The 57,671-nt window shown below is 62.1% G+C and carries 48 protein-coding genes and 1 other RNA gene (2 of these 49 running past the window's edge); 21 read left to right on the top strand and 28 right to left on the bottom strand.

The features are described 5' to 3' along the window. A protein-coding gene (locus HMPREF9237_RS05035; protein ID WP_016442656.1) for an HRDC domain-containing protein crosses the window boundary here: on the top strand, positions 1-490 show its 3' end. It extends 728 nt beyond the left edge of the window; only the last 490 of its 1,218 coding nucleotides appear in the window; the start codon falls outside the window, past its left edge; the stop codon is at positions 488-490. Here HMPREF9237_RS05035 and HMPREF9237_RS05030 read toward each other — a convergent pair. After that, positions 487-1,755: a class I SAM-dependent RNA methyltransferase gene (locus HMPREF9237_RS05030; RefSeq protein ID WP_016442655.1), complete on the bottom strand. Its 1,269-nt coding sequence runs from the start codon at positions 1,753-1,755 to the stop codon at positions 487-489. The two genes, HMPREF9237_RS05035 and HMPREF9237_RS05030, sit on opposite strands and share 4 nt — an antisense overlap. Continuing rightward, positions 1,752-3,539: a hypothetical protein gene (locus HMPREF9237_RS05025; RefSeq protein WP_155875858.1), complete on the bottom strand. Its 1,788-nt coding sequence runs from the start codon at positions 3,537-3,539 to the stop codon at positions 1,752-1,754. The genes HMPREF9237_RS05030 and HMPREF9237_RS05025 overlap by 4 nt, the downstream gene beginning before the upstream one ends. A 36-nt stretch (positions 3,540-3,575) precedes the next feature. On the opposite strand from HMPREF9237_RS05025, the gene HMPREF9237_RS05020 reads away from it, so the two are divergent. Then, positions 3,576-4,238 carry a potassium channel family protein gene (locus HMPREF9237_RS05020; RefSeq protein ID WP_196800241.1) on the top strand — a complete coding sequence of 221 codons (663 nt, stop codon included), beginning with the start codon at positions 3,576-3,578 and terminating at the stop codon, positions 4,236-4,238. Continuing rightward, on the top strand, positions 4,235-4,957 hold the full coding sequence (locus HMPREF9237_RS05015) for a potassium channel family protein (RefSeq protein WP_016442652.1): 723 nt from the start codon (positions 4,235-4,237) through the stop codon (positions 4,955-4,957). Before HMPREF9237_RS05020 ends, HMPREF9237_RS05015 begins: the two co-directional genes overlap by 4 nt. Here HMPREF9237_RS05015 and HMPREF9237_RS05010 read toward each other — a convergent pair. The 4 genes from HMPREF9237_RS05010 to HMPREF9237_RS04995 form a co-directional block, all read right to left on the bottom strand. Then, positions 4,909-5,607, bottom strand: coding sequence for a DUF3159 domain-containing protein (locus HMPREF9237_RS05010; RefSeq protein WP_016442651.1), 699 nt, complete (start codon positions 5,605-5,607; stop codon positions 4,909-4,911). The genes HMPREF9237_RS05015 and HMPREF9237_RS05010 overlap by 49 nt on opposite strands. 29 nt (positions 5,608-5,636) lie before the next feature. Next, positions 5,637-5,888, bottom strand: coding sequence for a hypothetical protein (locus HMPREF9237_RS05005; protein ID WP_016442650.1), 252 nt, complete (start codon positions 5,886-5,888; stop codon positions 5,637-5,639). A 6-nt stretch (positions 5,889-5,894) separates the two neighbouring features. Next, complete coding sequence (locus tag HMPREF9237_RS05000) at positions 5,895-6,644, bottom strand: DUF3710 domain-containing protein (RefSeq protein WP_016442649.1); 750 nt, start codon at positions 6,642-6,644, stop codon at positions 5,895-5,897. A gap of 124 nt (positions 6,645-6,768) precedes the next feature. Then, positions 6,769-7,068 carry a DUF4193 domain-containing protein gene (locus HMPREF9237_RS04995; protein ID WP_016442648.1) on the bottom strand — a complete coding sequence of 100 codons (300 nt, stop codon included), beginning with the start codon at positions 7,066-7,068 and terminating at the stop codon, positions 6,769-6,771. A gap of 225 nt (positions 7,069-7,293) precedes the next feature. On the opposite strand from HMPREF9237_RS04995, the gene sepH reads away from it, so the two are divergent. Next, positions 7,294-8,541, top strand: a complete 1,248-nt coding sequence (gene sepH, locus HMPREF9237_RS04990) for a septation protein SepH (protein WP_016442647.1) — start codon at positions 7,294-7,296, stop codon at positions 8,539-8,541. 75 nt (positions 8,542-8,616) lie between these two features. Here the strand turns inward: sepH and HMPREF9237_RS04985 are convergent, their stop codons facing one another. Then, positions 8,617-9,837, bottom strand: a complete 1,221-nt coding sequence (locus tag HMPREF9237_RS04985) for an alkaline phosphatase family protein (protein WP_016442646.1) — start codon at positions 9,835-9,837, stop codon at positions 8,617-8,619. A gap of 77 nt (positions 9,838-9,914) precedes the next feature. Here HMPREF9237_RS04985 and HMPREF9237_RS04980 point away from each other — a divergent pair, with 77 nt between their 5' ends. Further along, positions 9,915-12,347, top strand: coding sequence for a DNA gyrase/topoisomerase IV subunit A (locus HMPREF9237_RS04980; protein WP_016442645.1), 2,433 nt, complete (start codon positions 9,915-9,917; stop codon positions 12,345-12,347). A gap of 88 nt (positions 12,348-12,435) precedes the next feature. Here HMPREF9237_RS04980 and HMPREF9237_RS08940 read toward each other — a convergent pair whose 3' ends face one another. From HMPREF9237_RS08940 to HMPREF9237_RS04965, 3 genes are all read right to left on the bottom strand, one after another. After that, positions 12,436-13,470: a hypothetical protein gene (locus tag HMPREF9237_RS08940; RefSeq protein ID WP_016442644.1), complete on the bottom strand. Its 1,035-nt coding sequence runs from the start codon at positions 13,468-13,470 to the stop codon at positions 12,436-12,438. Between the two features lie 55 nt (positions 13,471-13,525). Then, positions 13,526-15,649 (bottom strand): DNA gyrase/topoisomerase IV subunit B, encoded by a 2,124-nt coding sequence (locus HMPREF9237_RS04970; RefSeq protein ID WP_039898344.1) that lies wholly within the window; start codon positions 15,647-15,649, stop codon positions 13,526-13,528. Positions 15,650-15,955: 306 nt separating this feature from the next. Then, complete coding sequence (locus HMPREF9237_RS04965) at positions 15,956-16,150, bottom strand: DUF7455 domain-containing protein (RefSeq protein WP_026428827.1); 195 nt, start codon at positions 16,148-16,150, stop codon at positions 15,956-15,958. 81 nt (positions 16,151-16,231) lie between these two features. Between HMPREF9237_RS04965 and HMPREF9237_RS08935 the strand changes: the two genes are divergently transcribed. Beyond that, positions 16,232-16,987: a PolC-type DNA polymerase III gene (locus HMPREF9237_RS08935; RefSeq protein WP_016442642.1), complete on the top strand. Its 756-nt coding sequence runs from the start codon at positions 16,232-16,234 to the stop codon at positions 16,985-16,987. Here the strand turns inward: HMPREF9237_RS08935 and HMPREF9237_RS04955 are convergent. Both HMPREF9237_RS04955 and HMPREF9237_RS04950 read right to left on the bottom strand, forming a co-directional pair. Continuing rightward, positions 16,935-18,728, bottom strand: coding sequence for an RNA polymerase sigma factor (locus HMPREF9237_RS04955; protein WP_016442641.1), 1,794 nt, complete (start codon positions 18,726-18,728; stop codon positions 16,935-16,937). The genes HMPREF9237_RS08935 and HMPREF9237_RS04955 overlap by 53 nt on opposite strands. A 250-nt stretch (positions 18,729-18,978) precedes the next feature. Further along, entirely contained in the window at positions 18,979-20,265 is a 1,287-nt protein-coding gene (locus tag HMPREF9237_RS04950) for a DUF4192 family protein (RefSeq protein ID WP_016442640.1), read from the bottom strand. 107 nt (positions 20,266-20,372) lie between these two features. Between HMPREF9237_RS04950 and HMPREF9237_RS04945 the strand changes: the two genes are divergently transcribed. Next, positions 20,373-21,413: a polyprenyl synthetase family protein gene (locus tag HMPREF9237_RS04945; RefSeq protein WP_016442639.1), complete on the top strand. Its 1,041-nt coding sequence runs from the start codon at positions 20,373-20,375 to the stop codon at positions 21,411-21,413. Positions 21,414-21,448: 35 nt separating this feature from the next. Here HMPREF9237_RS04945 and HMPREF9237_RS04940 read toward each other — a convergent pair whose 3' ends face one another. Then, positions 21,449-21,790 (bottom strand): Rv2175c family DNA-binding protein, encoded by a 342-nt coding sequence (locus HMPREF9237_RS04940; protein WP_231366675.1) that lies wholly within the window; start codon positions 21,788-21,790, stop codon positions 21,449-21,451. Between the two features lie 198 nt (positions 21,791-21,988). Here HMPREF9237_RS04940 and HMPREF9237_RS04935 point away from each other — a divergent pair, with 198 nt between their 5' ends. Further along, positions 21,989-22,486 (top strand): lytic transglycosylase domain-containing protein, encoded by a 498-nt coding sequence (locus HMPREF9237_RS04935; RefSeq protein WP_016442637.1) that lies wholly within the window; start codon positions 21,989-21,991, stop codon positions 22,484-22,486. A 36-nt stretch (positions 22,487-22,522) separates the two neighbouring features. Continuing rightward, the gene (locus tag HMPREF9237_RS04930) at positions 22,523-24,199 is read left to right on the top strand and encodes a protein kinase domain-containing protein (RefSeq protein WP_016442636.1); all 1,677 of its coding nucleotides are present in this window, start codon (positions 22,523-22,525) and stop codon (positions 24,197-24,199) included. A gap of 91 nt (positions 24,200-24,290) precedes the next feature. Here the strand turns inward: HMPREF9237_RS04930 and HMPREF9237_RS04925 are convergent, their stop codons facing one another. Together HMPREF9237_RS04925 and HMPREF9237_RS04920 are read right to left on the bottom strand one after the other, a co-directional pair. Beyond that, the gene (locus HMPREF9237_RS04925) at positions 24,291-25,649 is read right to left on the bottom strand and encodes a class II 3-deoxy-7-phosphoheptulonate synthase (protein WP_016442635.1); all 1,359 of its coding nucleotides are present in this window, start codon (positions 25,647-25,649) and stop codon (positions 24,291-24,293) included. A 198-nt stretch (positions 25,650-25,847) separates the two neighbouring features. Continuing rightward, on the bottom strand, positions 25,848-27,062 hold the full coding sequence (locus HMPREF9237_RS04920; protein WP_016442634.1) for a pyrophosphate--fructose-6-phosphate 1-phosphotransferase: 1,215 nt from the start codon (positions 27,060-27,062) through the stop codon (positions 25,848-25,850). A 69-nt stretch (positions 27,063-27,131) separates the two neighbouring features. Between HMPREF9237_RS04920 and HMPREF9237_RS04915 the strand changes: the two genes are divergently transcribed. The 3 genes from HMPREF9237_RS04915 (at position 27,132) to HMPREF9237_RS04905 (ending at position 30,249) form a co-directional block, all read left to right on the top strand. Further along, positions 27,132-27,641: an SdpI family protein gene (locus HMPREF9237_RS04915; RefSeq protein WP_155875854.1), complete on the top strand. Its 510-nt coding sequence runs from the start codon at positions 27,132-27,134 to the stop codon at positions 27,639-27,641. A gap of 52 nt (positions 27,642-27,693) precedes the next feature. Continuing rightward, entirely contained in the window at positions 27,694-29,487 is a 1,794-nt protein-coding gene (locus HMPREF9237_RS04910; RefSeq protein WP_016442632.1) for a DEDD exonuclease domain-containing protein, read from the top strand. Between the two features lie 135 nt (positions 29,488-29,622). After that, positions 29,623-30,249 carry a superoxide dismutase gene (locus HMPREF9237_RS04905; RefSeq protein WP_016442631.1) on the top strand — a complete coding sequence of 209 codons (627 nt, stop codon included), beginning with the start codon at positions 29,623-29,625 and terminating at the stop codon, positions 30,247-30,249. Between the two features lie 164 nt (positions 30,250-30,413). On the opposite strand, the gene HMPREF9237_RS04900 is transcribed toward HMPREF9237_RS04905, so the two are convergent. Both HMPREF9237_RS04900 and HMPREF9237_RS04895 read right to left on the bottom strand, forming a co-directional pair. Then, positions 30,414-31,415 carry an FKBP-type peptidyl-prolyl cis-trans isomerase gene (locus tag HMPREF9237_RS04900; RefSeq protein ID WP_016442630.1) on the bottom strand — a complete coding sequence of 334 codons (1,002 nt, stop codon included), beginning with the start codon at positions 31,413-31,415 and terminating at the stop codon, positions 30,414-30,416. 64 nt (positions 31,416-31,479) lie between these two features. Then, complete coding sequence (locus HMPREF9237_RS04895; protein ID WP_016442629.1) at positions 31,480-32,835, bottom strand: dipeptidase; 1,356 nt, start codon at positions 32,833-32,835, stop codon at positions 31,480-31,482. A 192-nt stretch (positions 32,836-33,027) separates the two neighbouring features. On the opposite strand from HMPREF9237_RS04895, the gene HMPREF9237_RS04890 reads away from it, so the two are divergent. Continuing rightward, a complete protein-coding gene (locus tag HMPREF9237_RS04890; protein WP_016442628.1) occupies positions 33,028-33,723 on the top strand; it encodes a DUF3043 domain-containing protein in 696 nt (231 codons plus the stop codon). 59 nt (positions 33,724-33,782) lie between these two features. On the opposite strand, the gene HMPREF9237_RS04885 is transcribed toward HMPREF9237_RS04890, so the two are convergent. Both HMPREF9237_RS04885 and HMPREF9237_RS04880 read right to left on the bottom strand, forming a co-directional pair. Beyond that, positions 33,783-34,208 (bottom strand): hypothetical protein, encoded by a 426-nt coding sequence (locus HMPREF9237_RS04885; protein WP_016442627.1) that lies wholly within the window; start codon positions 34,206-34,208, stop codon positions 33,783-33,785. A gap of 81 nt (positions 34,209-34,289) precedes the next feature. Then, complete coding sequence (locus HMPREF9237_RS04880; RefSeq protein WP_016442626.1) at positions 34,290-34,604, bottom strand: hypothetical protein; 315 nt, start codon at positions 34,602-34,604, stop codon at positions 34,290-34,292. A gap of 125 nt (positions 34,605-34,729) precedes the next feature. On the opposite strand from HMPREF9237_RS04880, the gene lpdA reads away from it, so the two are divergent. Further along, positions 34,730-36,103: a dihydrolipoyl dehydrogenase gene (gene lpdA, locus HMPREF9237_RS04875; RefSeq protein ID WP_016442625.1), complete on the top strand. Its 1,374-nt coding sequence runs from the start codon at positions 34,730-34,732 to the stop codon at positions 36,101-36,103. Between the two features lie 18 nt (positions 36,104-36,121). Further along, the gene (gene sucB / locus HMPREF9237_RS04870) at positions 36,122-37,897 is read left to right on the top strand and encodes a 2-oxoglutarate dehydrogenase, E2 component, dihydrolipoamide succinyltransferase (RefSeq protein ID WP_016442624.1); all 1,776 of its coding nucleotides are present in this window, start codon (positions 36,122-36,124) and stop codon (positions 37,895-37,897) included. A gap of 1,051 nt (positions 37,898-38,948) precedes the next feature. On the opposite strand, the gene HMPREF9237_RS04865 is transcribed toward sucB, so the two are convergent. After that, positions 38,949-39,542, bottom strand: coding sequence for a hypothetical protein (locus tag HMPREF9237_RS04865; RefSeq protein WP_155875852.1), 594 nt, complete (start codon positions 39,540-39,542; stop codon positions 38,949-38,951). A gap of 202 nt (positions 39,543-39,744) precedes the next feature. On the opposite strand from HMPREF9237_RS04865, the gene HMPREF9237_RS04860 reads away from it, so the two are divergent. Both HMPREF9237_RS04860 and glnA read left to right on the top strand, forming a co-directional pair. After that, entirely contained in the window at positions 39,745-40,446 is a 702-nt protein-coding gene (locus HMPREF9237_RS04860) for a DUF4191 domain-containing protein (RefSeq protein WP_016442621.1), read from the top strand. Positions 40,447-40,608: 162 nt separating this feature from the next. Next, complete coding sequence (gene glnA / locus HMPREF9237_RS04855; RefSeq protein WP_016442620.1) at positions 40,609-42,033, top strand: type I glutamate--ammonia ligase; 1,425 nt, start codon at positions 40,609-40,611, stop codon at positions 42,031-42,033. Positions 42,034-42,089: 56 nt separating this feature from the next. Here the strand turns inward: glnA and HMPREF9237_RS04850 are convergent, their stop codons facing one another. The 3 genes from HMPREF9237_RS04850 to HMPREF9237_RS04840 are packed head-to-tail and all read right to left on the bottom strand — an operon-like array spanning position 42,090 to position 47,707. After that, positions 42,090-45,113 carry a bifunctional [glutamine synthetase] adenylyltransferase/[glutamine synthetase]-adenylyl-L-tyrosine phosphorylase gene (locus HMPREF9237_RS04850; protein WP_016442619.1) on the bottom strand — a complete coding sequence of 1,008 codons (3,024 nt, stop codon included), beginning with the start codon at positions 45,111-45,113 and terminating at the stop codon, positions 42,090-42,092. Between the two features lie 17 nt (positions 45,114-45,130). Then, positions 45,131-46,468 (bottom strand): glutamine synthetase family protein, encoded by a 1,338-nt coding sequence (locus HMPREF9237_RS04845; RefSeq protein ID WP_016442618.1) that lies wholly within the window; start codon positions 46,466-46,468, stop codon positions 45,131-45,133. Between the two features lie 39 nt (positions 46,469-46,507). Continuing rightward, the gene (locus HMPREF9237_RS04840; RefSeq protein WP_016442617.1) at positions 46,508-47,707 is read right to left on the bottom strand and encodes a DUF2207 family protein; all 1,200 of its coding nucleotides are present in this window, start codon (positions 47,705-47,707) and stop codon (positions 46,508-46,510) included. A gap of 90 nt (positions 47,708-47,797) precedes the next feature. Here HMPREF9237_RS04840 and panB point away from each other — a divergent pair, with 90 nt between their 5' ends. Further along, a complete protein-coding gene (gene panB / locus HMPREF9237_RS04835) occupies positions 47,798-48,604 on the top strand; it encodes a 3-methyl-2-oxobutanoate hydroxymethyltransferase (RefSeq protein WP_016442616.1) in 807 nt (268 codons plus the stop codon). Positions 48,605-48,613: 9 nt separating this feature from the next. Then, on the top strand, positions 48,614-49,525 hold the full coding sequence (gene map / locus HMPREF9237_RS04830) for a type I methionyl aminopeptidase (RefSeq protein ID WP_016442615.1): 912 nt from the start codon (positions 48,614-48,616) through the stop codon (positions 49,523-49,525). Between the two features lie 60 nt (positions 49,526-49,585). Here map and rnpB read toward each other — a convergent pair. Further along, positions 49,586-49,931: RNase P RNA component class A (rnpB, locus tag HMPREF9237_RS08950), an RNA gene on the bottom strand. A 541-nt stretch (positions 49,932-50,472) separates the two neighbouring features. Here rnpB and HMPREF9237_RS04825 point away from each other — a divergent pair. Together HMPREF9237_RS04825 and HMPREF9237_RS04820 are read left to right on the top strand one after the other, a co-directional pair. Further along, complete coding sequence (locus HMPREF9237_RS04825; RefSeq protein WP_016442614.1) at positions 50,473-51,675, top strand: hypothetical protein; 1,203 nt, start codon at positions 50,473-50,475, stop codon at positions 51,673-51,675. Then, positions 51,596-52,879 (top strand): hypothetical protein, encoded by a 1,284-nt coding sequence (locus tag HMPREF9237_RS04820; protein WP_039898335.1) that lies wholly within the window; start codon positions 51,596-51,598, stop codon positions 52,877-52,879. The genes HMPREF9237_RS04825 and HMPREF9237_RS04820 overlap by 80 nt, the downstream gene beginning before the upstream one ends. 392 nt (positions 52,880-53,271) lie before the next feature. Here the strand turns inward: HMPREF9237_RS04820 and HMPREF9237_RS04815 are convergent, their stop codons facing one another. The 4 genes from HMPREF9237_RS04815 to HMPREF9237_RS04800 all read right to left on the bottom strand — a co-directional run. Continuing rightward, complete coding sequence (locus HMPREF9237_RS04815) at positions 53,272-54,012, bottom strand: zinc ribbon domain-containing protein (RefSeq protein WP_016442612.1); 741 nt, start codon at positions 54,010-54,012, stop codon at positions 53,272-53,274. A gap of 128 nt (positions 54,013-54,140) precedes the next feature. Then, entirely contained in the window at positions 54,141-54,926 is a 786-nt protein-coding gene (locus tag HMPREF9237_RS04810; RefSeq protein ID WP_016442611.1) for a Nif3-like dinuclear metal center hexameric protein, read from the bottom strand. A gap of 14 nt (positions 54,927-54,940) precedes the next feature. Next, complete coding sequence (locus HMPREF9237_RS04805; protein ID WP_016442610.1) at positions 54,941-56,995, bottom strand: CocE/NonD family hydrolase; 2,055 nt, start codon at positions 56,993-56,995, stop codon at positions 54,941-54,943. A gap of 92 nt (positions 56,996-57,087) precedes the next feature. Next, positions 57,088-57,671: the 3' portion of a peptide MFS transporter gene (locus HMPREF9237_RS04800; protein ID WP_016442609.1), read on the bottom strand. It continues 1,075 nt past the right edge of the window; the window shows 584 of its 1,659 coding nt (coding positions 1,076-1,659); its start codon lies off the right edge, out of view — the gene reads right to left on this strand; its stop codon occupies positions 57,088-57,090.

The raw sequence follows: 57,671 nt of genomic DNA, 5'->3' as shown, positions 1-57,671 counted from the left end.
GCAGGCACGGGATCGTATCGCGCAAACCACCGATACCGCCCCGGATCTGGTACTTTCCCGCGCCGATATCGCGGCCCTGGCACGGCGCCGCCCGCGCTCCCTGGCCGATGTGCGTACCGCGCGGCCGCTGCGCAGCGGGGGCAAACAGTATTTGGCGCCGGCGCTGTGGCAGGCGGTGGCCCAGGCCTGGGCACTGCCGAGCTCTGAACTTCCCGAACCCGCCCCGGCCCGCCCCTCCCGGCGCGCCGAACGTGGAATCCCGCATCTACTTGACCACGTGCGCAGCGCGGTTCAGGAACGCGCAGCGGAGCTGGGAATCCGCCATGATGTACTTCTCAAACCGGCCGTGCAGCGTGAGCTGGCGCGCCTTTTGCGCCGCAGGGTGGCGCGCACCGGCCCCGCCATTGGTGATGCGCTGGCCGAGCTGGGGGCACGCCCCTGGCAGGTGGAAAATACCGCGGCCTGGATTGCCGCGGCGGTGCGCTCTTAGCGCAGCGCTGTCACCACTTCGAAGTGGTGGGTATTGGGGAAGAGGTCGACGGCGCGCATGGATTCCACGCTTCGCCCGGACTCCACCATCGCGGCCACATCACGGGCCAACGCTGCCGGATCGCAGGAAACCAGAACTATCCGGCGGGCTCGGCTCGCTGCGGCGGCCCGGGCCGCCGCGATTCCCAAGCCGCTCCGGGGAGGATCTGCGAGGAGAATATCGGCGTCGCTAATATCCCGTACCGAAATAGTGGCGGTACGGGCACGCGCCCACGGGTAGGGCCGCAGATTTGCCCGGGCGTCTTCCACCGCGGTGCGCGCCCCTTCCAGGCTTTCCACTCGGCCGGTTGCCCCGACCGCGCGAGCCAGCGGCACGGTGAGCAACCCGGCACCCGCGTAGAGTTCGAGAATATGGTCGCCGGGCTCCGCACCTGCGGCGCGGGTCACCAGATCGATAAGGGTGGCTGGCGCCTCGCGATGCACCTGCCAAAAACCGGAGGCCCGCACCCGGTAACGGTAGTTCTCCTCCCCCACGCGCACCTCTTCACGCACGAAGGGGGAGGATTCTGCGCCGGTCGCATCAAAGGTGCGCCCGCCCAGGCTCACCGCGACCGGACTGGCCGAAGGCGCGAGGATACGCACCCGCTGACCATCGCGCAGCGGGCCGAGGCTGCGGGCGAGCCGGGTGAGGTAACTTCCGTCCCACAGCCCCAGCTCCGCGATCTCCTTGACGGCGAGGGGCATAGAAGTGATGGGCAGAACCTCGCGGCTGCCTTCGCGGAACATTCCGAAACGTCCCGAGGTCACGGTCACGTCAATGCGAGTGCGGCTCGCCCAACCGCCGCTAGCGCGGTCGGATTCCAGAGCCGTGACCGCAGGAACAATCCCCTGCGTTTCCAGATGGTCACTGAGAGATTGGCCGCCAATCCTACGGAGAGTTGAGCTCAGGACCCTGGTTTTCCACTCGTGCTGGTAGTCAAACACCACGTGTCCCAGGTCTGCACCACCCACTCCCCCGGGTCCGGCTTCCAGCCACGGATGGGCCTGCCGGTACGGTGAGGGATCGCCGAGTACCTCAATCACATCCCCGCGGGCGAAGCGGGCGCGTTCCTCGGTAAGGGCGACCCGCACGCGTTCCCCGGGCAGCCCGAAGCGAGCCAGAATCGCTTTGCCCTCGGCACGCCCGATGGCAATACCGCCGTGGCCGATATCTTCCAGGGTGATATCGACGGTCGAATAATGAGCTTGAGCAGCAGGTGTGGTCACAGGTCTTCTCCCGAATGGATTTGGTAGGGAACTTGCACCAGCATGAGGCGCGAGTCATAGGACAGGTCAGCGAAAAGTGGGGGTACGGATCGGCGCAGGTACACCCGATGCCACAGGGTCGTGGATACCACTTTCGGCGCGATAACCAGCACAATATCCTGCGGGTGGGTGTCGAGGAGGAAACGAATGTAGTCCACGAGCGGCCCGCGCGCCCCGCTCGTGGGACTACCTAGTACGGTCAGGCCCACCGGCAATTGGGATTGGTTCCAGGCGGCGCGCAGCGCGGCGGTACGGCTTTCGCTCAGGTCCACGGTGAGCGCGGTCAAGGTGGAGGGCCGCAAGGCCCGTGCGTAGGTAACCGCCCGCAAGGTCGGCAAATTGAGTTCTTGAACCAGTACCACCGCGTGGGTACGGACCGGAAGTCTCCGCCCCGCTCCCACATCCAAGGGTTTGAGGTGGGCGCTCATCTTTCCGCGCCCGCGCTGGGCGATGAGCATCCCCGCCGTAGGCACCGCCACCGCCGCTAGCGAGGTAAGGGTCCAAGCCGGCTGCATGGCCACCGTGACGAGGAGAACAGCGAATCCCGCCAGCGCGAAGAAAGCGAAACCCCAGCGCGAGGCATGCGCAGCCCGGCGTTCCTCCCGCCGCTCCGAAGTTTTAAGGATCTGCCCACCGCGCAGGGAGAGCGCCGCGCAATGCAGCGTAAAAATAAGGAAACATACAAAGACAAGGGCAACGACACCGGCGTGCGTCGTCGACAAAAATACCCCGAGAGCGCCAGCGAGAACCGCAACCAGCAGCACAACACCGCTGCGGGCCCGGGAAGCTTCCGGGGCGGCGAGGCGAGCGGGCAGGGCGCCGTCGAATGCAAGTTCCCGCAACAGCCGCGGGAGACGTTCGTAAACCACGAAAACGCAGACTAACCCGAGGAAGCCGAAGGCAATCGCGGTGACGATACGCCCGGTACTTCCCCAAAATGCCGTACCCATAACGATACTGGGTAGGCCCACCGGGACCGTGAGGATATCCAAGCGCATTTCCAGATAGAACGTGCCCGAAAGTACTACCGCGGCAATGCCGGCAATGGTGCTCAGGGCGCGCGGCCCTAAGAAACGTTCGCGCCCGGTACCGATGCGTCCGCCCACCAGCAGTACCACCGCGGCCAGGAAGCACATAATAACGAAAGTATTTCCGAGCGGGTGGATAGCTTGGGAACCGGGTAGTTCTTCGGCGCGGTTGGTGATGAGGTCCGCGAGGGAGACGGTGCCGCGGGCTTCGCGCACCAGCCCGGTGACGAGCGTTGCAATAATCACCCCGCTGGCCGCGAGCACGGCGAGCAAGGCGCCCGCCAGCGGTAAACGCCAATGCAGCAGCGCGGGCAGGGCACAGACCACGACCAGCGGGATCTGAATGAGACGCCCGTCCACCGCCAACGGGGTGAGCGCATTCACCGCCATACCTACCAGGCCGGCGGCCAGGACCAGGAGCAGCGCGAAAGCCGCGAAACGTGCGGCAGCGGCAACCGTGCCAAAAGCCGGGGAAATATAGCGGGAGACCACCTGGTGCGCGGCTTTGCCGGGCAGGACGCGGGATGCTGCGATGGTGGCCGCCACCACGAGCGCAAGCACCGCGGCCCCCGCCAGCGCCATGGCGCCCACGAGGGTGGGGTTCGCGAACGGTGCCCCGCGTTGAATACTGCGTGGGAGCAAGACCACCGCCAGGCAGACGCAGGTAGCCGCGCCCACGTACTGGGACATCCCCAGGAACGATAATTTTCTCATCACTAGGATACGGTACCCGCTTTGCGGTAGCGTAATGTAGTGCACTTCGTAATTATGGGATGCGGGCGCGTGGGTGCCGCACTGGCGCTCTCGCTTTCCGCCATCGGCCATTCGGTGGCCATTATCGACCAGGATGCTGAAGCTTTCCGCAAGCTCCCCGAAGATTTCCCGGGGCAGCAGATCACCGGCGTCGGTTTTGATCGTGATGTTTTAGCGCGCGCAAATATCGACGACGCCGCCGGCTTCGCCGCCGTTTCCTCGGGCGATAACTCGAATATCATCGCCGCCCGGGTGGCGCGCGAAACTTTCGGACTCACCAATGTGGTGGCTCGTGTCTACGATCCCACTCGCGCGATTATCTACGAACGGCTCGGGATCGCCACGGTCGCCCCGGTGCGCTGGACGGCGGACCGGGTGCTGCGTGAACTCATTCCGCTGGGACCCCACCACGAATTCCGCGATCCCCTCGCCCGGATTTCCCTCATTGAAGTTGCGGTGGATCGGCGCTGGTTCGGGCGCACCGTCGCGGATGTGGAAGACGAAACCGGGGCGCGAGTCGCCTATATTATCCGTAGCCTGGCCGGGCTCCTCCCCCACAGTGACACCGTGATCCAGGACGGGGATACTCTCAAAGTGCTCGTGGCTTCCGAGGACGCCTCCGGCGTACAACATATGCTGCTCAAATCGGAAGGTGCGCAGTGAATATTCTCATTATTGGGGCTGGCGCCGTCGGGGTGTCGGTGGCCCGCGAACTTCTCAAATCCGAACATTCGATCTCTATCGTGGATAAAAAGCCCTCCGCTATGCGTATTTCGAGTGCTTCGGATGCGGATTGGCATCTGGCTGACGCCTGCGAAGTTCCCGCACTGCGCGAAGCGGGCGCGGCGGAGGCCGATATTATCGTGTGTGCCACCGGGGATGACAAGGTAAATCTGGTGGTGTCTTTGCTGGCAAAAACCGAGTTCGGTATCGCCCGCACCATTGCGCGTGTCAATAACCCGCGTAATGAATGGTTGTTCACCGATGCCTGGGGTGTGGATGTCACGGTTTCCACTCCGCGAATTATGGCCTCCCTGGTGGAGGATGCGGTCTCGGATGGCTCCCTCACTCAGGTCATGCGTTTCCATCGCAGCGGGGCGAGCCTGTGGCAGGTTTCGGTATCCGCCGATGCCCCGGTGGTGGGAAGCGCCATCAGCGATATTGAGCTGCCCTCCGGAGTCGCCATTAACGCCATTATTCGTGATGGTGTGCCACTGACCGCCGATGCCGATTTAATCGTGGATGTGGATGATCAGGTGCTCCTCATTGATGGCGGGGACGATGTGGATATGTCCGCTCTCAAGAGCTATTTCCGGCCCCGCCCGGCCCCCGCTCAAGATGCGGAAGGAGAGGCCGCCGTAGATTCGGAAGGCTCCAGGTAGGTGCTGGCCGGGGGCAGGCCACGTACCAGTAGCCAGGTGGCCCACAGGATAAGGCAGAACAGCACCGGCCCGGCAATAATTTTGATAACGCCCAGCGCTGCGGTATTGCCGCTGATAAAGAAGGGCAGTTGTACGACGACGCGGCCGGCGAACATGGCGAGCCACAGCCATGTAATGCGGGTATAGCGCCGGTAGGTGAGCCGAGCGGCCGGGTGGGTGGCGCTGCGCCACGAGGCAATATCCCCGCGCAGCATCCCGATAATATATCCCATGATGGGCCGGCGGATGAGAAGGGAAATAGTCACTCCTACCGCGTAAGCGGCATTGGTGAGGAAACCGGGAAGGAAATAGGTTTCCGCGCGTCCGGAGCGCCAGGCGAAAAAGGCCGAGATTCCAACCACAAAAAGCCCGCCGAGGGCCGGCATCACGTCGATCCGCTGCATGAGCCGCACCAGAATAGCCAGAACGGCCATGCCCAGAGGAACGAGGACCGCCAGGGGAATATTGCGGGTAGCTAAATAAATAATGACAAAAACGAGGGCGGGAACATTAGCTTCAACGACACCGCGCACCCCACCTATCGCTTTCCAGGCATCGAATTCTTCCCCGAGAACCGCGCGCAGACCGCCGCCGGGTGTGGTGGTATCCATGTGGCCTCCCGGCTGTTCAGGGGTGCTCGCTAAAGCACGATATATTCCGGGTTATATGCTACCAGCACGCCCCTGCGCCGCAATGGCACTATCCGGGCACGAATACGGTCCCCAACTCGCACGCAGTCGATGGTGCGCCTCCCTTGGAAAATAAGGGTGAGGAGCCCCGCGGTGGTTTCCACAGCGATACGTACTTCCGGGGTATGGGCCCCATTCCCTCCGGGGGCGCCCGGGTACGTGATGGCGATAATATCCCCCGTCACCCACACCGGTGTAGCCATAGCTATCTAGTGGATCTCTTGGATTTCCGGGCCGCGCTTGGGGAGCTCGATGCCGGTATCAGGAGTTTCTGGTTCCGGCTCACCCTGCTGGGGAAGAGCGAGGGGAAGCAGTTCGCGCGGCGGGATAGCTTGGGTGCCGCGCACAACCACCAGATCATCGAGGACGCGGTGGAGTACTTCGGTACCGCGTTCCGGATCTACCGCCCCGCGCCCGGTCACGGCTACCCGCAGCAGCCAGCGAGGGCCGTCGATACCGATAAAGCGCACCGGTACCCGGCCGTTCTCCGCGGGCATCTGGGCCTGGATTTCGGGGCCGTATTCCCCTTCAGCTTCCTGGAAACGCCCGCCCTGATTGGCGATGGAGGAAATCACTTCTACCCGGATATCCTCCCACAGGCTAGCGGATTTCGGTGCGGCGAATACCTGCAATTGCACCGCGGAATCCCCCATCACGTAGACCACGCCGAGCACGACCTGACGTTCGCGATCCACGGAGAATTGCATGGTGGCATCGGGCAAAATCGGTAGTCGCAGCGCACCGCCGTCAATAAGAGCGGGGTTCTCCGGGGCTTCGGATTCATCGTAGGGGCCGCGTTCCTTCGGGCCTGCAGCGGGAGCTTCAGCACCGGCAGTGGTCTCCACGCTACCTTCCGCCGCTCCGGAATTTTGCGCAGCGAGGTTCTGGCCGGTTTCTTCACGCTCTACCGGCTGCGATGCCGAGGTCGTGTTTTTCTTCCGCCGTGAGAACCATGCCATAGCTTTATACTCCTCGTCCCGATTCCTTCATTTCCTCTAGTCTAATGAGGGAAGTCGCACCGTGTTGAGATGCACTGTGGTGAGATACCGCGGCCCGAGGGCCGCGGCGTCGTCGTACTTCCAGTTAGCCCGCGCAATCCACGCAGACGGGCAGTCCGTCTTCCACGTGATCCAATTGGGAGCGATGGTGAACCAGGAAGCACTGTGAGCAGGTGAATTCATCATCCTGGGCCGGAATCACATTGACGGATAGCTCGACATTGGACAGGTCCGCACCGGGGAGCTCAAAGCCCTCGGCCGCTTCGACCTCGTCCTCATCAACCGCGCCGGATTGCTGGTCCGAGCGCCGCCCGGCGAGCTGTTCGAAAGAATCCTCGCGGAGCTCCTCGTCTTGCTTACGCGGAGCATCGTAATCTGTTGCCATAAAGTCACTCTCCAAAAATGCCGGGGTCCACGCGGTGGATTCCGCACGAACCGGCGTCCACCCGCGAGAAACGGATCTTTCCGCCCTCGCGTATGGTCCTGACGGGTGGTACTGCGCGCTTAGTGTAACAGCACGCGCGGCACATGGAAACACACCCGCGCCCAATACCTGCTTTTCGGGCCCGGAGGTGGCACCCTAAGAGTGGTACCAAGAGTAAGGGAAAAGATGAAAAAGCTGGAGCTGCTCGGCTTGCAACCCGACGGTCACAACCTCACGCTCAACGATGAGGAGGGCAATCGCTATCTGCTGCCCGTCACCGATGATCTGCGTGCTGCCCTGCGCAAGGATCCCCATCCCAGCACTCCCGATGAGGAGATCACCCCGATGGGGCCGCGTGAAATCCAAGCTCTCGTGCGTGCCGGCCGCAGCGTGGACGATATTTCCGAGATGGCCGCGCTACCTCCCTCACGCATCTCCGCCCTGGCGTATCCCATTATTGCCGAACGTAACTACACCGCCGCGCAGGCCCGTAACTACACTCTCGGGCGCGACGTGGGCGGTTTCACAGTTGAAGAACTCGTCACATCCCGACTTGTTGCCCGCGATGTGGATACCGCCTCGATCACCTGGGATGCGGTGCGTGAGGCCGGGCAGCCCTGGGCGCTGATTGTGCACTTCGTGTCCGCCGGGCGCGAGCACGAGGCCCGCTGGTTTATTGATACGGATCGCCATACTCTTCAGGCCCGTAATGATGAGGCCTCGTGGCTGTCGGAAACTTCCCTCACGGCAGATGCGGGCCCGTGGCGCCCGGATCACACTCCCGCGGTGGTGCCGGGAGCTGCGGATCCTGTTTTTTCCGGTACGACGCCGCCCGCGGCGGTTCCCGCCGCGGTGCCGGCCTCCCCCGCTGCCCTCCCGAGCGCGACGGACACTCCCCCGGCGCGCGCCTCTATTGATGAAGTGCTGGCCTCGCTTGATTCCCAGCGGGGTAAGTCACGCCCCATGCCGGATGCCGATCATGATATCGATCCCAATGAATGGGACGGGGCACATCGGGCTCCCGAAGATGAGGAGGAGCTGCGGGCTCCGGCCACCATCGTTTCCCTACCCTCACGCGAGGGGCAGCTACCCGGCCAGCGAGCGCTGCTGGAGCCCGAGGAACTCACCCAGACCCCGGTGCTCCGCCCGGCTTCCGTTTCAGATGAGAGTGGGGCCGCTGGCTCAGCCGCGGGCACGGTTTCTGGTGCGGGTGCTGACTCCGATGCCGATGGCGGACCGTCCGATGCCTCAACTGAGGCGAGCGGTGCGGCTGGCGCTGCCTCGGCTAGCGTGCCGGCTGCCGAAAAAACCGCGCCGGCAAGTGCGCCAGAGAAAACAGCACAGGCAGCTACCGATGCACGGCGCGGGCGCAAGCGCACCGATCGGCCGACCATGCCGTCCTGGGATGAGATTGTCTTCGGTAAAAAAGACTAGCTTGGGCGGGCGCCCGTGCTAGCGTGCTAGCACCACGCGTACCCGCGAGCGCGCGCACCGCTACGCATTCCGGCGCTACTTGAGCTCCAGGAGCAGGGGAATAAGCATCTCCGTGGGGGTAAGCGAACCGTGGACCCCGCGCATAAAGGTGGCCCCCGGCTGCATCTGCCCGGTGTGGACCACGCTCAGGTGGCCACGCTGGAAAGCGAGCACATCCCCCATAGCTTCGCGTGCCTGCGCGGTGACCGGCCCGAACATGCCGGTCGCGATTGCTTCTTCTTTGGTGTACACCCAGGATCGGTCCCCGAGGTAGTCCCGCCAGCGCGCCGCCACTTTTTCCGGTTCCCGGGTGTAGAGATGCACCGCGCGTTCTTCGCCCGAATATAGGTCCACGCCTTCGCTCAGGGCCGGCGTGGTAGCTACATCGATGCGTTCACTCGGATCAACCATGCCGTGATCAGCGGTGAGGACCAGCAGAGTATCCGGGGGCAGCAGCCGGGTGAGCAGGCGGATACCGGCGTCCAAATCTTCGAGCGCCATGGTCCATTCCTCACTGGTGGCTCCCCAGCGGTGCCCGCGGTGATCAACTTCCCCCCAGTACAGGTAGGCGAAACGCCCACCCTCGCGCAGGAACCGGGCGGCTAGGTGGACCCGGTCATCGAGGGCCGGCCCCCCGATCGCGGTAAAGCCGCGCCAGGCGGCCCGGGTTAGCCCCGAGCCGATGTGGTCCGGATCCTGGATGGCACCCAGCTGCGTGGCCGTGCCGGGGCGGGCGGCTTCCAGGCGCTGCGCCCAGGTGGGCACCGGCTGCCATTCTTCCGGGTCGAGCCCGCTATCATCCCAGCTAATCAGGGAGAAATTACGGCCGGTACGCGGGGAACGCAGGGAGTAGGACAGCATCGAGGTGCGCCCGGGAAGCGCCCCGGTACCCAGGGTGGTGAGGGCGGCGGCGGTGGTGGACGGCGCCGTGGAAGTGAGTGGTTCGCGCGCGGTCAAGGCACGCAGGGTGGGTGCGTGGCCGATGCGCGCCGCCAGGTTTTCCGCCCCCAGGCCGTCCACGAGGACGAGGCAGACCCGGCTGGCCGGCGGCAAGTCCAGCACGCTCGCCCGCTGCGTATCAGGCACTCCCTCCCCCCGCGTATGTGGCACGCTCGCCCGGCCCGCTGTGGGGCCATCCACCCGTTCCGTTTCAGCCGCCGGGTTTTCCGTTTCGGGCAGCATCCCGCAGGCGGCTAAACATTCGCCCAAGACGGCACGCAGGGAGCGCGCCCCGGGCAACACAGGAAGCTCAGTCATGCCTCTCAGTCTACTTTCCGCCCCGACACTCCTGTGCCGCCGCCCCGCGCGCGGCCAAAAAGCGGGATAATTGAGCAATGCCCAAGAATACGAGCCCCGCGGAACATATCGTCGATATTAACGTGTCGGAGGAGATGCGCACCTCCTTCCTCGAGTATTCCTACTCGGTGATTTACGCGCGTGCTCTGCCCGATGCTCGCGACGGTCTCAAGCCGGTGCAGCGCCGTATTCTCTTCCAGATGGGGCAGATGGGCCTGCGCCCCGACCGCGCGCACGTGAAGTCCTCGCGCGTGGTGGGTGACGTGATGGGACGCCTCCACCCCCACGGTGATACCGCTATTTATGATGCGATGGTGCGCCTCGCCCAGCCTTTCACTATGCGGCTACCGCTGGTGGACGGGCACGGTAATTTCGGTTCGCTCGACGACGGGCCAGCTGCCTCGCGCTATACCGAGGCCCGCCTAGCGGCCCCGGCCATGGCGATGATTTCCTCGCTCGACGAGGACGTTGTCGATATGGTCCCCAATTATGACAACACCCTCCAGCAGCCCGAGGTGCTCCCGGCCGCGATCCCGAATTTGCTGGTCAATGGTTCTTCCGGCATCGCGGTGGGAATGGCGACCAATATTCCGCCGCATAATCTTATTGAGGTTATTAACGGGGCGAAGCACCTGCTGCGCCACCCGGATGCGAGCCTCGAGGATATTATGCGTTTTATCCCCGGCCCGGACCTGCCCGAAGGCGGCAAAATTATTGGTTTGGACGGCATCCGGGAAGCATACGAAAGCGGGCGCGGTATTTTCCGTACCCGGGCGACGGCGCGCATCGAAAAAATCAGCGCCCGTAAGCGCGGCATTGTTATTACGGAACTGCCCTATCTTGTGGGTCCGGAAAAGATCATTGACAAGCTCAAGGACGCCGTTAACGCCAAGAAAATCCAGGGTGTCTCCGGGGTTCAAAACCTGACGGACCGGCACCACGGCATGCGGCTCGTCGTCGAAGTAAAAAATGGGTTCCACCCCGAAGCGGTACTCGCCCAGCTGTACCAGCACACCCCGCTCGAGGATTCTTTCGGGATTAATAATGTGGCTTTGGTTGATGGACAGCCGCAAACCCTGGGGCTACTGGAACTGCTGCGGGTGTGGATTAAGCACCGCATCACGGTGACGCGCCGGCGCAGTGAGCATCGTTTACGGGCCGCGCAATCTGATTTACACCTGGTGGAGGGCCTACTTATTGCCGTCCTCAATATTGATGAGGTGATCGCGGTTATTCGTTCTTCGGATGATACCGCGGCGGCCCGCGAGCGGCTCATGGCTATTTTTGATCTGTCCGAGGCTCAGGCTGATTATATTTTGGAGCTGCGGCTGCGCCGCCTCACGAAGTACTCCCAAATTGAGCTGGAAGGGCGCCGCGAGGAGTTGGAGCGCACCATCGCGGAGCTGGAAGAAATCTTGGGGTCGCCCGAACGTTTGCGGGAGGTAGTGGCGACTGAGATGACGGAGGTGGCCCAGCAATTCGGTACTCCGCGGCGCACCGTGCTGCTGGAATCAGACGGAGCGGCCAGCGCCGCGGCACCGCAAGCTCTCCCCCTGGAGGTCTCCGATGATCCGACCTGGGTGCTGCTCTCGGGAACGGGGCTGGTGGCGCGCACCGCAAGCGGCGATGCTCCCGAGCGCGGCGGCCCGCGCCGGGCCCACGATGCGATTATTTCGCGGGTTGCTGCCACGGCCCGCGGGCATATCGGCGTGGTGACGAGCCACGGGCGCATGATCGACCTGGATGTACTTACTGTCCCCGCACTTCCGGATACCGCGGGGGCTCCCTCGCTGGCCGGTGGCACCCCCGTAGTGGATCTGATTTCTCTAGATTCCGGGGAGCGTGTCATCGGGCTGGCCCCGCTTACCGCCGCCGAGGGTGATCCGGTGCTCACCTTGGCCACCGCGCACGGGCGGATTAAGCGGGTGAACGGCGCGTACCCGAATAAGGAGAGCTGGGAGGTCATTACCCTGGCGGAAGGCGATAGCGTGGTGGGCTGCGCGCTGGCCCGCGATACCGACCAGGTGGTTCTTATCACGAGCGATGCGCAGTTATTGCGCTTTGAGGCATCATTGGTGCGCCCGCAGGGCCGGGCCGGTCAGGGTATTGCCGGGATTCGCTGCGCGGAAGGTGCCCAGGTCATTGCCCTCGGGGTGGTGCCCGGTGATGATCTTGCCGGTTCCCTGGTGGTCACGATTGCCTCGAATGCGCAGGCCCTCCCCGGTACCGAACCGGGTAGTGCCAAGGTCACGCCCCTGGATCGTTTCCCGGCAAAAGGCCGGGGTACGGGCGGGGTGCGCGCCCAGCGTTTCCTGCGCGGAGAAAATGTTGTGGCACTGGCCGCTATCGGCCCGGAGCCACTGCGCGCCATCACGGCCTCCGGCCAGCCGGTTGAGCTACCCGAGGTTGAAGAGAAGCGGGATGCTTCGGGCAGTGCCCTGACGATCCCGGTTACCGCTATCGGAAGCTAGCCACGCAGGCACGACGCGACGCGGCCGCCTTGGTGCACGTGCTTTCGCACGCAGCTAGGCACCGCGCGCCACAGCGGAACGCGGCTCCTTACGAGCGCGCCGGCAGATCCGGAAGCGGGTGGTGCACTACCCGGGTGCGTTCGGTGACTTCGAAGCCGAAGCTTTCATACAGGCTCAGGCGCGCCGCACTGTCGGGGGTCAGGCAGGTACCGTCCGGCTCGTAGTGGACGGTGAGATCCAACGTGGTGGCATCCATGCCGCTCTCCGCCTGGGCGGCAATACTGGCAGCCAGCAGGCGGGCATTGACCCCGTCCGGGCTTTCCGCCCGCACCGCGAGCTCATCAACATAGCCCTCACAGAATCCCAGGCCGGGCCAGTCCTGCTCATAGGCGGCGGTCATAATGCACCCGAGTACCCGGGGGCGATCCCCGCGGGTATCCACCGCCAGGAAACTCCATTCCCGGCGCATAAAAGCGCATTCAATACGCCACTGCTCCCGGGTGTAAATCGGATAATTCAATTTATCTGCGTAAAAAGAATTGTGGGCAAGAAGCGCGGCGTCGTCCCAATCGGGTGTGAGAGGAACTAACTCCACCCCATTGTTCTCAGCATGCGCGGAAGGCGGTAGGGGCAGCGGCCCACGCGTGAGCGGCCGGCGCATTTGCAGATAGGAGAGCCGGTCGGTGAAGCCGGCAGCCGCCAGGGCCCTCCCCCGTTCCGGATCCCAACTTTCCACATTCGCCACGGCCACGGGGTGCAGGGTTCCGGCCGCCAGGGCCGGAGCCCGGCGCAATTGTTCGGCGAGCACCCCGCGAGCTGCCTGTTCGCGCAGCTCCGGGCTCAGCCCGGGGTGCACACTAGCTGAAAGGGTAACCGTGGGATGCGCGGTGCGGGCATCGTACAGGCGCACGATACCGAAAGCAAGAAGGCGCCGGACCGGTACTGCGTCGTCGTACCACCCAAAAACACTATGCGGAACCGAGGGCTCAAACATGAGATCGATTTCTTCGCGTGAGGTGCGGAAGCTGGAGTTCACGGTGCTTTGGTGAGTATCCAGCAGCGTGAAAATCGCGCGGCCATCCGCCGCTGTGAGATCGCTCCACCGTATCGCGCCGTTACCCATGAGCCCTCCTTTACGGGTATGACTCTCAAGTGTAGCGAAGCGCGGGCCCGGAATCTTAGGCATCGATCTTGTCGTAGGAGATATCGTCAGCGCCCTCGACAATAAATTCGCGACGCGGGGCCACCTCGTTACCCATCAATACTTCAAAAACGGACTCGGCTTCCCGCAGCGCAGCTTCGTCCTCGATGCGGATACGCCGCAGGGTGCGGTGGGCCGGATCCATGGTTGTTTCAGCGAGCTGGTGCGCGTCCATCTCCCCCAGGCCCTTGTAACGCTGGATGGGTTCCTTATAGCTTTTCCCGGCGCGTTCGAGCTTCTTGAGTTCCCGATGCAATTCTTCTTCGGAATAGGTATAAATATACGAGCCCTTTTTCCCGCCACGCCCGGCCACCTCGATGCGGTGCAGTGGCGGCACCGCCGCGAAAACCCGCCCGGCTTCCACGAGGGGACGCATATAGCGGAAGAAAAGCGTGAGCAGCAGGGTGCGGATATGGGCGCCGTCCACGTCCGCATCCGTCATCATAATAATTTTCCCGTACCGCGCCGCCGCGAGGTCAAAAGTGCGCCCGGAACCGGCCCCGACCACCTGAATAATGGAAGAAACTTCCTGGTTGCGCAGAATATCGGCGGGCGAGGCGCGCTGCACGTTGAGGATTTTCCCACGGATGGGTAGCAGGGCCTGGAACTCCGAGGAACGCGCCAACTTCGCGGTGCCCAGCGCCGAATCTCCCTCGACGATAAAAAGTTCGGTGTGCTCAATATCATCGCTGCGGCAATCGGCGAGCTTGGCGGGCAGAGTGGAATTTTCGAGCGCGTTTTTGCGCCGCGAGATTTCCTTGTGGACGCGCGCGGCCACCCGCGCGCGCATTTCCGCCACGATTTTTTCCAGGAGCCTGGAGGTTTCGGTTTTTTGGTCGCGTTTCGTGGACGCCAGGATACTGTGGAGTTGTGCGGCGACGACGCGCGCCACAATGGGGCGCACTGCCGCAGTCCCCAGGATCTCCTTCGTTTGCCCCTCGAATTGGGGTTCGGCTAACCGGACCGTGACAACCGCGGTCATCCCGGCCAAAATATCGTCTTTTTCGATTTTGGCGTCTTTGGCGGTGAGCTTGAGGCGCCGCGAATTGGTGTCGATCAGGGCCCGCAGGGTTTTCACCACGCCCTGTTCGAAGCCGCTCTGGTGCGCACCTCCCCCGGGCGTGCGAATAATGTTCACAAAGGATTCGGTGGTGGTGTCATATCCGGTCCCCCAGCGCAGGGCCACATCCACTTCGCAGGTGCGTTCAACTTCCTGGGCGCGCAAATGCCCGCTTTCCGGGTCGAGGACCTGCACGTTTTCGGTGAAGGTTTCGCTGCCCGTGAGGTGCATGGTAGCGGTGAGGGCCGGATCGGTGGCCAGGTAGTCCGCAAAATCGACGACGCCGCCCTCGTAGTGGAACACTTCCTCGTGGGGGCCGTTCTCCCCCGGGGTGCCCGCCAGGCCGCGTTCATCACGAATGGTGATGGTCAGGCCGGGCACCAGGAACGCGGATTGGCGTACCCGTTCGGTGAGCAGGTCATAGGAGAATTCTGCTTCGGCCAGGAAAATCTGGGGGTCAGCCCAGTAGCGCACGGATGTTCCGGTGTTTTTCTTCGCGACTTTTCCGACTATATCGAGTTCGCTGCCGTGGGTGAAGGCTTCGAAAGGTGCTTCCGGGGAGGACTGGGCGCCGTCCTGGAAACGCCCGGGTTCCCCGCGCTTGAATTGCATTTGGTAGATCTTGCCGCCGCGCCGGACTTTCACGTCCATGCGGGCGGAGAGGGCATTGACCACCGAGGCACCCACGCCGTGGAGGCCGCCCGAGGCGGAATAGGATCCGCCTCCGAATTTCCCGCCGGCATGCAGGCGGGTATACACAACTTCCACTCCGGAAAGTCCCACCCCGGGGACGGTATCCACGGGGACACCGCGGCCGTCGTCGGTTACCTCAACCGAACCGTCGGCGTACAGGGTGACGGTGATATGGGTAGCGAATCCTTCCAGCGCTTCGTCGATGCCGTTGTCGATGATTTCCCAGAGGCAGTGCATGAGTCCGCGTGAATCCGTGGAGCCGATGTACATGCCGGGGCGTTTGCGCACGGCTTCCAGGCCTTCGAGAACTTGGAGATGACGAGCTGAGTATTCTTCGGAAGTTGACACACCGGTAGTTTACGCGAACGGTTGTTCGCGAGCCGCCGCGGCGCGCGTGTGAGTACGTGAAAGTACATGAAAGTGCGTGAAAGTACGTGAATCCCACGGTTCACACCAGTCCCAGCGGGGGTTCTATGCGTTTTCAGAGCTGTAGTGCATTTGTCGTACACGCGCAGTACACCTCGGAAAAACACCCCGCCACCTCCACGCAGCCGGCGCCGAGGGTACCAGCCGGCATCAGCTGAGAGCCACGGTAGGAACACGTTAACTCAAAAGCGGCCCGGGTGGGCCGCTGGTGGTGAGATCGAAGAGAAGCTAGGCGATATTTTCGCGTTCGTCTTGAATCTCGAGGGCATCTTCACGCAGCTTATCGAGGTGCTGGGAAGCATGATGGCCGCAGAAGAAAAGTTCTCCGTAAGGCAGGCGTACCCGAACGTAGGCCTGGGCTCCGCAGGCATCGCAACGATCCTGCGCGGTCAAGGGAGCTAATTCAGTCAATGTAGTACTCACATACCTATCAAAGCATAAAAGGGCTCGCTTATTCCTGAGGAGAAGATCACCTCAGGCCCGTGCTCTCGGTAAGCTGAACGCATGGGTGTTTCTCAGGCGCACGGTTTTTCTTCTGGCTACGCTGCCCTCGATCTGGAAACCACCGGTTTAGATGCGCGCGCTGACCGCATTGTGGAGATCGGGGTGGTGCTTCTGGATGAGCAGGGCAATCCGGAGCGCGAATGGGAAAGCCTGGTGAACCCGCTGCGGCCCATGGGAGCCACGGAGATTCACGGAGTACACGCTGCGGAAGTGGCACAGGCGCCGTCGTTCTCACAACTGCTCCCCCACGTGGAACGGTTGCTGCACCGGCGTATCCTCGTGGCGCATAATGCCCGCTTTGACCTGGCTTTCCTCAACGAGGCTTTTCACCGGGCCGGAAGCCCGCTACGTATCCCGCTCAGCGCTGCCGTGTGCACGATGGATCTCTCGCGCATTTATGTTCCTGACGGACGCCATTCCCTCATGGCCGTGGCCCAACGGGCGGGAATAGAGATAGAAGAACACCACCGCGCCATCACGGATGCGCGCATGTGCGGGCGGCTCCTGGCGGAATATCTGCGCCGGGAGGCACGCGGGGAGCGCTACGCCACCCATGCTTACAGCCGAGACGGGAAGGAAATAACAGCAGCGGCGTGGGACGATGCTCGCCTCCACGCCGCTGAGATTATTTGGCCCACCCCGCTATTTGAGATGGAGTTCCCCGCTGTGCGCCGCGCGCGCCGGGAACCTGCCGCGCCTGGTTTTACTCCAGATAGTCGCGCAGCACCTGCGAACGGCTCGGGTGGCGCAGCTTAGACATAGTCTTGGATTCGATCTGGCGAATGCGTTCGCGGGTAACCCCGTAAACCTTGCCGATTTCATCCAGGGTTTTCGGCTGGCCGTCGGTGAGGCCAAAGCGCATCGAAACCACCCCGGCTTCCCGTTCGGACAGGGTATCGAGAACGCGATGGAGCTGTTCTTGGAGCAGGGTGAAGCCGACGGCATCCGCCGGGACCACCGCTTCGGAATCCTCAATGAGGTCACCGAATTCGGAATCGCCATCTTCACCGAGCGGGGTGTGCAAAGAAATGGGTTCCCGGCCGTACTTTTGAACTTCGACGACCTTTTCTTCGGTCATATCCAGTTCTTTCGCCAGTTCCTCGGTGGTTGGTTCCCGCCCGAGTTCCTGGAGCATCTGGCGCTGGACCCGCGCGAGCTTGTTGATGACTTCGACCATATGCACCGGGATCCGAATGGTACGGGCCTGGTCCGCCATCGCGCGGGTAATAGCCTGGCGAATCCACCAGGTGGCGTAGGTGGAGAACTTGTAGCCCTTGGCGTAGTCAAACTTTTCGACGGCGCGCACCAGCCCCAAATTCCCTTCCTGAATAAGATCAAGGAAGAGCATGCCGCGGCCCGTGTAGCGCTTAGCCAGGGAAACTACCAGGCGAAGATTCGCTTCGAGCAGGTGGTTCTTGGCGTGCTTGCCATCGCGGGCGATAATCCGCAGTTCACGAATATAGGCGTGATCCTTTTCCTTATCGAGATTGCCCTGATTCAGCAGGTGCTGGGCGTAGAGCCCAGCCTCAATCCGCTTGGCTAGTTCAACTTCTTCCGCAGCGTTAAGCAGGGGAACTTTACCGATCTGCTTGAGGTAATCCTTGACCGGATCCGCGGTGGCACCGGCAACGTGAACACGTACCGCCGGCTCATCGGAATCATCGGAATCTTTGACGGTGAACCCGCCTCGGGAATTACGCCCGGTTGTTTCCGTTTTGGCGGCGTTATCCGTTTCCTTATCGGCTTCGTCCTCTTCTTCTTCCTCGGGCTCCTCTTCGGCGTCCTCAGAATCGTCCGCGTCATCCTCGAGATCGTCGTCTAGATCCTCGGCATCAACATCTTCAGCATCGACATCGAAATCTTCATCCTCGAGATCCTCATGTTCTTCAGGATCTTCCGGCTCTTCCTGCTTAGCGGTAGCACGCTTCGACGTAGCCTTCTTCGCGGTGGAAGCCTCCTTGGATTCGGCTGCCTTAGACGTGGTCTTCTTCGCGGCAGTCTTACGGGTGGCCGGCTTCTTAGCGGCCGGCTTCTCCTCCTTGGCTTCCGCAGAGGATGCGGAAGCCTCCGTGGCTGCCGCAGCAGCTTCCGGAGCTTCGGCTTCAGCGGCTGCCTTCTTAGTGGAGGTTTTCTTCGCCGCGGTGGACTTCGAGGCGGTGGACTTTGTAGCAGCTGACTTCGCTGCGGTGGCCTTCTTCGTGGAAGATGCCGAAGAAGCGGCCTTGGATTCGGAGGCCTTCGATTCGACTGCCTTGGAGGTGGTCTTCCTAGTGGCAGCCTTCTTGGTAGTGGTGGCCTTGGCTGCACTGGCCTTCTTGGCCGCCGGCTTCTTCGCAGCCGTTGTGCTTTCGGAAGCGGTAGCTGCCGAGGTGGCCGATGCCGTGCGACTGGAGGAGCGAGAGGCCGCCTTCTTCTTCGTACCCGAAGCGGATGCGGAGACCGCGGTGCCCTTTTCCACGGCAGCGGTTTCTTGTGCACTGGCAGACTTTGTGGCCACGTGAGACCTTTCCCTAGTGTTATCAACGAATGCCGAAAACCGGCACGGGGTATCCACCCCAAAGAGCTACTTAGCGGAACGCACCCCACCCACTTTTTGTTCCCCACCCTCCCTAAGGTGCCGATCATCACATAGCATTCTTATGCTCGGGGACTATAGTTCGCCCACTTTCCGCCGGTATGAACTTCCGCCGGCGCGAGCTTCCCTCCAGCGCGAATACCATCTTCACGCACGTAGCTACGTAGGTTCTTTAGGCTGCTTGGCTACCCGACCCATATCGATCCGCGGCTTCCGGCTCACTAGCTGCCAAACCGCAGGACGTGACATCGTCACCGGCACCGTCACTATCCACTTCCCCTTGATCGCCACTATCAGCTGTGGCGTGCGAGCACCTCCCGCCCTCATTCGCGCCTACCAACCAGGGAGGCAATGCGTTCCATTCGGCCGCATCTTTGAGCATGCGCGCCAGGCGCGAGCCTGAATTTATCTCCAGCGCTTCCTGAGCGCGCAGCGCGGTCATAGAATTTTGCCCCACCCACCAGGCTAAATAGGCCGAGCACGCATAGGGGACCTCCACTCCTTCCGGAGCCAGCCGAGCCAATTCATCCAGAAGCGCCATCATCCCTAAAGCCCGCACAATATTGGGACGCTCCCCCACCCCGGTAGCAAAACCCACCGCGGGATCAACGGAAGACATCGGTAACAGCGGATCATGCTCAAGGGAGACCTGCAAGATTTTGTCCCGAATAGGGATGCGTAAGAGCCCGGCCAAGGCTCGCCCCGCTTCGCGGGTGGTGATGCGCGGTGGGCCGGCTTGGCGGCGGCGCACCACCCGAGCAAGGAGCATATCCCAGTGCTCTTCCAGTGCTGTGTCTTCCTCCCCGCGCGCTTCTTCCAAGGCTATGGCGGTATTACGCATTCGAGTGGGGCTGGCCTTGACGATATCCCGGCGCGGTTCTTCTTCCAGAGGTGCCGACCCCTTGTAAACGAGAGCAGCCGCCGCCTCGGTAGATTCCAATTCTTCCCAGCGGCAAAATGTTTCTTCTCCCATATCCATAAACCCTTCGTTATCGGCAATAAAAAAATCACAGCTCCACGCATCGCGAGTGCCCGGGTCACCGTCCCAGAGTCGGGAAAGAGCAGCGCAGAGCAGCTCAAGGAGGGCCAGCACCGAAGCAAATTCACGGGTGTGAGCGAAGCGAATAAAACTTGGACAGTAGACCACCGCCACGCAGCTGAACATGCGGCAGGCAGCTACCGTGTCAGTTATTTGCCGGGCAACATAGGGCGAGATAGGGCCGGCACGCAGATCTACCCGAATGAGTGGCGTTTCACCCCCGGCCACGGCAACTTCCGGACGCTGCGAAGATTCCAGCGAACCGAACCATTGCGGTAGTTCCTCACCTTCCGGGCCCAGACCCCGATGCAATTCCGGGCTTCCCCCGAAGAGTACGAAGTGGTGGCGCGGGTGATAGCCCAGCAGATGGGGAATAACAGCGAGGGCATCGCGCGGATGATGAAGTGTGATTGTGTCCATAGGGCTAGATAACCAGCTTCGGCAACCGCGTGCTCGCGAGTGCCGGTACCCTGTGGATGGGGCGCGCACCTCACGAATCTGTGGATAAAAGAAGCGGAGCAGGAGCAATGGAGTGGAGCACTCGCGATTTCACCAACGGGGTTGATAGCCGCATTGAGGCGCGTTTAGATTCGCTGCGCCGCTGGAATCAGCCCGAGGTTGAGGATTTCATCAATACAGTTACCGCACTTGCGGCCGGGGGTAAGCGCACCCGGGCCCGGCTGGTGCGCGCGGGAATGCTCGCCACTCTGCCTGAACCCAGCTGTGCGGATATGGTGGCGGCGGTGCGTTTGGGTGCGGCCGTGGAGCTTTTCCAACTCGCGGCCCTTATTCACGACGATATTATTGACGCTTCTGCCACCCGCCGTGGGGTCCCCACGGTGCATGCCGAGCTGGAGAATTATCACCGTGTATCCGGTTGGGATGGTTCCCCCGAGCGCTACGGTTTCCGCTCCGGTTTGATTGTGGGCGATGCCGTGCTAGCGCTGGCTTCCCAGGAAGCGGTGAGTGCCGGGCGCAGTGCTCCTCTCGAGCCGTTTTTTACCATGTGCGAGGACGTGGGCATCGGCCAGTTCCTCGATATCCGCTGCGAATACACCCGCGCGGCTACCCGGGAGAATATCAGCGCGATTATCACGCATAAAACGGTGTCGTATTCCGCACTCTTCCCCCTGCTCATCGGGGCGGCGCTCGCCGAACAACCCGCCCCGGAAACAATCGCAGATTTGCAGGCTTTTGCCACGCCTTTCGGTGAGGCGTTCCAATTGCGCGACGATATCCTCGGAATTTTCGGGGATCCAGCTATCACGGGTAAACCTGCCGGTGATGACCTCACCGAAGGGAAAAACACCTTCCTCTTCCTCGAAACGCTGGAGCGGGTCAGCGAGGTGGATGCCCGGTGGCTGCGGTCCTTACGCGGGAAACGGTTGGAGGGCGACGACGTCGCTCGTGCTCAGGCCCTCATGGAGGACTCTGGAGCGCGGGCTCACGTGGAAAACATGATTCGCCACCGTGAAGATAGTGCACGGGCTATCTTGCCGCGCCTGAACGAGGCCGCCCGCGACAGCTTAGGGGAACTCCTCCAGCGCCTGCGTTCACGCACCCACTAGATCCGGCGGCCCCTGCCAAGGTGGGCAACCACGAGCTAAAAAGCCAGGCCGGCGATGACGCGCCGCACCGCGTGGGTGTGCCCGGCGATGAGTGCACCCAGCGGGGTGTCACGTAGTTCCGGTTCGAAGCGCCGCAACCATTCTTGGGCTTCGTCGTCGTTATACCCGGCATCGCGCAGGGAAATAATGGTGCCGCGCAGCGAGGGTAGCGGCACGCGCTGCCCGTCTTTCATCACGAATTGTCCCGCGTCGGCGTAGAGGGCGTTATTTTCCCCGCGCCGCACCGCCAGGAAACGGGCATCGCGCAGCTGGGAGCGTACCGTACGCAGATCGGTCTTGAGGTAATCGGCCAGCTCCGGAAGGCTCAACCATGTCACAGTTGTATTCTCTTTTTCCACGCTTCCTATCTTAATGCCGCGGCCGCGCAGGCGCGCAGGTGGGCGAAGGCGCGGCGTCGTCGCCATTACAAAATCGTCACATTCTGGTGACATTTTCACAACAGTGCACTATTGTCACAAGTAGAACAGCGGCCGGGGCGCAATCGAATGTCCCCCGCACCGGCCAGGAAGTGAGAAATGGTGGGATCGAAGGCGAATCTGGCGCGTTTGCGGGCGCAGGTACCGGCCCCGCGCTACGAACTTTCGCACGCGGAAATCGCGGCGCGTTTGAATGCGATTATCGCCCCGAGCCGGGCGGAAACGCAGAAGATGGTGCGTGATACGGCGGCGCTTATGGGCGTCAATCCTCGGCTTGCAATGGCGCATGCCTATATCGAATCCGGTTTCAATTCCCGCGCGCTCTCCCCCAGCGGTGCGGCGGGTGTGATGCAGCTGATTCCCGCGGCTTCGCGATGGGCGGGGCGGATGGTCGGCCGGGATCTGGACTGGCTTATTCCCGCGGATAATATCACCGCAGGTATTGCGATTATTCGCTATTTGCAGCGCCATACCGCCAGTACCCACGAGGCTATTGCCGCCTACTACCAGGGTTTGGCGCGCCTGCGGGAGGCGGGGCCGTACCCGTCTACCCAAAAGTACGTGCTGCGGGTCTTGCGCGCAGCTAAGAGTTTCTAAACGCGGCGTTTTGAGGCGGCGCGCTACCCTAGGTGTGTGACTATTCCTTCCCTGCCGTCCGGGTGGCTTGAGGGCCGCTACCGTCTCGACGCCCCGGTGGCGCGCGGCGGGATGGCCACGGTGTACCGCGGCTACGATACGAAGCTGGATCGCGTGGTGGCGATCAAAATTATGCACCCCGATTTAGCCGCCCTCGATGATTTCACCCGGCTCTTCCGGCGGGAAGCCCGGGCGGTCGCCGCGCTGAGTAGCCCGCATATCGTCACCATTTACGACCGTGGGATGTGGAACGACGGCGCAACCGAGCGTGCCTACCTCGTCATGGAATACGTCCCCGGGCCCACGCTGCGCCACGAGCTGGAGCGCCTAGGGTCCTTCCAGCTCGGCACCGCCCTGGAGATTTGCGATCAGGTCCTCCAGGGTCTGGCCGCTGCCCACCGGGCCGGCATTATCCACCGGGATATCAAGCCGGAAAATATTTTATTCGACGACGCCTGCCCGCCGCCCTCCCCAGTCCGCCTTCCCCAGCTCGCGGTGACGGTCACCGATTTCGGCTTGGCCCACGCGGTGAGTGCTTCCTCGGGGGCGCTGCCGCGCTGGGGAACCCTGGCTTATACCGCACCGGAAATTTTGGAGCAGCGGGTGGCGAGCCCGGCTAGCGATGTTTACGCCACCGGCCTGGTGCTCTTTGAGTTACTTGCCGGGCGCCTGCCCTGGGCCGGATACTCAGCCGCCCAGCTCGCGGCGGCACAAGCGCGGGAAGATTTACCGCGCCTTGCGGGGGATAATCCGTGGTTGCCGGCGGAGGTGGATTCTTTTATCGGGGTGCTTACCGCGAAGAATCCGGCGGATCGCCCGGCGAGCGCCGGAGAGGCCCGCAAATTGCTGCGGGGGCTGCGGGCTAGCATCGCTGATGATGCCGCGCTACGGCGCATTCCGGTCACGCCGCGCCGCCCGCAGCCGGTGCACCGTGAGGATGTGGCTGGCGATGTTGGTGGCGCTGAACTGGAGACCGCGGCTGCCGCCAGCACGGAGCGCGCCGCCACGCTCAATGCTGGCGCGGATGCAACCGTTCCGGTGCACGCACCTGCGCACCGTGCCCCGTCAGTCCTCCGCCCCACCCGGAAATTAAAGGTGAGCCAGGCTGGCTCGCAACAAGGTACGGCCCGACCGCAGCGCGGCGCGGGAAACCTGCAGCAGCACACCGCTGGGCGGCGGCGCGCCCGCGCGTGGCGGATTGCCGCCTGGGTATGCGCAATCGCGTTGCTTACTGGGGCAGGCGGCGCGACGTGGGCTCTCACGGCAGGCCCGTGGGCACGGGTGACGATTCCCGAACTTGCCACCGGGCTCACCCAAACGCGTGGCCAGATGGAGGCCCTCGGGCTAACAGTGGAGACGGAGGTGCGGGGCGGGAGCGGGGCGCTACCGGGTACCGTGCTGGGTAGCGATCCGGAGGCAGGTAGCCGGGTACGCCCGGGGAGCACAGTTGAACTTCTTATTGCCGGCGCAACCCGTGATGCAGCCGTTCCCGACGTGGCAGATATGGCGGAGGCAGAGGCACGCGCCGTGCTAGAAAAAGCGGGATTCCAGGTGCAGGTGCGCTACCGGGAAACCCGGGCGGCCGCGCCGGGCACCGTGTTGCGCCAGGATCCCGGACCGGGAGTGAGTGCTGCCTCCGGGCAGCACATCACCCTCATAATTGCGGCGCGGTAGCCAGGCCGCACTCGCGCTGGCACCCGGTCATTCAGTCACGGGACGCACCCAAGCAGGGCCACTGCGGTCCCAGGCTGCGGCGCGCCCCGTTTTACAGGTGGACGTCGCGCAGCATTTCGGCCAGCTGGTAAGCCAGCTCGAGGGACTGCTGGTGGTTGAGACGCGGATCGACCAAGGATTCGTAGCGTTCGGTCAGGGTCTCTTCGAAGATTTCTTCCGAACCGCCCAGCACCTCTGTCACGTCATCCCCGGTCAGTTCCACGTGGATACCGCCCGGGTGGCTACCTAAGGCTTCGTGGACCGCGAAGAACCCGCGGATTTCCGCCATGATATCGCTCAAGCGGCGGGTCTTAATTCCATTGGATGCTTTGATGGTATTTCCGTGCATGGGGTCCGAAACCCAGGTAACCGGGCGCCCGTCACGCTGCACCGCTTCCACCAGGGGCGGCAGGGCCTCTTCCACGCGACCAGCCCCCATGCGAGTAATGAAGGTGAGTCGGCCCGGTTCACCTTCCGGATTGAGTTTGTCGATAAGGGCGAGAGCGGTATCTGGCGTCGTCGTCGGACCTAATTTCACCCCGATCGGGTTACGTGCGTGGGAGAACATCTCCACGTGGGCACCGTTGACATCCCGGGTGCGTTCCCCGATCCACAGGAAGTGTGCGGAGGTGAGGTAAGGATCGTGGGTACGCGAATCGATGCGCATCATAATTTCCTCGAAGGGCAGCACCAGGCCTTCGTGGGAAGAATAAATTTGCGTTTCTGCCAGCTGCGCGCCGTCGACCCCGGCCGCGGTCACAAAACGCATGGCGCGATCAATCTCGCTCGCTGTTTTTTCGTACCGCACGTAAGCCGGATTGGCAATAAAACCGCGGTTCCAATCGTGAACCGAACGCAAGTCAGCGAAACCACCGCGCGTGAAAGCACGCATGAGGTTGAGGGTGGCCACCGAGTACAGGTACGCCTCCTCCAAACGGTGCGGATCATGGCGGCGCGCCGCGGCCGTGAATTCGTGCCCGTTAATGGAATCGCCCAAATAGGAGGGCAAGGTGATATCACCAATAGTTTCGGTGGCCTGGGAGCGCGGCTTGGAGTATTGGCCGGCCATCCGCCCAATTTTCACTACCGGCACCGAAGCCCCGTAGGTCAAAATAACCGACATTTGCAGCAGGGTGCGAACCTTGGCACGGATGCGATCCGCGGTGATTTGCTCGAAAGATTCCGCGCAATCCCCACCCATGAGGACGAAAGCTTCTCCGCGTTGCGCGGCCGCGATACTTTCGCGGAGCCGATCGCATTCACCCGCAAAAACGAGGGGCGGCATTTTCGCCAGGCGCTGCATGACGGCAGCAAGCTCTGCTTCATCCTCGTAATGAGGTTGGTGCAGAGCAGGCTTATCGCGCCAGGCGTGGGCCAGCGCAGCAATTTTATGCGTATCGTCCTCAAACATAATCGAAATCTTAGCCCGGAACGGAGGCGCGGGCAGAATTGCGTCAACGCCATGAGACGCAGCCTGCACGCAAAGGCGCGCACCACACTAAAAATGATCTGCACACAAGCTCGCCCCGCACCAGATAACCGGTACGGGGCGAACATTCACGTGCGGATACGGGGCACCCGGGCAGCCCGGGCCCACGGCGCAGCCGCATTAGGCGTGCGGGCGAACCTCCTGGCCGATGGCCTGCATGGTCTCCACGAACCAATCCTGGGTGATATCGAAGGCCTTGTGGCCCTTCACCCGCGGGAAAGCGATATTGGTGAGGACGTTACCGTTCTCCTCATCGTGCCCGATGAGGCCGGGCTTACCTTCCAGGGCGCACTGCACGGCCAGGTCCACCATGCCCTTGATGAGGCGCAGGTCCTCAGCGTTGGCGTGCCAGGCGCGGGAGAAGTACCCGGACTTTTGCACCATGACCTTTTCCGCGCCGAGCTTCTGCGCGAATTGCTCAGCGAACCAGCGGCCCGGATTGACCTTATCGAGCTGGACGTGTCCGAAGGGATCGCGCGGTACTTCCTGGCCGGCGGCTTCCATTTCGGCCACGATTTCATCCACGCCCGCACCCTCGGAAAGGAAGATATTGACGTTGCCGATCTCATCCATAATCTTCTTGAGGCGTTCGGCTTCCCCGCTGATATCCAAAGCCATTTCGGGCAGGAACACGGCGTGCACATCCCAGCGTTCCTTGGTCAGACCCAGCGCCGGAGCCCATTCCTGCTCCTGGACCCAATCGTGGTAGTACTTGGAGGCCTGCGCGGTAAGGTAGCCGCAATTACGGCCCATGACTTCGTGCACGATGAGCATACGCGGGTTGGAGCGATGCTCACCAATAATATGCTGGGCGTAGAGCGAGGCTTCTTCCGCGGCGGTCCAGGCGCCCAGGGACTGGCGCACCGGAATAATGTCATTATCGATGGTCTTGGGAAGGCCCACCACCACGAGGTGATGCCCGTTTTCTTCCAGGTAGGCAGCCAGATCCGCGGCGGTGGTATTTGTATCATCACCGCCGATGGTGTGGAGCACATCCACGCCATCTTCCACGAGACGCTGGGCGGCGAATTCCAGCGGGTTCACGCCTTCTTCCACGAGGCCACGCTTGACCAGATCCTCGGTATTGGTCAGCTTGACGCGGGAGTTACCGATGGGTGAACCGCCGAAACGGTGCAGGATATGGGCTTGTTCGCGCCCTTCTTTATCGATGGTGATGTAATTCCCGGTGAGCAGCCCGTGGTAGCCATGCTGGTAGGCGATAATTTCCACATCGGGCGCAATTTCCGTATAGCGCTCAATGAGGCCACCCACGGCCGAGGACAAACACGGGGCGAAACCTCCGGCGGTCAGGAGCGCAACGCGGCGGACAGTCATCGTTAACCTTCCGTTTCTGATTGGGGGATTATTCCGCTGTTGATTATACCCGCAGCTATAGTGTCTTTCATGGGAGAAGGACCTACAGGCAAGCACTCGGATAATAGCTTCGATGCGCAATGGGACAAGATCGCGCGCGAGCTGGAAGCCGAGGGGGTGGGAGCGAATATCAATACCACCCGGGATAGTGATGCCGCGCTGCCGCCGGTGGATGTTTCCCCGCGCTACACCGATGCCGCCTGGGCTCTGGGTGGCGGGCGAGCGGCCGGTCCGCGCGATTGGTCCCCGGCCCCGGAAGATTCAGATTTTTCCGACGACGACGCCACTTTCAACCCGGCCTCCCGCGAAGAATATTATGTTCCCCAGGCCCCTGCCCACCGCTACGCGAGCCTCGCCTGGGTGGCCACCGGGGTGCTGGTTCTCATCAGTGCGCTCATGTTTATCGGCCTGCTGCCCGCCCCGCGCCTGACCGCGTGGATCCTGGCCGGTGGAGCCCTGGTGGGCGTTGTGGTCGCCATTATTTTGACGGCACCCGCCCGCGAAGATACCGATCCGTACGACGACGGCGCCCGCCTGTAGCGCGCTACTTCTCCGCGAATTCGTGTCGTAGCTCCGCGCTAGGGTAAAAATCATGACAGCACGGCATATTCCGCGGCCCGGCACCCGGGTCGATACCGAACCTATTGAGGTGTATCGATCCGGCCGCATCTTGGCTCCCCGCCAGTTGGAATTTGCGGATCTGGGGACTCCTCTGGATGAGGTTACTTTCGTGGTGGTAGATGTGGAAACCACCGGAGAGAGGCCCGGGGCGCATGCGCTCACCGAAATTGGGGCGGTGAAAGTGTGCGGAGGGGAGGTGGTGCAGGAGTTTTCCTCACTCGTCAATCCCGGGGTGCCCATCCCGGCCCAGATCACCGTGCTCACCGGAATCACCACCGCGATGGCGGTGAGCGCTCCCCCGCTGCATGAAGTTCTCCCCGCTTTTCTCAATTTCCTTGGCCCCACCGCCCCGGTGCTCGTGGCGCATAATGCCCGCTTCGATATGTCCCATTTGCGCGGAGCTTGCGAAGCGATAGATATGGCGTGGCCGCGGCTGCGCGTCCTCGATACCCTCGGGCTGGCGCGGCGTCTTTTCAGCCGCGATGAAGTTCCCAATCACAAACTAAGCACCCTGGCGGGATACTGCCGGGCCGCGGTGCAACCAAGCCATCGTGCCCTCGATGATGCGCGGGCTACCGTGGATGTGCTCCACGCGATGATCGGGCGGCTCGGCCCGCTCGGTGTCACACATATCGAGGACCTGCTCACCGTCTCCAACCCGGTTCCGGCCCGCCGGCGCCGCCGCGCCGTACTCGCCGATCAGGTACCGCACAGCCCGGGCAGCTACCGTTTCATCGGCCCGAATAACGAAGTACTGTACGTGGGCAGCTCCGGGAATATGTACCGGCGGGTACGCCAATATTTCACCGCCGCGGAAAAACGCCACCGCATGGCGGAGATGGTGGACCTGGCCACCCGGGTAGAAACCACCCCCACCGCCACTCTCCTCGAGGCACGGGTGGTGGAGCTGCGCGATATTACTCGCTTCGATCCGCCCTATAATCGCCGCTCACGCCGCCCCCACACCCGCACCTGGATCAGCCTCGATACCACGCCCGTGGCGCGCCTGAAAACTACGCGCAGCTGTTCGGCAACGGAGGCGGCAAACTCACTGGGGCCTTTCGGCTCCCGCACCGCCGCCCGGCGCGCCGCCGAGCTCATCGGGGATGAGGCCGGGCTCAATCCCGCCGGCCTCAACGTGCCACGCAAGGCCGATCTGAGCGATTGCCCGTGCCACTTCGCTTCCCACGCACCTTGCGCGTTGGCCCCGCGGGGCACCGTCAATACCGGGCCAGTAGCCCTCGCTCGCGCCCGACGGCTGTTAGCTGGTTCCCTTGCCGAAGTATGGGACCACCAGATGGCCCGCATTGCCCGCCTGGCCGCCCAGGAGCGTTTCGAAGAAGCGATGGTGGAGCGCGACCGGCTTTTGGCTCTTCTCACCGCAGCCCAACGGCGGGACTTGCTGGTTCCGCTGTGGCGGGCACGCCGCGTCGTCGCCGCGTCTAAGCGTGAGGATCACTGGGAAATCATCCTCGCGAGTTACGGCAGGCTCCTCGCTACCGCGACGGTCAGCGAAGCCCGCGATGTTCCCGAACATGCCGCAGCGCTCCGCAATGCAACTCCCCTGCTTGCGGCTCCCCCCCGCGCCGCCGAGCACGCGCACCCGGAGGAAACCCAGCTCCTGGCCGCCTGGCTTTCCGATCCGCGCTCGCGAGTACTCGCCGTCGAGGGCGAGATTCCCCTCGCGGTGCCCCTCACCTCAGCCCATCGTTTCCCGACTTCCTTCCCGGGCGCGGAAGAATCGCCCGGCTTGGCTGAGCGCTAAACCTCCCCCATTCTCGCCACCTATGTGCCGGACACCACATATACTGATGATATTCGCATTCAATTACTGTTCGGAGATTCCGAACATATCTAAGCGGGGTGGCACCGCGATGCCGCCCAGAATTGGAGTATGAGAATGGCAACCTACACCCTCCCCGATCTTCCCTACGATTACGCGGCACTCGAACCGCATATTTCCGCAAAGATCATGGAGCTCCACCACGATAAACACCACAAGACCTACGTTGACGGGGCCAATAAATCCCTGGAGAACCTTCGCGAGGCTCGCGAGAAGGGCGATTTCGCGGCAGTGAACCAGTACACGAAGGATTTTTCCTTCAACCTGGGCGGCCATGTTAACCACTCGATTTTCTGGACCCTGCTCTCCCCCAACGGCGGCGGACAACCGGAAGGCGAGCTTGCCGAAGCAATCAAGGATTCCTTCGGTGATTTCGCTACCTTCCAGAAGCAGTTCACGGCCGTGGCCACCGGCATCCAAGGCTCGGGCTGGGCGGTGCTCGGCTACGATTCCGTGGCCGGCAAACTGGTGATCTACCAAATGTACGACCAGGCCAATAATGTGCCTGCCGGGGTGCTGCCCGTTTTCCAGCTCGATATGTGGGAGCACGCCTTCTACCTTGACTACCTCAATGTCAAGGCCGATTACGTCAAGGCGATCTGGAATATTGTCAATTGGGAAGAAGCCGGGCAGCGTTTGGCCACCGCCCAGGAGCAGGCCACCGGCCTCCTCATTCGCAAATAACTCACGCACACACCGCGCCGGCGCTATTCATAGATACGCGCGACATCCTTCCTAGATAGCACGAAGGGCGAGGCTCCTCTACTGAGGTACCTCGCCCTTACGCTATCCGGGCCATTTTGGCCCTATCCGAAACCGCCGGTGACTACCCGGCAACTACCCGCTAGCTACACCGCAGAAAGAATGTCCACGACCACGGCAATAGCCTGGGCCGGATTATCTTTACTGGGCACGCTCAACAGCACTCGCGAACCAACCGGCACTCCGGCCAGGGGCGCGAAAATCTGCTGGGTGGAAGGAACCGAACGCGGGCCGGCCGGGTAGTTCGCGGTTGTGGGAGCCCAGGTATTTTCCGCGTGGGCGTTATCCCATTGTGCGGCCGCGAACTGGAGCACATAGGTGCCCTTCTCCGGGAGCGGAGCCCCGCTGCCGCGAGCAATCACCGTGGCCTTGAGTTCCGCGGGAGCTTCTGCTCCGTCTTTCACCCGGATCTCGGTAATGGGCTGGCCCAACTCCCCCTTGTATTCCACCGGGAGTGCATCGGCCTCGATTTCCACCGTGGCACCGGCCTCGCCCGCGCTCTTCGCGTTCCAGGCATCCAGAATTTCCACGTAGAAAGCAATGGTATCCGTGGCCCCGATGGAACCATCCTGGGTGCCACCCGAAGGCCCGTAGCCCCACTTGGCCGGGATGGACAAAATCAGCTTGTCCCCCACGTGGGCTTTGGCCAGGGTGTGGCTCCAGCCCGGGATCACCTGGGCGAGCGGGAAAGTAGCCGGGGCGTTGCGCGAATAGGAGGAATCGAAAGGTTCGTTCTTCCCCCACACTTGACCCACGTAATTGACCTTGGCTACCGCATCGGCGCCCAGCTCCGCGCCGCTGCCCTGTTCCAGCACCCGCACCCGCACATCCGCGGGAGCATCCCCCTGCGGGAACTCCAGCAGCGGTGCCTGCGCCGTGCCACCCAGGGACGGCATGCCTTCCTCCGAGTACACAATCTCAGGCGTTTCCCCGGGGGCGGGGCTTTCCACCGCACCGCTTGCCTCAGCGCTCGCGGATTCCGAAGCAGCCGGTGTTGAGCTAGCTGCGCCGTCGTTCCCACCCGAACATGCCGCGAGGCCGCACGCGAGCAAAGCCGCCGTGCATCCCGCAAGAATTTTCTTTCCCATCAATGTCACTTTCTTCGTTCCGTTCGCGCCGCGCGAAGGCGCCGCGGCCTTCGCCTACCCGCGCTTAGCGGCTTTCGCCCGCACCCAGCTTCTCCAGGAGCAGCGCCTCCGCCAGAATAGCGTTACGCCAATCGCCCAGATGCAAGGATTCGTTATGAGCGTGAGCACGTGCGTCCGGATCTTCCACGCCGGTCACCAAAATCTCCGCCTCCGGGAAGACTTCCGCGAGGTCAGAAATGAAGGGGATAGATCCACCCGTTCCGATATCCACCGATTCGTGACCGAAGGCTTCGCTGAGCGCTTCACGAGCCAGATGCATAATGGGGGTATCCTCCCCGGCCTTGAAACCGGAACCCGCTTCCGCAACTTCAGTGACCACGGTAGCTCCGAAGGGCGCCTGCGCTTCGATGTATTCGGCCAGCAGTTCGCCAGCGCGCTGCGGATCTTGACCGGGAGCCACCCGCATGGAGAGGAAGGCCCGCGCGGAAGGAATCACGGTATTGGAGGCTTCCGCCGTGGAGGTGACATCCATGCCGATCACGGCGATGGAGGGTTTCGTCCACATGCGCGAATTGAAAGAGCCGGTGCCCAGGAGCTGCATGCCGGGCAGAATCGCAGCATCGCGGCGCAGGTGCTCTTCTTCGTAATCGACGTCGGCATCATCCCAGGCATCCAAACCGGGAACCGCAACGTCACCGTTCTCGTCGTGCAAGGTTGCGATAATCCGCGCGAGGGCGGTCACCGCATCGAGGGTGGGCCCGCCGTACTGCCCCGAATGCACACCGTGGGTGAGAGTAGACACTTCCACGCCCAAGCGCACGACACCGCGCAAGGAGGTGGTCAGGGAGGGCACCCCCACCTTCCAGTTACCCGAATCGGCCACCACAATGGCATCGGCTTGCAGGCGATCCCGGTAGGTTTCCAGGAACGCGTGGAAGGTAGGCGAACCGATTTCTTCTTCACCTTCGATAAAGAGGGTGACGTTCACGGCCAGGTCATCGCCGAGAGCCGAGATCGCGGCCATATGGACAAGCACGCCCGCCTTATCATCCGCGGTGCCGCGCCCGTAGAGGCGCCCGTTCTTTTCTACCGGCTCGAAAGGATCGGATTCCCAGCCGTCCAGGGTTCCCTGCGGCTGCACATCGTGATGCGCGTAGAGAAGAATGGTGGGCTTATCATCGCCGACGTGCTTATGGGCGAGAATCGCCGGGCGGCCCTTACCCTGGGGTGTTTCCAATTCAATAATATCGACGTCGAAGCCGCGTTCGCGGGCCATACGCGCCACGAACTCCGCAGATTCACGCACCTTGGCCTGGTCAAATGCATCCGCAGAAACGGAGGGGATACGGACAAGGTCCTCAAGCAAAGCGCGATGGACGGGCAGGGCCTCATCCACGCGCGCAACAAGATCACTACTCATACGTCCTAGGGTACCGGGTTCGCGCCGGCGGCCGCGCGGGCGAGTGCTCAACAACGACGGCGCAGGCTGTGCGCAGGCGACTTTGTGTGAACGGCTGCGGGTAGTGTGCACGGGTAATGGACAGGGCAGTCGCGCGCGAACGGTTAGACTATTCTCGTTCAAGGCATAGTTGGCGACGACGCAGGAGTTGAGATGGCATTCGGCCGCAAGAAAGAGGCACTAGAACAGGCGCAAGAACAGGTAGCACCCGCACCCACCCACCCCAAGGGATATACACCGAGCAAGGGCGCACCTACCCCGAAGCGTAAGGATGTGGAAGCGCGCCGCCGGCGGCCGATTATTTCTGATAAATCCTCCATGACGCGAGAGGAAAAGAAAGCCCGCAAGGCCGAGGAACGCGCCCGTTCCTCCGAGCGCTGGGAACGCGAACAAACCGCGATGAAAACGGGGGATATTCGGAATATGCCCCTCGCCCACGCGGGTGTGCAGCGGGCTTTCGCGCGCGATGCTCTTGATTCGCGCTTCCAGTTCTCCTCGCTCATGCTCTTCCTGGCCATCATTATGATCGTGGGCGTTTTCACCCTCACCCGCTATCCGCTGGTCTTCAATGTATTTGTTATTACCTGCTACGCGGTTCTGGTGCTCATGGCCGTGGAAGCATGGTGGCGCGCCCGCCAGGTCCGCACCCTGGTGGAATACAAATTCGGGGAGGATAAAACTCCGGATCGTCTGGTCGGGCAGATGATGTCACGCGGCTTCACCCCGCGGCGTTGGCGTATGCCCCGCCCCATGGTGAAATTCGGTGAGTACCCTGAGGGCGGCACTCCCGCGGATCTCAAGAAGGCGCGGGAAGCGAAGAAAGAAGCCAAGCGCGCCGCCAAAGGCTAGGCTCGCCACTAAAAAATGAGACCTCGGGTGCAGGAAAGGTCTCAATTGCAAGGCAAGATCTAAAGATTGCGCTGGGCGATGCTGGCTGGCCGCGACCACATAATCCACGCCAGCCCGGCAATGGCCCCGAGGGTGGGAAGGTAATAATAGGTGGCACCGGCCTGATACCAGGGACTCACCTGGTGGAAAAGATCCGGGATCACCACACCCACCACGGCCATCACAATATTGGCGCTCCAGCAGGCGGTGGCCACCCAGCGCATCCGCCGCCCGTTGTGGAGAGAGCCAGCGCAGGCAAGTACCCAGATAAGCGCCGCCACCAGGGTGGTGGCCATGCGCCAGGGATAGCCCAATTGAAAATCTTCGGTGCCCGCGACGATGGCTCGCCACACGAAAATAGCGGCCCCCAGGCTCAGCGCAATGAGGAGGAAGAGAGGCCAGCCCACGGCAGTGCGCCTCTCGTCTCGAATCATTTCACTATTCACCTGGCTCCTCCCAGAATCCTGCACCGGTTTCGCGTCTCCTTCACGAGAACGACCGCGGAGACGACGTACCATCATAAACCTTTAAGCGCGCCGGTGCTCCGCATTCCAACGGCGCACCGACTCGGGGTAGCCGGTGCGATTAATTTCGTAGAAAGGTATGCCCAGTTCCCGGGCAAGTTGTGCTCCGGCAGCCAGATCGGGCACCCGCCGGCGAGTCCACTCCCCGGTGCGAGCAACGAGGAGAAGAGCTGCCGGCTCACGCGGAGTTTCTACCTCAAAATAAGCTTCCACCCCCGCCCGGGTCTCGATGAAATCGGCGAAGTGTTTCGCCGTTGTCGAACGGCGAGCACCGCTGTGAGCGGCACGGGAACGGGAGCGACGCGAAAAAAGACCCATACGGTGATTTTAGCGACCCTCGCTGGGAGCGTGATGCGTTCCAGATAACACCTCAGCATGGCACAATATAGGTATAGCGGCTCTTGTACCGCATTCCAAAATGTTGTATTGCGAAGGGAAATCCTGTGGCAGAAACGAAAGAGTACGACGTCGTCATCCTCGGTGGCGGCAGCGGCGGCTACGCGGCCGCGCTTCGTGCCGGTCAGCTGGGCCTGACCGTTGCTCTCATTGAGGCTGACAAGCTCGGCGGTACCTGTTTGCACCGCGGGTGCATCCCCACCAAAGCACTGCTGCACGCCGCTGATGTTGCCGATGAAATGCGTGAAGGCCCCTCCATCGGTGTGAAGGGCTCCTTTGAGGGCATTGATATGCCTACCTTGCAGGCTTACAAGAATGGCGTCATCGAGAAGATGTTCAAGGGTCTGACCGGCCTGGTCTCCTCGCGCGGAGTAGAAATTGTGCAGGGCTGGGGCAAGCTCGTTGCGAAGGACACCATCGAAGTTGATGGCGTGCACTACCGTGGCAAGCACGTCGTTCTTGCTTCCGGTTCCTACTCGAAGACCATCGGCCAGGAAATCACCGGCCGTGTACTCACCTCAACCGAAGCGCTGGAACTGGGTGAAGCCCCCGGATCCGTGATCGTGCTGGGTGGCGGTGTCATCGGGGTGGAATTCGCTTCCGCGTGGCGCTCCTACGGGGCAGAAGTCCAGATTATTGAGGGCCTGCCGCGCCTGGTTCCCAATGAAGATCCGGAAGTTTCCAAGAATCTGGAACGCCAGTTCCGCAAGCGCGGTATTAAATTCGCCACCGGAACCATGTTTGATCGCCTCGAACAAACCGATCATTCCGTCAAGGTTTTCACCCAGGACGGCAAGGAATTCGAAGCGGATTACCTGCTCATCGCTATCGGGCGCGGTCCGGCCACCGCGAACCTCGGCTACGAGGAAGTCGGGGTGAAGATGGATCGCGGTTTCGTCCTCACCGATGAGCGCCTGCGTACCAACATTGACGGAATCTACGCGGTAGGCGATATTGTGCCCGGTCTCCAGCTGGCACACCGCGGTTTCCTCCAGGGTATTTTCGTTGCGGAAGATATCGCGGGGCTCAACCCGAAGGTGATTGACGAAACGAAGATTCCGCGCGTGACCTTCTGCACCCCGGAAATTGCCTCGGTGGGCCTCAATCAGGATAAAGCTGAGGAAGAATACGGCAAGGAAAATATCACCACCGCCACCTTCAACCTCACCGGTAACGGCAAGTCCCAGATGCTGGGCGCGGCAGGTTTCGTTAAGCTGGTCGCGGTCAAGGACGGCCCCATTGTGGGCTTCCACGCTATCGGGGCACGCATGTCCGAACAGATCGGTGAAGGTGAACTCATGGTGGCTTGGGAAGCTTACGCTCAGGACTTCGATGGTCTTATCCACGCCCACCCCACCCAGAACGAAGCAATCGGCGAAGCGGCACTGGTCCTCGCGGGCAAGCCGCTCCACAACCACTAAATCGAGGGAGAAAACTCTATGTCTGAACCGTTGAAGATGCCCGCCCTGGGCGAATCCGTCACCACAGGTACCGTGACCGCCTGGCTCAAGCAGGTGGGCGATACTGTTTCGCTCGATGAGCCGATTGTGGAAGTGTCCACGGATAAGGTCGATTCGGAAGTCCCCTCCCCCGCGGAAGGTGTTATCGAACAGATCCTCGTCCAGGAAGACGAAGAGGTTGAGGTGGGTGCGATCCTCGCCTATATCGGTGATGGCTCCGGTCTGGCTGCTCCGGCAGCTCCCGCCAGCAACGCGAACCACGCGGAAGCTCCAGCCCCGGCTGCTGCCCCGGCGGCCCCGGCTCCGGCTCCGGCCGCTGACGCTGCACCTGCCGCACCGGCTCCGCAGCAAGGCAGCTCGGCTGCCACCGGTGTGGAAGTGAAGATGCCGGCCCTGGGCGAATCGGTCAGTGAAGGAACCGTCACCTCGTGGCTGGTGGCCGAAGGTGACGAAGTCGAAGCCGACCAGCCCATCGTGGAAGTCTCCACGGATAAGGTTGATTCGGAAGTTCCTGCCCCGGCCGCTGGCACCATCCAGAAGATCGTGGTCCAGGAAGACGAAACGGTTGCGGTGGGCACCGTCATCGCTTATATCGGCGACGGCGCAGCCGCGCCCGCTCCCGCGGCTCCCGCCGCCGGAGCGGCCCCGGCTGAAGCACCGGCCAGTGTGGCGGCGGTCCAGGAACCGGCTTCCGGGACCCCGCAGCACGGCACCCCGGCCCAGCAGGAAAACCAGGCACACACGCCTGACCTGGATGTGGCTGATGCAGGTACCGGGTTCTCCGAACCGGATGCCTACATCACTCCAATTGTGCGCAAGCTCGCCAAGGACTTGGATGTGGATCTCTCCGCGGTCAAGGGCTCCGGTGTGGGTGGGCGTATCCGCCGCCAGGATGTGGAAGAGGCAGCCGCTGCCGCGAAGAAGGCTGCAGAAGAAGCCGCGCGCGCCCAAGCCGCTGCTTCTCAGCCGGCCCCGGCTCCGGCTCCGGCACCCGCCCCGACCAAGAAAGCCGTACCGAGTGCACCTTCGGCTGAGGCAGCTCAGCTACGCGGTACTACCGCGAAGATGACACGCCTGCGCCAAACCATCGCCAAGCGTATGGTGGAATCCCTCCAGATTTCGGCGCAGCTGACCACCGTTATCAAGGTGGATGTCACGAAGATCGTCAAGCTCCGCGAAGCCAATAAGGCTGCTTTCGCTGAACGTGAAGGAACCAAGCTGACCTACCTGCCCTTCTTCGTCAAGGCCGCTATCGATACCCTGAAGAACCATCCGAAGCTCAACGCCACCATCAAGGACAATGAGGTGGAGTACTTCGATTACGAGAACATCGGCATCGCGGTGGATACCCCCAAGGGCCTATTCGTCCCGGTGATCAAGAACGCCGGCGATCTCAATATCGCGGGCCTGGCCCGGGCAATCAACACCGGTGCGGCCAAGGTACGCAATGGCGAAGCAGCTGTCGATGACCTCACCGGCGGTACCTTCACCATTACGAATACCGGCTCTAACGGTGTCATGTTTGACACCCCGGTCATCAACCAGCCCGAGGTAGCTATTCTGGGTATCGGTGCGATTATGCGCGAACCGGGTATCGTCAAGGATGCGGACGGCAACGAATCCATCGGTATTCGTTCCTACCTCTACCCGGCGATCACCTACGATCACCGTTTGGTCGACGGCGCAGATGCCGGCCGTTTCCTCAAGGAATTCAAGGCCCGCCTGGAAGAAGCCGATTTTGAAGGTGCGTTCTAAGGAACTCGGTTATTGGGTTACTCAGCACCTAAGTAGCTAACTAACCCAATAACACAGCCTCAGCCACGCACGTAATCTGGCACATAACGATGCTCCCCGGTTCCGATATTGCTCATGGCAATCCGGATACCGGGGAGTTTTCGGGTTAATAGACAGCCGAAACTGCATGAACCGTGCCCGGGAACAAAGTGCGAGGGAGAGCACCGTTTCGGGGGGTTCGTGTCTCTTACGCGCATCCTGTGGGAGGCGATGTCCCGCACTCGCACTGTGCCTAGCCGGGCTGCCTGGCTGACCCGCGGATCTGGAGCACTGCACCGGACCACCGCGCTGTATCATCGCGATTTATCATCGCGTAAAAACGCCGATCCCGGACCCCGCATCGGCCGTTGCCTTACCCCGCCGTCCGCGCCGGTGAGGAAGGTGTCGCAGGCGGTCTCGGTGGTGTCGGCAAGCCACCCCGCCGTCCGCGCCGGTGAGGAAGGTGTGTTTTTCCGGGATGTACTTCGCATGTACGACAAGCGCAGTACAGCTCTGAAAACAGATACCCCCTTCCCAGGTACTGGTGTGACTATTGAAGCTTGTGAGGCCCTTGAGACTCTCGTGGGAAGGTAACCGTGTCCGCCCGACATCAAAGCGCAACGGCAACTACATTAACAAATTGTTTTGATGTCGTGAAGTTGCTTTTCGTGGGGCCCGCTGTCGTGAAGTTGCTTTTTGTGGGGCCTCCTGCCGGGAGGGCGCATCCTGTAGGGCCCACGTCGTGGCGTTGCTATTTATGGGCATCACCTCACGTCGTCCATGCTTGCCCATGCCGAGCGAGTGATCACGGTAGGGCCAGCTAAGAGAATACATGTACGTGGGTAACAGTTTTTCTGCGGTTCTATATCCGTGACGTAGATTCTGCGTCCCTAACAGCCCACAACGCGCTGGCCCTGTATATGGCTAACCCGGCACGGTATCGCTACCGCAAGCCCGTTGTTACTAAGCCTATACATGGGGGCGTTTTATCTTACGAACACGGGTGAACCGTTCACGAACACGGGCGAACCGTTCACGAACACGGGCGAACCGCCACAATCCGCCACGGCTGCGGACTCAGCTGCCACCGCGCACACCGCTCCGGCTGCGGCCCCATAGTTTGCCCGCCAGATAGAACGAGGCGGCGCTGCACCGTGACAACCTCGAGAAGATCCTCCCCCACCCAGGAAGCTTCCCGCACCTCGGTTTCTACCTGCGCAACCGGAGTGCTATCCAGCACGCTACCCAATGTCGCATCGGCTGCGGCTGCTTCACCTTCCGGCACACTCAAGGCACTCAGCGCGGCTGTATCACCCGCGCTTAGCACGGCATCACGGGCCGCCACGAGCTGCCGGGCCACCGCCAGAGCATCCGGCCCCGGCTCAGTAGTACCCGCGCCAGCGCCAGGCACCGGACCCTCACCGCACCCCGGGTCTTCTCCACGTACCGGGCCCCCGGGTGCCTTTTTCACCGCAAGCACCAGCGCACCCAGCGTCATTCCTGCCAGCACACCTGCCACCATCCCGAGCACACACAAGCGCACCAGGAGAGCTACCCGGCCGGCGCTAGCTCCTCCCACGCCACGTGCCCCGCTTACCCCACGCCGATTCATCACTGTGCCTGTCATAGGGACAGTTCACCACCGCCGGCCCACCCCGTCCAGGAACCATCCACAGGCAAGCCCTCCACGGCGTCATTATCCACAAGTCGCGCGCCGAACACGGCGTTCGACCGACCCGAAGGCGTGAGATTGGGCCCGGTGCTCAACAAAGCCGGCGCTATCGTCTAGAATCGACGGGGACTATCGAGAAGGATTTAAAAGGAATCAGATGGCACAGGATAAGAACAAGGGCGCGAAGAAGAAGCCGGGCTTTTTCAAGACTCTGCGTGACGCATTCACCATCGCAAAGCGTACCTACAAGCATCTGGGCTGGTGGCTCGCCCTGGCCGGGCTCGCGGGACTGGGAATCGGCATTCTCCTCGGTTTCCTTACCAAGAGCTGGATCGCGTGGACCGTCTTCGGGATCCTCCTCATGCTCCTGCTCCCCATGCTGCTTCTCACCCGGGCCGTACGTTCGGCCAGCTACGCGCAGCTGGATGGTATGCCGGGCGCCACGTCTGCAATTCTCGATTCGCTGCGCGGCTCGTGGGTCAAGCAAACCGAACCGGTGCGTTTCAACGCGCGCCACCAAGATTTCGTTTTCCGTCTCATCGGGCGCCCCGGCGTGGTTCTGGTTGCCGAAGGCCCCATATCACGCACCCGCAAGCTCATTGATGATGAGCGTCGCGCTATTCGCCGCGTAGCCCCGAATGCCCCGGTGCACGCTATCTTCATGGGGAATGGCGAAGGCCAGGTTCCGCTCGCCAAGCTCGAGCGGGCCATTAAGAAGCTTAAGAAGGAAATTTCCGCCCAGGAAGTTTCGGCCCTGTCCCAGCGCCTCGACGCTTTGGGAAATAAGGCGCTCAATATCCCCAAGGGTATTGATCCCACTAATATTCGCGCTAATCGGCGGGCCCTGCGCGGCCAGTAGGGCCGCGCCGTCGTCGTACCTCGTCAGTATCCGCCCGGGGAATTCCACGTGAGTTTCCCGGGCGGAGTCACGCCCGAATGTTTTTTGAGCCGGGGACGGCGCGCTAAAATACATGGGGTAAACCGCACCGCTAGCCGAGCCGCGCGCCGGGAGGAGTCCACCATGTTCACAAGTGTCGCCGAAGCTGCCGAGTTTATCGCGGAAAACGAGATTGAATTTCTCGATATTCGCTTCTGTGACCTGCCCGGCGTGATGCAGCATTTCACAGTGCCCGCCACCCAGGCAACCGCGGAAAAAATGAGCGAGGGCTATATGTTCGATGGCTCGTCGATTCGCGGTTTCACCTCGATTCACGAATCGGATATGAAGCTGCTCCCCGATGTGTCCACCGCCTTTGTGGATCCGTTCCGCGCGGAGCCCACCCTCGTCATGAATTTCAATGTGGTGGATCCCTATACGGATGAACCCTTTGCGCGTGATCCTCGCAATGTTGCTGAACGCGCCGAAGCCTACCTGCGCTCCACGGGAATTGCGGACACGATTTCGGTGGGTGCGGAAGCCGAGTTCTATTTATTCGACGACGTACGCTATGACACCGGGGTCAATCATTCCATGTACGTGATTGATTCCAATGAGGGCTCGTGGAATTCGAGCCGGCTGGAACCGGGCGGGAATACCGGATACAAGATCCCTCACCAGCAGGGTTATTTCCCGGTGGCCCCGGTGGATGCTAATGAGGACGTACGCGACGTTATGTGTCAGTATCTGGCGCAGGTGGGTCTGGATGTGGAACGTGCCCATCACGAAGTGGGTGCGGGCGGCCAGCAAGAAATTAACTACCGTTTCAATTCCTTGCGTGCCGCGGCGGACGACCTCATGAAATTCAAGTACGTGATTCGCCGTGCTGCAGATGAGTGCGGGAAAACTGCCACGTTCATGCCCAAGCCGCTTTTTGATTCAGCCGGTTCGGGTATGCACTGCCATATGTCGCTGTGGAAAGATGGCCAGCCACTTTTCCACGATCCGCGTGGCTACGGCCAGCTTTCGGACCTAGCTCGCTGGTACGTGGGCGGCCTACTGGCGCACGGGAAGGCGCTCGCGGCTTTCACCAACCCGTCGGTGAATTCGTACCGCCGCCTGGTTCCCGGTTTTGAAGCGCCGATTAATTTGGTGTATTCGGCGCGTAATCGTTCGGCTGCGATCCGGATTCCGCTGAGCGGGAATTCCCCGGCCTCCAAGCGTATTGAATTCCGAGTTCCCGATCCGACCGCTAATCCCTATTTGGCTTTCTCCGCGGAGCTGATGGCGGGCCTGGACGGCATCCGCAACCGCATCGAGCCGCCGGCCCCCATTGATAAGGATATTTACGAGCTACCGCCGGAAGAATACGCGGATATTGAGACAATCCCGGCTTCCCTTGATGAGGCCTTAGCCGAACTGGAAGCTGATCATGATTTCCTCCTCGAAGGGGATGTCTTCACGGAGGACTTCATCGCCACCTGGATTAAGTACAAGATGGATGCGGAAGTCACGCCGCTGCGCGCCCGCCCGCACCCTTATGAATTCGAGCTGTACTACACGCTCTAAAGAAGTACGTGGATGAGCTTTCTGCCCGCACCACGGGCCTACCCGCGGTGCGTGGCCTAGTTCCGCCCGTAAAAAACATATTCGACGGCGGCGCGGGCGTGGCGTGCCGCCCGGGCGCGCCGGTCGAGGACATCCGCGGCGTGCTCGGCGCCCAGGATCGCGGCCATGCGTTCGCGCTCGCGCGGGTCACGCGGAATGACCTGGGCGGCACTCCCGGTCCGGCCGGTAGCCACAAAAGCGGCCTGGCGTAGGGCGCTGGCGGTCTGCCACCCTTCGACCAGGGCCTTTTCCTGCGCCCCGGTGAGGAGCCCGGCAGCGCCGGCCGCCCGCAGAGCCTCTCCCGTTCCGGTAACCCGGAGTTGCGGGCAGGCCGCGGCGTGCTCAAGTTGGAGGAGCTGCGCGGTCCACTCCACATCCGCACTTCCGCCCGGGCCGAGTTTGAGATGGGAAGCCGGAGCTACTCCCCCGGGGATTCGTTCTTTTTCCACCCTGATTTTCATGAGTCTGATGGCGGTACGCCGAGCCTCATCCCAGTGTTCCGGGTAGCGCAGCGGGGCGATCATCTCCACGAAGCGTTGCCCGAGCGTCCGATCCCCGCCCACCGCGCGGGCCCGCAGCAAGGCCTGGAATTCCCAGGGTTCAGCCCAGGTCCGGTAGTATTCCGCGTAAGAATCCAGGCGCCGGGCCAGCGGCCCGCTCCGGCCTTCCGGGCGCATATCCGCATCCACGGCTAAGGGCGGTACCCCGCCTGTTTCCTGTTCTAAGCGCATGAAGGCACGAGCCAGCGCATCGGCGTATCCCGCGGCCGTCTCGGGGCCGTCCCAGACGAACATCACATCAGCATCCGAGGTGTAACCGCATTCGCGCCCGCCCAGGCTCCCCAGCCCAATCACCGCAAAAGAAATATCGGGATGGCTATCCGCCTCGTTTTTTTCGGCGACGACGGCGCACCTGGCGGCGCGTACCCCCGCTTCCACCGCGCATTCCACGGCGTTACTCACCGCGCCTGCTACGTCATCGGGCCCGAGCAGCCCGAGAGCCTGGGCCATGGCGGTGCGCAGCACTTCTCGCCAGCGTAACCACCGGCCCGCCCCGGCGATCTCCTCCGGCTGGCTGCGCCGCTCGAGGAGCGCGTCTAACTCCCCGCGCAGCGCATCCGCGCTGCGCGGGGTCAGTTCGGCGTCGTCGCCCAACCATGCAATGGATTCGGGGAGCTCGGGAATATCGCGGGCGAGGAAACGCGAGCGGGCCAGGATAAGGGCGAGGCGGTGCGCGACGGGCCCGCCGTCGCGCAGGGTGCGCATATACCAGGAGGTATCTCCCATTTTTTCTGAAAGCACCCGGAAGGCGAGGAGGCCGGCATCCGGCTCGGGCCCTTCAGCAAACCACCCGAGCATCACGGGGAGGAGCTGGCGGGCAATGGCTGCACGCCGACTATTTCCCTCGGTCAAGGCGCGGATATGGCGTAAGGCACCAGCCGGGTCACGGTATCCAATACTGGCGAGACGGCTGTGGGCGGCCTCGGGCGCCAGGGAAATATCATCCGCGGAGAGCTGCGCGGCGGCAGGTAGGAGGGGCCGATAGAAAATATCTTGGTGGAGTTCACGCACCTCCCGGCGCACCCGCGCGAAGGTGTCGAGGAGTGCGGTGGCATCTGGCAGAGCAAGGGAGCGGGCCAGCCGACGCAGGTCATCTTCCCGGGTGGGTAGCACGGCGGCTCGGCGCAACCGCACCATTTGGGCGCGGTGTTCCAGGCAGCGTAGCCACCGATAGTGGTGGTCGAGGCGTGCGGCGTGCGTGCGTGAGATGTATCCACCTTCGGACAGGCTCGCGAGCGCCGTGGTGGTCGTGGCCGAGCGGATGGTGGTATCTACTCGCCCGTGGACGAGCTGGAGGAGCTGGACGGTGAATTCGACGTCGCGCAGGCCGCCCGTCCCTAATTTGATGTGGCGCTCGCGTTGTGCGGTAGGGATATGGGATTCGACACGGGTGCGCATGGCGCGGGCGTCGGTCACGAAATTCTCTCGGGAGGCGGCGTTCCATACGAGCGGGCGGGTGGCGCGCAAGTAGTTTTCGCCGAGTTCGCGGTTGCCTGCGGCTACCCGGGCTTTGAGGAGGGCTTGGAATTCCCAGCTTTGCGCCCAGCTGGTGTAGTAGTCGAGGTGGGAGGCGAGGGTGCGGACGAGGGAACCGGTTCCGCCTTCGGGGCGGAGCATGGTGTCAATGGTCCACAGGGCGCTTTCGGGGCCAGGGGCGCTGATATACCCGGCGAGGGTGGTGGCCAGTGCGGTGCCGATCTCCAACGCTCGTGCTTCGCTGGTCCCCGGGCGCGGTTCAGTAATGTAAACCACGTCCACATCGGATGCGTAATTGAGTTCCCCGCCTCCGGTTTTCCCGAGCGCGATGATCGTGAAGTCAATATCGTGGGCATCGGGTACCCGGGTGCGGGCGAGCTGAAGGGCACCTTCCAGGGTGGCGCAGGCCAGGTTGGAGAGGGTGGCGGCCACCTCGGGCAGGCGGATAAGGGGATCGGGAAGGGTGAGATCCCAGCCGGCGAGGGTGAGGATGCGGGTGTAATAGTGGGCTCGCAGTGCGGCAATGGCATCCTGGAGATCACTGCGGTTCGCGTGCGAATCGTTCCCGGCCGCCGTTCCGGACTCCGGCCCGGCGCCGACCGCAGTACCCGTCCCGGTACCTTCCACAGCGCCCGCGAGCCACGGTGCCAGGGCGGCGCGCATGGCTGCGCGTTCCTCCGCCTCGCTCAGGAGTGCGCGTGCCTCTGTTTCTTCCGTGCTTCCGCACAGCGCCCGCGCGGCTTCTGGGTGGCGGGCAAGGTGATCGGCCAATGCGGTGGAAAGCCCGAGGACAGCCAGGAGGCGCGGCCGGGCAACGGCATCGCAACCCACCCCCTCCCGGCGGCTTAAGCCGAGCCGGGCGCAGGCCGCAAGTGCCCGGTCCGGGTCCGCCACGTGCGTGAAGTCCTCGGGCTGCCAGGCTCCGGCCTCCAACTCCGCGGCGGCACGTTCGGGTGCCGTGAAACCGGAGCGCCGGGCCCGCTGGACGAGGGTGAGACGACGCATACTCGTTCCCCGCCGCCCTATCGATCCGCTCGGAAACGTGCGCGTTCCAACGGGGTGACCTGGGCGCGATATTCGGCCCATTCGGCGCGTTTATCGCGCAGGAAGTAATCGAAGGCATCTTCGCCCAGAATCTCGGCAACCAGATCGGAGCTCTCCATAAGCTTGAGTGCGGAGTCCAGGCTCCCGGGCAGGGATTCGATACCGAGCACCGCGCGTTCCATATCGGTGAGGAGGAGAACGTCCGTATCGGCCGGATCAGAAAGATCGTATTTTCCTTCGATTCCAGCCAGGCCCGCGCCCAGCACCGCCGCGAATGCCAGGTAGGGATTGGCGGCCGTGTCCAGGGCGCGGTATTCCAGACGCGCGGATTGCGGTTTGGTGGGTTTATATTCGGGTACCCGCACGAGGGCCGATTGGTTACGCGGTCCCCAGCACACGTAGGGCGGAGCCTCCCCGCCGCCCCACAGCCGCTTATAGGAATTAACATGCTGGTTGGTCACCGCGGTGATTTCGCGAGCGTGACGCATGAGCCCGGCCAGGAAGCGCCGCGCCGTCACCGACATCCCGAACTGGCCGCGTTGATCGTGGAAGGCATTCGTTTCGCCTTCGAAAAGCGAGAAATGGGTGTGCATGGCCGAGCCGGGCCAGTGGGCCAGGGGTTTGGGCATAAAGGATGCTTCCACCCCGTGGCGCAGGGCTACTTCTTTGATAATGACGCGGGCGGCCATAATGCTATCGGCCATCGTCAGGCAGTCGGCGTAGCGCAGATCTACTTCTTGTTGACCCGGTCCAATTTCGTGGTGGGAAAACTCCACGCTTATCCCCACGTCTTCCAGGGAGAGGATCACGTCCCTCCGGAAGTTATGGGCCACCGAGCGAGTGACGTAATCGAAATAAGAGGCCGAATCAATCGGGGTGGGTTCTTCATCATCGCTGGCTCCCGGCTGGAAGAGGTAGAACTCCACTTCCGGGTGGGCGTAGGCAGTGAAGCCCATATCCTCGCAGCGGCGCAGGGTGCGCTGGAGGATAGCCCGGGGATCGGAGCGGGCCGGCTCACCTTCGCGGGTGAGGATATCGCAGAACATGAAGGCGGCGTCGTCGCTCCCATCCATACCACGCAAGACCGCAAAGGTCGAAGCATCCGGGCGCGCAATCATATCCGATTCGTACACGCGCGTGAGCCCCTGGATTGCCGAGCCGTCAAAACCGATACCCTCGGCAAAAGCGTTATCGAGCTCCACGGGAGCCACAGCTACGGATTTAAGGGTGCCGACGATATCGGTGAACCACAACCGCACATAGCGGATATCCCGGTCGGTTATGGTGCGAAGAACGTGTTCTTGCTGCTCATCCATGGCGCTTCATCTTTCCGTTGTTTGTGCGGCCGAATTCCGTTATTTGTTCGTACGAGTGGAGGCGGGTAGTAATCCGCGTACGAAGCGCCGCAGGTGGCGGCGGCGTGCGTGCGGGAGATCGTGGGCGAGCGGGTGGGAACGGAACCGAGTTTCCAAAACGCTCAGGGCCTCGCGCAACTGGTACCAATTTGTGATGTCTTCTCCAGCAAAGTGCAGCCACGGGAGGGCTGCGCCGACGTCGCGCATATCCCGCGAGTTAATGCGCTCGAGGGAACGAACCCATTCATCCGCGCATTCCAGGGCATAAGCCCAGCCCACATAAGAAGCGAGGACGTCTGCGCTCACCCCGGCGAAACGGGGAGCAGCGGTGAGGAAACGCCGGAAACCTTCCACTTGGTCGCTGGCCACCACCCCGTTCGGGGTGAGAGAAGAAAAATTGAGAAGCCCCACGAATCCGCAGAACACCAGCCAGCCACCCACGATGAGCCAGTACCAGGACAGTTCGAAAGCCAGGGCCCCGATAAAGGCCAATCCCGTCAGGGCGATGCCACCGAAGAAGAGTACGGCCGCCAGCGAACCCACCAATTCGCGCCCGTGATGGTACCAGCCCCGCCGCGATACCACTTCCGCTTTGCTATCGCGAGCGATGGCCAGGGCAAGACGGGTGGAAAAGCCCTGCACGCGTAGCACCGGCCGGGAGGCGGCAGGCAGTCCGGCATTTTCCATCGCGGTACGGTACGAGCGATCATCAAATGGCTCAGATTCACGGAACGCTGCCGATTCGGCACTTTCCGGGGAGGCGAGGGCAGCCAGAACCCGCATCTCAAAAGGTTCGAGGGTGGAGGCATCCGCCTCGGTAAGCGAAATGGTGATCATCTGGCCGCGCAGGGCCGGATCCCGGAAGAAGTCAATGGTGAGGAATCCGCGGGCGGCCAGGTCGAGGAGGGTGGTGATGGCAGCGTCATCCGCGGCGTAGTGGCGGTGCATAAAAGCCCCGAGGGCGGCCGGCATATCCGGGGGGATGGTGCGCACCGGCGGGCGAGTGTGCCGACGCCGCCGCCGGTAATTATGGCCGGTTACCCCAGCAGGTTCACGCGGATACACCCCGCGCGGAAGATCGGCATATTCCCTACTGGGAATAAGCGCCAGGCACATAATGACCAGGGCAGTCACCCCGATCCCTAAAGCCAACCAAAATTCCAGTGCGTTCATGGACACCAGCTCAAGCAAGGGTTCCACAGTCACCTCCTCGCACCTAGCGTACCGTGCCCGATGATGCACCGGCGCGCGTGACCTAGTACTCTAAGCCATAGATATCGGGAGGTAATCATGACGGAGTTCTCACCGGCACGAATTCGGGTACAGCACCTGAATGAGATGGTCGCTAACGGAGAGGCGCTCACGGCACTCACCTGCTATGACGCTCTAACAGCGCGGATCTTGGACGCGGCCGGGATTGATATTTTGGTGGTGGGTGATTCCATTGGCAATACCGCCCTGGGGTTCTCCTCGACCATCCAGGTCACCCTGGAAGATATTGAGCGCGCCACCAGTGCCGTTATGCGGGGCACCACCCGGGCTTTTATTATTGCCGATATGCCGATGGGCACCTACGAAGAGGGCCCCGCGCAAGCTATTCGCACCGCAATCCGATTGGTGCGGGCCGGAGCGGACGCGGTGAAACTGGAAGGCGGGGAAGCCTTCGCTCCCACCGTTGAGGCCCTCACTCAGGCTGGAATTAACGTGGTGGCCCACGTCGGCTACCGTCCCCACGCCGACGCCGCTTTGGGGGGCCCGCGAGTACAGGGCCGGGATGAAGAAGAAAGCGAGGCCATTATTGATGACGCGGTTTCGCTAGAGAAGGCGGGAGCTATTGCTGTCGTCGTCGAAATGGTACCCGGGAAACTCGGGGCGAAAATTACCGAAATTCTCTCGGTCCCCACCCTCGGGATCGGGGCTGGGTATCGCACTTCCGGGCAACTGCTGGTGTGGCCGGATATGGCCGGGATGACTGAGTGGCAGCCCTCTTACGCCAAGCGTTTCGGCGAGGTGGGTGCGGCGCTCAGCAACGCGGTCACGGCCTTCCGTACGGCCGTTAAGAGCCGTGAATTCCCGGATAAGGAGCACAGTTTCTAAGCCACTACAATGGTGGCTATGAGTCTTGCAGCACGTGCGCCGCTCGGTACGGCGCGACCCGGAAAGATTTCGCCGCGCCGTAAAGTTCCGGCCTATATTGAACGTCCCGAATACATGTTCCATGACGGGCCGGAAGTCATCACCGCCTCGGATGTAAAAACTGAGGAAACAATTGAGCGAATTCGGGTGGCGGGAACCATTGCCGCGGATGCTATGTACGAGGCAGCCAAAGCCATCCGCCCGGGTGTAAGCACCGATGAACTCGACCGCATCGCGCACGAGTACATGATCGATAACGGCGCCTACCCCTCGTGCCTGGGCTATATGGGTTTCCCCAAGTCGATCTGCACCTCCGTCAACGAAGTTATCTGCCACGGCATCCCTGATGACCAGGTGCTACACGAGGGAGACATTATCAACCTGGACGTGACTGCCTACAAGGACGGCGTGCACGGAGATACCAATGCCACCTTCGGCGTGGGCGAAATCGACGAAGAATCCCGCCTTCTCATTGAACGCACCGCCACCGCTACCCTACGCGGGATTAAGACGGCGCGCCCGGGGCGCCAGATCAACGTGATCGGCCGAGTGATTGAGTCGTATACCAAGCGTTTCGATTACGGGGACGTCCGTGATTTCACCGGACACGGCGTAGGAGAGGCTTTCCATTCCGGCCTCATTATTCCGCATTACGACGCCGCACCTCTACACGGGGAAACCATCGAAGAGAATATGGTCTTCACGGTTGAGCCCATGGTGACGCTGGGAACTATCGACTATGAGATCTGGGATGATGACTGGACGGTCGTGACCAAGGACCGTGGACGCACCGCCCAATTCGAACACACCATCGTGGTGCGGGAAAGCGGACCGGAGATCTTGACACTGCCCTCCGATCCCAACCTCGGGCTACGGCTCTAGGCGGATATACCCGGCCGGGCAGATATACACGGTGGGGGCGGATCCGAGAATCCGCCCCCGCTGTCATCTTGGCCTATACGCCGGGTTCTGTACCGCTTGCGCGGCGGCGACCATCCATCTACGTGCGCCATTACTGACGCACTCTAGCAATCCACCCGTGCCCTAGACGAGGAGCCTGACGGGGCACTGTCTGATCTTGCTCCCGGTGGGGCTTGCCGTGCCATGCCGGTCACCCGACACGCGGTGGTCTCTTACACCACCCTTTCACCCTTACCTTGCGGCGGTTTACTTTCTGTTGCGCTTTCCCGCGGGTCACCCCGGGTGGGTGTTACCCACCACCGTCCTCTACGGAGCCCGGACGTTCCTCGAGACGCCTTGCGCGCCGCGCGGCCGCCCAGCCAACATGACCTGTTTATGCTACCAGCCCGGCAGGTACACGATAAGACCCGCGGATTCAGCTGCGGGTTCAACGAGATATAACAATGCCATTTCTGAATGTATACGCCCCATCGATTACCGCAGGTAATAGTACCTCTTTGTTACCTTGCTCACAAGGGAAAGCGGGAAAGGCCGGAAAGTAAGGCAAGCCACCCTCGCCGCAGCAACTGCAATCATTAAGCATTTAAGGAGCGGTTGCTCATAAATATTAAACGTGCTTAGAATTCGAACAACAGGCAAAACAGCGACGTTTCGCACGTTTTCTCTGTTAGTAGGTAACGGTCGCGGGAGCTGACTTTGCGTGAGGGTCGGCTCCCGCGCACCAACTCAGGCCGCCACACCTGCCACGAGCTGCACATATACCCCACCGTAGACGCTCACCACATTTAACCAAAGGTCATATACGAATATACGGCTTGGCTCGTAGACTTTAGCTGTTTTATCAACGCTCAAAAGTTGCAGATTAGCCACTCAGGATAGTACTGCAATGTCTTTCGCGAAGGATTCCCATGACGCAGCGCATCTCCCGAATCGCCAGTACCCTCACTGTGACCACGCTCGCCCTCGCAATGGCGGGTACCGTGGCCGCCCAGGCACAACCAACCGCCAACTCCCCCGCTCCGGGCGCTTCTTTTACGTCCTGCACAGATTCCACGAAAGCAACGACCGCGGTCGCCGAGGCGAATTCCGAACGGGACGCGCTGCTCAAGAAAGCGGAAACTGCACAGCAAGATCTCGCAGCCGCCCAGGAGGCCGCGGCGACGGCTCAAGCCGCGAAAGATGCAGCTGCTGCGAAACTAACCGCCGCGGATAAGGCAGCCCAGGATGCCGTGCAGGCACGCGATACGGCCAAGGCGGCCCTGGATGCTTTCCAGACGGAAGGTCAGACCGCGAAAGATGCGATTCCCGCGGCACGCACCGCACTCGAAGAGGCGGAAAGCCAGGTAGCTGCGACGTCGGCCCAAAAAGAGAAAGACGCCGCAGCGGCAGCGGAAGCGCAACGTGTTCTTGACGAGAAGAATGCGGATCTCGCCACGAAAACGCAGGCGGAGAAAGATGCCCGCGCGAAGCTGGAGGCTGCGCAGGCAGCCGAGGCTGCGGGCAATACTGAACGTGAGAAACTTGCCGCGCAGCTGCGTGAGGTGACCGGGAAGAAGAATCAGGCCGATCAGGATCTCACCGCGGCACAGGCGAAGGAACGCGCGGCGCAGGACGCACGTTCCGAGGTGGTTGCACGAGAAGCCGAAAAGGTTGCCGCGGCACAGCGGGCGCACAGCGACGCTACCAAGGCGGTTGCGCCAGCTCAGACCGCGAAGGATGAGGCCCAGCAGGCGGCCACAACGGCCGCTAACGATGTGACGCTTAAGCGTGGTGAGGACGAAGCAGCTCAAGCCACGGTCAAGGATTCCGAGGCTAAGCTGGCGCAGGCTACGCAGAAGCTCGGCGATCTTGAGACTGCGCTTACCGAACTCAAGAACCGCCAGGCCGAGGTGCAGGCTGCACTACCCGGGCTGGAACAAGCGAAGAATGAAGCCGAAACTGCCTACAACGAAGCCCAGGCGGCCGAGGATGAGGCAAAAGAAATGTACGAGGCTGCGGCCGGGGATAAGAAGAATTTCACCCCCCCAAGACGTGGAGCAGTTCCGGCAGGAATGGGAAGCAAAGAAGGCAGAAACCGCACCGAAGAAGGCGGCTTTTACGCAGGCGAATGAGGCCTATACCAACAAGACCGCGGAAAAGGAACAGCTGGACACCCAAATTCCGGCGAAGCAAGCAGAGCGCGATGCGGCACAGACCGAGAAGACTGGTCTGGAGACCACCCACGCGGCGAATCAGCAGGCCGCGCAGGAAAGCGCGGCGAAGCTGGGAGCTGCGGTTGAAACAGAGAAGGCGAAACGCGCTGCCCTTGCCGAGAAAGACGCGGCGCTCACCGCGGCCCAGCAGCAGGTAGAAACCACGAAGGCTACCCTCGCTGCCGCGAAGGCAGCCGCGGAAGCAGCTACCCGCCCGGTGGATGAGGCACTGGCTACGGCCCAGCAGGAAAGCGCCGCCGCGCAGGAAAAGGCCACGCAGGCGGCTAAGGATCTAGAAGACCTCTCCACGAAGATTACGAATGAGTTCGTACCGAAGTGGAATGAACTCAAGGCGAAGCGCGAAGAAGCCCAGCAGGCGCATACCCAAGCGGCAGAGGTGCTCGCTGAGGCTCAAACCGCGAAGGATGCTGCTGATCAGGGGCTTGAGAAGGCCAAGGCTGCGGAGGACAAGAGTTCCACCGCGCTGACGGCCGCCGAGGGTGCGCGTGATGCTGCACGCCAGAAGGTTGCGGATTTGGAAACGGCCGCGGCGAAGCTGGACGACTTGCAAGCCGAGTACAACAAGCTGGCAGCGGCGGCTACCCAGCCGGAGGCTGAGGCCGCGGCGGCTCGCGAACAAGATACGGCTGCTAGCGCCGTCCTCGAGGAAGCGACGAAGAAGGTCGCTGCGGCAGATACCGCGGCGAAGCAGCTTACGGATGAACTTGCAGCGGTCGATGCCCGCATCGCGGCCCTGCGTACTTTCCTGGAGAAGTGCGCGGCTGAGCAACCGGCTAAGCCCGAGCAACCGGCTAAGCCCGAGCAACCGGCTAAGCCCGAGCAACCGGCTAAGCCCGAGCAACCCGGCAACGGGACTGCGGATCCGAGCGCACCGGCACCGCAGATGCCGGCACCGGAAGCACCGGTAGCGGGCGGCAAGCACGCCGATCCTTCCGCTCCGGTAGCCCGCGGCCAAAAATCAGTTGCTAAGCACGCTGCGCCTGCTACACAATTGCCTAGCACGGGCGCGGAAAACACCGGTGTGGCCAGCTCGGCCCTGCTGATGATGCTGGCCGGAACGGGCGCGGTGGCGTATGCCTCCCGCAAGCGCGCCGCGCGCTAAAAGCCGCATGGCTTCGTATTCCTATCAGCCGCCGTCCTAACCAGCGCGGGCAGCCAGGAGCATAACGCCGGCGGGAGCTCTCCTGCCGGCCTCCAATATGGAGTGCGCGTAAAAGCACGATTTTAATCTTATTTCGTGTTCCTTACGCGCACTCTGTGGCTCTCGTGGTCCGGAATGCGCACTTAGACACGTCCCCGCCTAGCGATGCGCTGGCGGGGACGTGCTGTTTTTCCGAGCTGTACTACATATGTTGTACATGGGAAGTACAGGAGTGAAAAAGAAGAGTCCCACGGGCGGGAAACCTGAGATTTTTCGGAATCTTATGAGTATTGGGGCATATGTGATTCCCGAAGCCTCGCGCCTTCCACGCCCCAATGCAGCCGGAAACCCACCTAGGCTTCGTCGTAATCCACCGGGACAATAATGCAGTCGTAATCCTCCGAAAGATAAATATCATCGTCCGGAGTTGCTTTGATTTGTGCCACTTCCACCGGGGAGAGTGTGATTCCGGCGCCGGTAGCACCGTTGGGAGTCATGGTCATGATCGCGTACCCACCGGTCGCAACCGAGTGTTCGTACACTTTTTTGAGCGATGCCGCCAGCGGCGCATAGAGTTCCTCACGCTGAGCCCGGATTTTTTCTTGGGAGGCGGTCAGTTCTGCAACCACGTCTTCTAATTCGGAGCGCTGGGCCAATACTTTTTCTTGGAGTGAATCGATAGCTGCGCCCAGTTCCCGCACCCGCTCCTCGCCGCCTTCCACCGCTTCGAGCGCGGTGAATTCTTTATCCGAAATTTCTTCGAGGGTAGCCCGCAAAGCTGCCATTTCGTCTTCCAGAACGAGCAGGTCACGGGATGTCAGCCCGGTCCCGGCATTATATTTTTCTTCTTTATCCGCGACCTGCCGCGCTAAATCTGCGCTGGCTTTCTCTACACTTGCCAGGTCTGCCCGCGCCCGTTCCAGCTGAATTTCTGCCGTGGATTTTTCCCGCCCACGCGCGGCAATCGCGTTGAGAAGTTTGCCTAGGGATGCTCGCAGCGGATGCTGAGTATTCTCCCGCTCGAGACGGTTGAGCTGCGCATCCAAATCGGCAACTTGAAGCAGGATAAGTTGATCGGCACGGGGTGCTTTCATCGGGTGGATCTCCTTCGACTCGCACGAAAGGCGCGCGGCGCGCCTCCCCTATTCTATGTGGGAGAGCCCGCCCCGTGCAGCGTACCTGCGCCACGCACCGTACCTGCGCCACGCACTCAACCACGCACTCAACCACGCACCGCGATATTCCACGCATCCGTAGGAATCGCGGAGATATACGTATCCAGCTGCGGGAAATGTTCACGCAGGCGCTCCTCCATCTCACCGAGCACCGGCCATTCACTGGCCCAGTGAGTGGCGCAAATGAGCGCGCAGCCATCGTCCCAGATGTGATCGGTGGCTGGGTGGTGGCGTAAATCCGCGGTGAGATAAGCATCGGCGCCCGCGGCTTTCGCGGCTGCCAATAGTGAATCGCCCGACCCGGAGCAGATAGCCAGGCGCCGCACTTCCCGCTCGGGATCACCCGCCCCGAGCACCCCGGCCGGGGTAGACGGCAGCACCTGAGCTACCCGCTCCACCAGTTTCCCGAAGGACACGGGCACAATGCTCCCCACCCCGCCGATTCCAGATTCAGGATCCAGCGGCCTGTCGATCTTCACATCCAGAAGCCGCGCGAGCGCGACGGTGGAGGCCACCACATCCGCATTGGTGTGGGCACTGAAAAGCGCGACCCGCCCGCGCACCAACTGTGTCACCCACCTGCCCTTGGCGAAAGTTCCCGCCACGGTGGAAGTTCCACGCAAAAAGAGTGGGTGGTGGGTGATGAGGAGGTCAGCGCCGCGTTCGCAGGCTTCTTGCACGGTTGCTTCACACGGGTCGACGGCGAAACCGACGCTGCGCACCTCATCGCTGGGCAGGCCGGCCACCAGGCCGACCCGATCCCAGCTTTCCGCGCACGCGGGTGGGAATAATTCGTCCATGACCGCGGTGATATCCGCCACTGTATACGTCATGGACTCACCCTACCTTAGGAGGCTGTACGCTCTACGGTGCTCGTCCACTCTTTGTGGAAGATTTCTTCCTCGTGATCGAAAGCGGTGACCACCGATTGCACGTAGAAGTTCTCGGTATCGCAGCGGATCCGGGTATCGGCTTCCACGCGAACCTCCCAACCGATATCCGGGCGGGCCAGCCCAATTTTCCATTCGGCTTCGGTGCGTGCCGAAAGTGGATCATCCCAGGAAATCCAGTAGCGTTCCACGGAATCTTCGTCGTAGTGGAGGCCGTCCGGGTATACCCGGGTGCCCCCGTAGGCGGGATCCACCTGGATGAATGTCTCTTTCTTCGTCACATCGCGGGCAATCAGCCGTTCGGGGCGGCGGGCTCCGGCTGCTCCCGCTTCCGGGTATTTCACGTCCAAACCAATGGGCTGGACGGGCCCGGCGAAGCTCACCGCATCATCACAAGCGTCACGTTCTCCCCCGGGGCGAATCGGGCGGGCAGGTACTACCAACGCCGAGGCCCCCAGATCCACGTCCACTCCGGCGTTTTCCCGGGCCGGCCAAATCCACGGCCAGTAGGCACTGGAAAGCGCCACCCGCAGTGCGTGCCCGGCCGCAAAATGATAGCCAATGCCAGTGAGTGGAATTTCCACGTCCACCCACTCTCCTGCGGGCATCTCCACGATACGGTCACGCCCCTCGCGGGCACTCAGGTTAAGATTCCCGCGGGTGACGAGGGTAGAAGCACCATCGGGAGCCACATCTTCCAAGCGCACATAAACGTGCCCGCGTTCCCCGCCGTTGCGCAGCCGCAGCCTCACCCTGGCATTACCGAGGATCTCGACCGATTCTCCCAGGTAAAAATCACAGGTCACCGCGCGGCCATCGTCGCTGCGCTGATCGACCGGCAAATCGGCGTCGTTCCCGTACGGGAAGTACCGCCCGGCATCCGAGCCGATGTCTTGCGGCGACTTCACGAGAATCGTGCCACCGCGCACCGCACCCGGCGAGACGCTTGACTGTCCCAATTCAAAACGAAGCGGCTCAATATCCGGGGAGGGCCAGGCCCGTTCGGCCACCCACCGGCCCGCGATCTCTTCATAAACGGAGGCCGGGCGCATGGGATCGCTGATCCAGGTGCGTAGCAGCGGCTCATCCATCGCGCCGTTATCCACGCCTTTGAGCCACTTATCCCACCAGCGCAGCGTCTCCCCGAGGAAATCGATGTGCGGGCCCGGGCGCAGATCGCGGTCCGGGTACTGGTGACTCCACGGCCCGAGCAGCCCGCGCACGTTCTTCCCCAGCGCGGAGAGATTCTCCACCAGGCGCAGCACGGTATCGCGGTACGGGTCGAACCAGCCGCCCACCGCGAGCACCGCCGCATCGAGTTTCGAATAGTCCTCGCATACCGAGCCGTGTTTCCAGTAGGCATCGCGGGTCTGGTGACTCATCCAGGTATCCACGTACGGTTCCATGTTATTGAGGCGCTCCAACCACATGGCCTTCCAGTTCTCCCCCACGGCGCGCGGATCCGGTGGCCGCGATTCGAAAGCGAGCATAGTGGCGCCCCAGGCGTGCATATCCACCGCGAGCATTGAGCCGCCGAAATAGTGCACGTCATTGTCGTAGCGGTCATCGGTGGAACAGGTAGTCACAATCGCCTTGAGAGCTTCCGGCTGGTAGGAGGCCAGCTGAAGCGAATTGAAGCCACCCCAGGAAATCCCGAACATGCCCACGCTGCCCGTGCACCACTCCTGCGCGGCAATCCACTCGATCACTTCCAGGCCGTCTTTGTGTTCCTGCGCATCGTATTCATCGCCCGGGATTCCCTCGGAATTGCCGTGCCCGCGGATATCGACCCGGATGGAGGCATAACCGTGCCCGGCGTAATACGGGTGGCGTTCGTGATCGCGCGGCGCGGTCCAGTCGCCGCTGCGGTAGGGCAGATATTCCAGGATGGCCGGCACTTTTTCTTCCGTGCGTGGCATCCAGGCTTTCATCCATAGCCGAGTACCGTCCGAGAGCGGAATCCACCCCTCGTGAATCTCGGTCTCGTAGGGAAAATCTGTGATGTATTCCATTTTTCTCCTTCCTATCCGTCTCTGCTGTGTTGCGTCTGTGCGTGTGTTGCGGTTTTCGTGGGGCGCGTTGAGGAACGACGGCGCCGCCAGCTTTACGCGACGACTTTCATACGGGAGCGCATCCACGGGGTAAGCGCCATGAGCAGCACACCGTAACCAATAACCACCGCTCCCTGCACTCCGAAGTAGGTGGGTATGGAGGCAGCCATGTTCTCGTAATCGAAGAATTTCACTACCTGAGCCTGAATACCCTGGGCGCAGGCCATGGCGGCGAACCAGAGGGCCATGGTTTGGGAGGCGAAAGCCCGCGGGGCGAGTTTGGTGGTGGCGGACATCCCCGAGGTTTGCAACACCAGGTCCCCCAGGCCGAGGAAGATATAGCATCCCACCAGCCACAGCGGCATGAGGAGAGCCCCGCGCGGGGTGAGGATGCCCGCCAGCGCCACGATGACGAAGGCAATACCGCCCAGCACCGCGCCCAGCCCCACTTTCGCGGCCACGTGCGGTTGACGCTTACCTAACTTGAGCCAGATCCAGGCGAGCACCGGCCCCATGATGATTTCCACGATGGCGGTGAGGGAAATGTAATAGGAGGAGGGGTAGCTCAGGGAACCGATGGTGTTATCGGTGGCGTTGAGGGCCACGAGGTTGAGGGTATTACCGGTTTGGAAATAGA

Origin of the sequence: Actinotignum schaalii FB123-CNA-2 (assembly GCF_000411135.1) — a bacterium.
Taxonomy (GTDB): Bacteria; Actinomycetota; Actinomycetes; order Actinomycetales; family Actinomycetaceae; genus Actinotignum; species Actinotignum schaalii_A.
The sequence above is the reverse complement of the archived record's forward strand: the minus strand, read 5'-3'. Positions and strand labels throughout refer to the sequence as shown.

Excerpts from the sequence above, each read along its gene's own strand:
- HMPREF9237_RS05010 (WP_016442651.1), bottom strand. The coding sequence starts at position 5,607 with ATGGATACCACCACACCCGGCGGCGGTCTGCGCGCGGTTCTCGGGGAA.
- HMPREF9237_RS05005 (WP_016442650.1), bottom strand. The coding sequence starts at position 5,888 with ATGGCTACACCGGTGTGGGTGACGGGGGATATTATCGCCATCACGTAC.
- HMPREF9237_RS05000 (WP_016442649.1), bottom strand. The coding sequence starts at position 6,644 with ATGGCATGGTTCTCACGGCGGAAGAAAAACACGACCTCGGCATCGCAG.
- HMPREF9237_RS04995 (WP_016442648.1), bottom strand. The coding sequence starts at position 7,068 with ATGGCAACAGATTACGATGCTCCGCGTAAGCAAGACGAGGAGCTCCGC.
- sepH (WP_016442647.1), top strand. The coding sequence starts at position 7,294 with ATGAAAAAGCTGGAGCTGCTCGGCTTGCAACCCGACGGTCACAACCTC.
- HMPREF9237_RS04985 (WP_016442646.1), bottom strand. The coding sequence starts at position 9,837 with ATGACTGAGCTTCCTGTGTTGCCCGGGGCGCGCTCCCTGCGTGCCGTC.
- HMPREF9237_RS04980 (WP_016442645.1), top strand. The coding sequence starts at position 9,915 with ATGCCCAAGAATACGAGCCCCGCGGAACATATCGTCGATATTAACGTG.
- HMPREF9237_RS08940 (WP_016442644.1), bottom strand. The coding sequence starts at position 13,470 with ATGGGTAACGGCGCGATACGGTGGAGCGATCTCACAGCGGCGGATGGC.
- HMPREF9237_RS08935 (WP_016442642.1), top strand. The coding sequence starts at position 16,232 with ATGGGTGTTTCTCAGGCGCACGGTTTTTCTTCTGGCTACGCTGCCCTC.
- HMPREF9237_RS04950 (WP_016442640.1), bottom strand. The coding sequence starts at position 20,265 with ATGGACACAATCACACTTCATCATCCGCGCGATGCCCTCGCTGTTATT.
- HMPREF9237_RS04945 (WP_016442639.1), top strand. The coding sequence starts at position 20,373 with ATGGAGTGGAGCACTCGCGATTTCACCAACGGGGTTGATAGCCGCATT.
- HMPREF9237_RS04935 (WP_016442637.1), top strand. The coding sequence starts at position 21,989 with ATGGTGGGATCGAAGGCGAATCTGGCGCGTTTGCGGGCGCAGGTACCG.
- HMPREF9237_RS04925 (WP_016442635.1), bottom strand. The coding sequence starts at position 25,649 with ATGTTTGAGGACGATACGCATAAAATTGCTGCGCTGGCCCACGCCTGG.
- HMPREF9237_RS04920 (WP_016442634.1), bottom strand. The coding sequence starts at position 27,062 with ATGACTGTCCGCCGCGTTGCGCTCCTGACCGCCGGAGGTTTCGCCCCG.
- HMPREF9237_RS04915 (WP_155875854.1), top strand. The coding sequence starts at position 27,132 with ATGGGAGAAGGACCTACAGGCAAGCACTCGGATAATAGCTTCGATGCG.
- HMPREF9237_RS04910 (WP_016442632.1), top strand. The coding sequence starts at position 27,694 with ATGACAGCACGGCATATTCCGCGGCCCGGCACCCGGGTCGATACCGAA.
- HMPREF9237_RS04905 (WP_016442631.1), top strand. The coding sequence starts at position 29,623 with ATGGCAACCTACACCCTCCCCGATCTTCCCTACGATTACGCGGCACTC.
- HMPREF9237_RS04900 (WP_016442630.1), bottom strand. The coding sequence starts at position 31,415 with ATGGGAAAGAAAATTCTTGCGGGATGCACGGCGGCTTTGCTCGCGTGC.
- HMPREF9237_RS04895 (WP_016442629.1), bottom strand. The coding sequence starts at position 32,835 with ATGAGTAGTGATCTTGTTGCGCGCGTGGATGAGGCCCTGCCCGTCCAT.
- HMPREF9237_RS04890 (WP_016442628.1), top strand. The coding sequence starts at position 33,028 with ATGGCATTCGGCCGCAAGAAAGAGGCACTAGAACAGGCGCAAGAACAG.
- HMPREF9237_RS04880 (WP_016442626.1), bottom strand. The coding sequence starts at position 34,604 with ATGGGTCTTTTTTCGCGTCGCTCCCGTTCCCGTGCCGCTCACAGCGGT.
- sucB (WP_016442624.1), top strand. The coding sequence starts at position 36,122 with ATGTCTGAACCGTTGAAGATGCCCGCCCTGGGCGAATCCGTCACCACA.
- HMPREF9237_RS04865 (WP_155875852.1), bottom strand. The coding sequence starts at position 39,542 with ATGACAGGCACAGTGATGAATCGGCGTGGGGTAAGCGGGGCACGTGGC.
- HMPREF9237_RS04860 (WP_016442621.1), top strand. The coding sequence starts at position 39,745 with ATGGCACAGGATAAGAACAAGGGCGCGAAGAAGAAGCCGGGCTTTTTC.
- glnA (WP_016442620.1), top strand. The coding sequence starts at position 40,609 with ATGTTCACAAGTGTCGCCGAAGCTGCCGAGTTTATCGCGGAAAACGAG.
- HMPREF9237_RS04850 (WP_016442619.1), bottom strand. The coding sequence starts at position 45,113 with ATGCGTCGTCTCACCCTCGTCCAGCGGGCCCGGCGCTCCGGTTTCACG.
- HMPREF9237_RS04845 (WP_016442618.1), bottom strand. The coding sequence starts at position 46,468 with ATGGATGAGCAGCAAGAACACGTTCTTCGCACCATAACCGACCGGGAT.
- panB (WP_016442616.1), top strand. The coding sequence starts at position 47,798 with ATGACGGAGTTCTCACCGGCACGAATTCGGGTACAGCACCTGAATGAG.
- map (WP_016442615.1), top strand. The coding sequence starts at position 48,614 with ATGGTGGCTATGAGTCTTGCAGCACGTGCGCCGCTCGGTACGGCGCGA.
- HMPREF9237_RS04825 (WP_016442614.1), top strand. The coding sequence starts at position 50,473 with ATGACGCAGCGCATCTCCCGAATCGCCAGTACCCTCACTGTGACCACG.
- HMPREF9237_RS04815 (WP_016442612.1), bottom strand. The coding sequence starts at position 54,012 with ATGAAAGCACCCCGTGCCGATCAACTTATCCTGCTTCAAGTTGCCGAT.
- HMPREF9237_RS04810 (WP_016442611.1), bottom strand. The coding sequence starts at position 54,926 with ATGACGTATACAGTGGCGGATATCACCGCGGTCATGGACGAATTATTC.
- HMPREF9237_RS04805 (WP_016442610.1), bottom strand. The coding sequence starts at position 56,995 with ATGGAATACATCACAGATTTTCCCTACGAGACCGAGATTCACGAGGGG.